At 62.8% G+C, this 54800-nt stretch carries 59 protein-coding genes and 1 tRNA gene (1 of these 60 running past the window's edge); 26 read left to right on the top strand and 34 right to left on the bottom strand.

Annotation, left to right across the window (positions count from 1 at the left end; all coding sequences use genetic code 11):
* The 5 genes in view from VMX79_04955 to VMX79_04935 are tightly spaced (at most 42 nt apart) and all read left to right on the top strand, a layout consistent with a single transcriptional unit that may run on beyond the window.
* A protein-coding gene (locus tag VMX79_04955; GenBank protein ID HUV86441.1) for a nitroreductase family protein crosses the window boundary here: on the top strand, nucleotides 1-744 show its 3' portion. The gene continues 156 nt to the left of window position 1, outside the view; 744 of the gene's 900 nt are visible here — the last part of the coding sequence; its start codon lies beyond the left edge, outside the window; the stop codon is at nucleotides 742-744.
* Nucleotides 745-786: 42 nt separating this feature from the next.
* Nucleotides 787-1140, top strand: a complete 354-nt coding sequence (locus tag VMX79_04950; GenBank protein ID HUV86440.1) for a hypothetical protein — start codon at nucleotides 787-789, stop codon at nucleotides 1138-1140.
* Between the two features lie 21 nt (nucleotides 1141-1161).
* Complete coding sequence (locus VMX79_04945) at nucleotides 1162-1596, top strand: hypothetical protein (protein HUV86439.1); 435 nt, start codon at nucleotides 1162-1164, stop codon at nucleotides 1594-1596.
* A 22-nt stretch (nucleotides 1597-1618) separates the two neighbouring features.
* Complete coding sequence (locus tag VMX79_04940) at nucleotides 1619-2866, top strand: aconitase/3-isopropylmalate dehydratase large subunit family protein (GenBank protein HUV86438.1); 1248 nt, start codon at nucleotides 1619-1621, stop codon at nucleotides 2864-2866.
* A 2-nt stretch (nucleotides 2867-2868) separates the two neighbouring features.
* A complete protein-coding gene (locus VMX79_04935; GenBank protein ID HUV86437.1) occupies nucleotides 2869-3399 on the top strand; it encodes a 3-isopropylmalate dehydratase in 531 nt (176 codons plus the stop codon).
* A gap of 76 nt (nucleotides 3400-3475) precedes the next feature.
* On the opposite strand, the gene VMX79_04930 is transcribed toward VMX79_04935, so the two are convergent.
* Nucleotides 3476-4630 carry a saccharopine dehydrogenase C-terminal domain-containing protein gene (locus VMX79_04930; GenBank protein ID HUV86436.1) on the bottom strand — a complete coding sequence of 385 codons (1155 nt, stop codon included), beginning with the start codon at nucleotides 4628-4630 and terminating at the stop codon, nucleotides 3476-3478.
* Nucleotides 4631-4686: 56 nt separating this feature from the next.
* Between VMX79_04930 and VMX79_04925 the strand changes: the two genes are divergently transcribed.
* Nucleotides 4687-4809, top strand: a complete 123-nt coding sequence (locus VMX79_04925; GenBank protein HUV86435.1) for a hypothetical protein — start codon at nucleotides 4687-4689, stop codon at nucleotides 4807-4809.
* Between the two features lie 63 nt (nucleotides 4810-4872).
* On the opposite strand, the gene gatD is transcribed toward VMX79_04925, so the two are convergent.
* The 8 genes from gatD to VMX79_04885 all read right to left on the bottom strand — a co-directional run bounded on the left by gatD (nucleotide 4873) and on the right by VMX79_04885 (nucleotide 13933).
* Nucleotides 4873-6276, bottom strand: a complete 1404-nt coding sequence (gene gatD / locus VMX79_04920) for a Glu-tRNA(Gln) amidotransferase subunit GatD (protein ID HUV86434.1) — start codon at nucleotides 6274-6276, stop codon at nucleotides 4873-4875.
* 47 nt (nucleotides 6277-6323) lie between these two features.
* A complete protein-coding gene (locus VMX79_04915) occupies nucleotides 6324-7163 on the bottom strand; it encodes a prenyltransferase/squalene oxidase repeat-containing protein (GenBank protein HUV86433.1) in 840 nt (279 codons plus the stop codon).
* A gap of 24 nt (nucleotides 7164-7187) precedes the next feature.
* Nucleotides 7188-9131, bottom strand: a complete 1944-nt coding sequence (gene gatE, locus VMX79_04910) for a Glu-tRNA(Gln) amidotransferase subunit GatE (GenBank protein ID HUV86432.1) — start codon at nucleotides 9129-9131, stop codon at nucleotides 7188-7190.
* A gap of 147 nt (nucleotides 9132-9278) precedes the next feature.
* A complete protein-coding gene (locus tag VMX79_04905) occupies nucleotides 9279-9872 on the bottom strand; it encodes a hypothetical protein (protein HUV86431.1) in 594 nt (197 codons plus the stop codon).
* 8 nt (nucleotides 9873-9880) lie between these two features.
* Nucleotides 9881-11107 carry an adenylate/guanylate cyclase domain-containing protein gene (locus tag VMX79_04900; protein ID HUV86430.1) on the bottom strand — a complete coding sequence of 409 codons (1227 nt, stop codon included), beginning with the start codon at nucleotides 11105-11107 and terminating at the stop codon, nucleotides 9881-9883.
* Nucleotides 11108-11115: 8 nt separating this feature from the next.
* Nucleotides 11116-11751 carry a hypothetical protein gene (locus VMX79_04895; GenBank protein HUV86429.1) on the bottom strand — a complete coding sequence of 212 codons (636 nt, stop codon included), beginning with the start codon at nucleotides 11749-11751 and terminating at the stop codon, nucleotides 11116-11118.
* Nucleotides 11752-11868: 117 nt separating this feature from the next.
* Nucleotides 11869-12609, bottom strand: a complete 741-nt coding sequence (locus VMX79_04890; GenBank protein HUV86428.1) for a glycosyltransferase family 2 protein — start codon at nucleotides 12607-12609, stop codon at nucleotides 11869-11871.
* 226 nt (nucleotides 12610-12835) lie between these two features.
* Nucleotides 12836-13933, bottom strand: coding sequence for a 3-dehydroquinate synthase family protein (locus tag VMX79_04885; protein HUV86427.1), 1098 nt, complete (start codon nucleotides 13931-13933; stop codon nucleotides 12836-12838).
* 89 nt (nucleotides 13934-14022) lie between these two features.
* Here VMX79_04885 and VMX79_04880 point away from each other — a divergent pair, with 89 nt between their 5' ends.
* The 5 genes from VMX79_04880 to VMX79_04860 all read left to right on the top strand — a co-directional run bounded on the left by VMX79_04880 (nucleotide 14023) and on the right by VMX79_04860 (nucleotide 17548).
* Nucleotides 14023-15624, top strand: a complete 1602-nt coding sequence (locus VMX79_04880) for an NAD(P)H-hydrate dehydratase (GenBank protein ID HUV86426.1) — start codon at nucleotides 14023-14025, stop codon at nucleotides 15622-15624.
* 56 nt (nucleotides 15625-15680) lie between these two features.
* On the top strand, nucleotides 15681-16187 hold the full coding sequence (locus VMX79_04875; protein ID HUV86425.1) for an OmpW family outer membrane protein: 507 nt from the start codon (nucleotides 15681-15683) through the stop codon (nucleotides 16185-16187).
* Between the two features lie 6 nt (nucleotides 16188-16193).
* Nucleotides 16194-16502, top strand: a complete 309-nt coding sequence (locus tag VMX79_04870) for a hypothetical protein (GenBank protein ID HUV86424.1) — start codon at nucleotides 16194-16196, stop codon at nucleotides 16500-16502.
* 236 nt (nucleotides 16503-16738) lie between these two features.
* On the top strand, nucleotides 16739-17266 hold the full coding sequence (locus tag VMX79_04865; protein ID HUV86423.1) for a DsrE/DsrF/DrsH-like family protein: 528 nt from the start codon (nucleotides 16739-16741) through the stop codon (nucleotides 17264-17266).
* A 39-nt stretch (nucleotides 17267-17305) separates the two neighbouring features.
* On the top strand, nucleotides 17306-17548 hold the full coding sequence (locus VMX79_04860; GenBank protein ID HUV86422.1) for a sulfurtransferase TusA family protein: 243 nt from the start codon (nucleotides 17306-17308) through the stop codon (nucleotides 17546-17548).
* A gap of 30 nt (nucleotides 17549-17578) precedes the next feature.
* Here VMX79_04860 and VMX79_04855 read toward each other — a convergent pair whose 3' ends face one another.
* On the bottom strand, nucleotides 17579-18319 hold the full coding sequence (locus VMX79_04855) for a hypothetical protein (GenBank protein HUV86421.1): 741 nt from the start codon (nucleotides 18317-18319) through the stop codon (nucleotides 17579-17581).
* Nucleotides 18320-18486: 167 nt separating this feature from the next.
* Here VMX79_04855 and VMX79_04850 point away from each other — a divergent pair, with 167 nt between their 5' ends.
* The 6 genes from VMX79_04850 (at nucleotide 18487) to VMX79_04825 (ending at nucleotide 24655) form a co-directional block, all read left to right on the top strand.
* The gene (locus tag VMX79_04850; GenBank protein ID HUV86420.1) at nucleotides 18487-19236 is read left to right on the top strand and encodes a tetratricopeptide repeat protein; all 750 of its coding nucleotides are present in this window, start codon (nucleotides 18487-18489) and stop codon (nucleotides 19234-19236) included.
* The gene (gene rlmB / locus VMX79_04845) at nucleotides 19236-20018 is read left to right on the top strand and encodes a 23S rRNA (guanosine(2251)-2'-O)-methyltransferase RlmB (protein HUV86419.1); all 783 of its coding nucleotides are present in this window, start codon (nucleotides 19236-19238) and stop codon (nucleotides 20016-20018) included. The genes VMX79_04850 and rlmB overlap by 1 nt, the downstream gene beginning before the upstream one ends.
* A 4-nt stretch (nucleotides 20019-20022) precedes the next feature.
* Nucleotides 20023-20406, top strand: a complete 384-nt coding sequence (locus tag VMX79_04840) for a hypothetical protein (GenBank protein HUV86418.1) — start codon at nucleotides 20023-20025, stop codon at nucleotides 20404-20406.
* A 65-nt stretch (nucleotides 20407-20471) separates the two neighbouring features.
* Entirely contained in the window at nucleotides 20472-21122 is a 651-nt protein-coding gene (locus VMX79_04835) for a VTT domain-containing protein (protein HUV86417.1), read from the top strand.
* Nucleotides 21123-21341: 219 nt separating this feature from the next.
* Complete coding sequence (locus VMX79_04830; protein ID HUV86416.1) at nucleotides 21342-22775, top strand: radical SAM protein; 1434 nt, start codon at nucleotides 21342-21344, stop codon at nucleotides 22773-22775.
* 131 nt (nucleotides 22776-22906) lie between these two features.
* Nucleotides 22907-24655 carry a tetratricopeptide repeat protein gene (locus VMX79_04825; GenBank protein HUV86415.1) on the top strand — a complete coding sequence of 583 codons (1749 nt, stop codon included), beginning with the start codon at nucleotides 22907-22909 and terminating at the stop codon, nucleotides 24653-24655.
* 76 nt (nucleotides 24656-24731) lie between these two features.
* Here VMX79_04825 and VMX79_04820 read toward each other — a convergent pair whose 3' ends face one another.
* From VMX79_04820 to thyX, 8 genes are all read right to left on the bottom strand, one after another.
* Nucleotides 24732-26645 (bottom strand): FG-GAP-like repeat-containing protein, encoded by a 1914-nt coding sequence (locus VMX79_04820; protein ID HUV86414.1) that lies wholly within the window; start codon nucleotides 26643-26645, stop codon nucleotides 24732-24734.
* 21 nt (nucleotides 26646-26666) lie between these two features.
* Nucleotides 26667-28022, bottom strand: a complete 1356-nt coding sequence (locus tag VMX79_04815; GenBank protein ID HUV86413.1) for a hypothetical protein — start codon at nucleotides 28020-28022, stop codon at nucleotides 26667-26669.
* A gap of 14 nt (nucleotides 28023-28036) precedes the next feature.
* On the bottom strand, nucleotides 28037-28582 hold the full coding sequence (locus VMX79_04810; GenBank protein HUV86412.1) for a macro domain-containing protein: 546 nt from the start codon (nucleotides 28580-28582) through the stop codon (nucleotides 28037-28039).
* A 42-nt stretch (nucleotides 28583-28624) separates the two neighbouring features.
* On the bottom strand, nucleotides 28625-29914 hold the full coding sequence (locus VMX79_04805) for a hypothetical protein (GenBank protein HUV86411.1): 1290 nt from the start codon (nucleotides 29912-29914) through the stop codon (nucleotides 28625-28627).
* Between the two features lie 75 nt (nucleotides 29915-29989).
* Nucleotides 29990-30760 (bottom strand): energy-coupling factor transporter transmembrane component T, encoded by a 771-nt coding sequence (locus tag VMX79_04800; protein HUV86410.1) that lies wholly within the window; start codon nucleotides 30758-30760, stop codon nucleotides 29990-29992.
* Entirely contained in the window at nucleotides 30757-32409 is a 1653-nt protein-coding gene (locus tag VMX79_04795) for an ATP-binding cassette domain-containing protein (GenBank protein ID HUV86409.1), read from the bottom strand. Before VMX79_04795 ends, VMX79_04800 begins: the two co-directional genes overlap by 4 nt.
* Before the next feature lie 28 nt (nucleotides 32410-32437).
* Complete coding sequence (locus VMX79_04790) at nucleotides 32438-32899, bottom strand: hypothetical protein (protein HUV86408.1); 462 nt, start codon at nucleotides 32897-32899, stop codon at nucleotides 32438-32440.
* Nucleotides 32892-33536, bottom strand: coding sequence for an FAD-dependent thymidylate synthase (gene thyX / locus VMX79_04785; protein HUV86407.1), 645 nt, complete (start codon nucleotides 33534-33536; stop codon nucleotides 32892-32894). Before thyX ends, VMX79_04790 begins: the two co-directional genes overlap by 8 nt.
* A gap of 49 nt (nucleotides 33537-33585) precedes the next feature.
* On the opposite strand from thyX, the gene VMX79_04780 reads away from it, so the two are divergent.
* Nucleotides 33586-33658, top strand: a tRNA-Ala gene (locus VMX79_04780).
* Between the two features lie 78 nt (nucleotides 33659-33736).
* On the opposite strand, the gene VMX79_04775 is transcribed toward VMX79_04780, so the two are convergent.
* Genes VMX79_04775 through VMX79_04765 form a run of 3 tightly spaced genes read right to left on the bottom strand, consistent with a single transcriptional unit; the run spans nucleotide 33737 to nucleotide 36687 of the window.
* Nucleotides 33737-34936 (bottom strand): hypothetical protein, encoded by a 1200-nt coding sequence (locus VMX79_04775; protein HUV86406.1) that lies wholly within the window; start codon nucleotides 34934-34936, stop codon nucleotides 33737-33739.
* Nucleotides 34937-34964: 28 nt separating this feature from the next.
* Complete coding sequence (locus tag VMX79_04770) at nucleotides 34965-36134, bottom strand: DUF362 domain-containing protein (GenBank protein ID HUV86405.1); 1170 nt, start codon at nucleotides 36132-36134, stop codon at nucleotides 34965-34967.
* The gene (locus VMX79_04765) at nucleotides 36124-36687 is read right to left on the bottom strand and encodes a nitroreductase family protein (protein ID HUV86404.1); all 564 of its coding nucleotides are present in this window, start codon (nucleotides 36685-36687) and stop codon (nucleotides 36124-36126) included. The genes VMX79_04770 and VMX79_04765 overlap by 11 nt, the downstream gene beginning before the upstream one ends.
* Nucleotides 36688-37012: 325 nt before the next feature.
* On the opposite strand from VMX79_04765, the gene VMX79_04760 reads away from it, so the two are divergent.
* The gene (locus tag VMX79_04760) at nucleotides 37013-37504 is read left to right on the top strand and encodes a hypothetical protein (GenBank protein HUV86403.1); all 492 of its coding nucleotides are present in this window, start codon (nucleotides 37013-37015) and stop codon (nucleotides 37502-37504) included.
* A gap of 95 nt (nucleotides 37505-37599) precedes the next feature.
* Here VMX79_04760 and VMX79_04755 read toward each other — a convergent pair whose 3' ends face one another.
* Entirely contained in the window at nucleotides 37600-38106 is a 507-nt protein-coding gene (locus VMX79_04755) for a tetratricopeptide repeat protein (protein ID HUV86402.1), read from the bottom strand.
* 242 nt (nucleotides 38107-38348) lie between these two features.
* Nucleotides 38349-38879, bottom strand: a complete 531-nt coding sequence (locus VMX79_04750; protein HUV86401.1) for a hypothetical protein — start codon at nucleotides 38877-38879, stop codon at nucleotides 38349-38351.
* Nucleotides 38880-39066: 187 nt separating this feature from the next.
* Between VMX79_04750 and VMX79_04745 the strand changes: the two genes are divergently transcribed.
* The 3 genes from VMX79_04745 to VMX79_04735 are packed head-to-tail and all read left to right on the top strand — an operon-like array spanning nucleotide 39067 to nucleotide 42382.
* Nucleotides 39067-40044, top strand: a complete 978-nt coding sequence (locus tag VMX79_04745; protein ID HUV86400.1) for an NAD-dependent epimerase/dehydratase family protein — start codon at nucleotides 39067-39069, stop codon at nucleotides 40042-40044.
* A gap of 5 nt (nucleotides 40045-40049) precedes the next feature.
* Complete coding sequence (locus VMX79_04740; protein HUV86399.1) at nucleotides 40050-41273, top strand: pyridoxal phosphate-dependent aminotransferase family protein; 1224 nt, start codon at nucleotides 40050-40052, stop codon at nucleotides 41271-41273.
* On the top strand, nucleotides 41258-42382 hold the full coding sequence (locus VMX79_04735) for an N-acetyltransferase (protein ID HUV86398.1): 1125 nt from the start codon (nucleotides 41258-41260) through the stop codon (nucleotides 42380-42382). Before VMX79_04740 ends, VMX79_04735 begins: the two co-directional genes overlap by 16 nt.
* 51 nt (nucleotides 42383-42433) lie before the next feature.
* On the opposite strand, the gene VMX79_04730 is transcribed toward VMX79_04735, so the two are convergent.
* From VMX79_04730 to VMX79_04695, 8 genes are all read right to left on the bottom strand, one after another.
* Complete coding sequence (locus VMX79_04730) at nucleotides 42434-43264, bottom strand: hypothetical protein (GenBank protein HUV86397.1); 831 nt, start codon at nucleotides 43262-43264, stop codon at nucleotides 42434-42436.
* A gap of 43 nt (nucleotides 43265-43307) precedes the next feature.
* A complete protein-coding gene (locus tag VMX79_04725; GenBank protein HUV86396.1) occupies nucleotides 43308-43505 on the bottom strand; it encodes a hypothetical protein in 198 nt (65 codons plus the stop codon).
* Nucleotides 43506-43603: 98 nt separating this feature from the next.
* On the bottom strand, nucleotides 43604-44929 hold the full coding sequence (locus VMX79_04720) for a (Fe-S)-binding protein (protein ID HUV86395.1): 1326 nt from the start codon (nucleotides 44927-44929) through the stop codon (nucleotides 43604-43606).
* Between the two features lie 4 nt (nucleotides 44930-44933).
* Nucleotides 44934-45563, bottom strand: coding sequence for a hypothetical protein (locus VMX79_04715; protein ID HUV86394.1), 630 nt, complete (start codon nucleotides 45561-45563; stop codon nucleotides 44934-44936).
* Nucleotides 45564-45585: 22 nt separating this feature from the next.
* Nucleotides 45586-45909: a TusE/DsrC/DsvC family sulfur relay protein gene (locus tag VMX79_04710; GenBank protein HUV86393.1), complete on the bottom strand. Its 324-nt coding sequence runs from the start codon at nucleotides 45907-45909 to the stop codon at nucleotides 45586-45588.
* A gap of 34 nt (nucleotides 45910-45943) precedes the next feature.
* Nucleotides 45944-47125 (bottom strand): aminotransferase class V-fold PLP-dependent enzyme, encoded by a 1182-nt coding sequence (locus tag VMX79_04705; protein ID HUV86392.1) that lies wholly within the window; start codon nucleotides 47123-47125, stop codon nucleotides 45944-45946.
* 98 nt (nucleotides 47126-47223) lie between these two features.
* On the bottom strand, nucleotides 47224-47604 hold the full coding sequence (locus VMX79_04700; protein ID HUV86391.1) for a hypothetical protein: 381 nt from the start codon (nucleotides 47602-47604) through the stop codon (nucleotides 47224-47226).
* Between the two features lie 132 nt (nucleotides 47605-47736).
* Nucleotides 47737-49320 (bottom strand): hypothetical protein, encoded by a 1584-nt coding sequence (locus tag VMX79_04695; GenBank protein HUV86390.1) that lies wholly within the window; start codon nucleotides 49318-49320, stop codon nucleotides 47737-47739.
* 187 nt (nucleotides 49321-49507) lie between these two features.
* On the opposite strand from VMX79_04695, the gene VMX79_04690 reads away from it, so the two are divergent.
* From VMX79_04690 to VMX79_04675, 4 genes are all read left to right on the top strand, one after another.
* Nucleotides 49508-50173 carry a hypothetical protein gene (locus VMX79_04690; GenBank protein ID HUV86389.1) on the top strand — a complete coding sequence of 222 codons (666 nt, stop codon included), beginning with the start codon at nucleotides 49508-49510 and terminating at the stop codon, nucleotides 50171-50173.
* A 122-nt stretch (nucleotides 50174-50295) separates the two neighbouring features.
* On the top strand, nucleotides 50296-51267 hold the full coding sequence (locus VMX79_04685; protein HUV86388.1) for a 6-bladed beta-propeller: 972 nt from the start codon (nucleotides 50296-50298) through the stop codon (nucleotides 51265-51267).
* 221 nt (nucleotides 51268-51488) lie between these two features.
* Complete coding sequence (locus VMX79_04680) at nucleotides 51489-52292, top strand: hypothetical protein (protein ID HUV86387.1); 804 nt, start codon at nucleotides 51489-51491, stop codon at nucleotides 52290-52292.
* A 218-nt stretch (nucleotides 52293-52510) separates the two neighbouring features.
* A complete protein-coding gene (locus tag VMX79_04675) occupies nucleotides 52511-53047 on the top strand; it encodes a tetratricopeptide repeat protein (GenBank protein ID HUV86386.1) in 537 nt (178 codons plus the stop codon).
* 142 nt (nucleotides 53048-53189) lie between these two features.
* Here the strand turns inward: VMX79_04675 and VMX79_04670 are convergent, their stop codons facing one another.
* The 3 genes from VMX79_04670 to VMX79_04660 all read right to left on the bottom strand — a co-directional run.
* A complete protein-coding gene (locus VMX79_04670; GenBank protein ID HUV86385.1) occupies nucleotides 53190-53951 on the bottom strand; it encodes a hypothetical protein in 762 nt (253 codons plus the stop codon).
* 139 nt (nucleotides 53952-54090) lie between these two features.
* Complete coding sequence (locus tag VMX79_04665; protein ID HUV86384.1) at nucleotides 54091-54345, bottom strand: hypothetical protein; 255 nt, start codon at nucleotides 54343-54345, stop codon at nucleotides 54091-54093.
* On the bottom strand, nucleotides 54321-54800 hold a 480-nt coding region (locus VMX79_04660), incomplete at its 5' end, for a hypothetical protein (protein HUV86383.1). The genes VMX79_04665 and VMX79_04660, both read right to left, overlap by 25 nt.

Raw genomic sequence — 54800 nt, 5'->3', positions numbered from 1 at the left:
TGCGGCCACTGCGTCGCGCTGTGCCCGGAGGAAGCCATCGAACACGAGGCCTACCCGGAGGGCACGATAAAGACCCTCGGCGCCAGGAAGGTCCCCACCGTGGCGGCGCTGGAGACGCTCTTGCGCGCGCGACGCTCGGTCCGCGTCTTCCGCGACAAGCCGGTTACGCGCGAAGCGGTGGAGGAGTTGGTACGCCGGGCGCTGTCGTCGTACCCCAGCGCGCACAACCTCAGGCCGGTTCGCGTGCTTGCGCTGAGCGAGGCCAAGCGCATCCGCCGCGTCCGCGACGCGACGGCGGAGTGGCACCGGACAGCGGTGCGGCGCCTGAAGAACCCCATACTCCGCACCGTTTACGGCGCCGTGGCCGAACGCGAGGATAAGCTGGGAGCCTACGCCTTGGTGGACGATATGAAGCGGTTGGTCGAGGCGTACGACGCGGGCCGCGACGACCTCTTCCACGACGCGCCGGTGGTCCTCGTCCTCCACGCGCCGGTGGCGGCGATAATGCCGCGGGAAACGGCGTACTACGCCGCCGCCCAGCTCGTCATGATGGCGACGGCCATGGGCCTGGGGACGTGCTTCGTCGGTTGGCTCACCGCGGCCGCGGCCCGCAGCGAAGAGGTCAGGGAAGCGCTGGGTTTGCCGGAAGACCACGCCGTCTACGCCGCGTTAGCGCTCGGCTATCCCAAATATAAATACCGCCGCGCCATAGGCCGCGGCGCGCCCGAGGTAGAGTGGCGCTGAGGTTATCCCTATCGACGGGATATCGAATGTAGGAGGTCTTCGATGAGAGTTTTCGGATTTTTGATTTTAACGTGCGCCCTCGCCGCGGCGGCCTTCGGCGACGTCGTCGGCGAGTACAAGGGGGCCGGCACCAACCCGGGCGGCCAGGGCTCGTACGCCTGCGACGTCAAGATAACCAGGACGGGCGACGCATACGCGGTCCAATGGTTATTCGACGGCGCGCTCGGCTACGAGGGCGTCGGCATCGTGAAGGACGGCCTCTTCTGCGTGGGCTACGCCTCCGGCCAAGGGTACGGCGTGGTGGTATATGAAATCAAGGGCGACGGCGCGTTGGAAGGTATCTGGACGACGCCCGGTTTCGACGGCCTGGGCCGGGAGACGCTGACGAAGAAATAGCTTCGGGAACGGAGGAAGACGGTGGAGAAGTGGTTACGCTTGGCGGCGGTGCTCGCCCTGGCGTGCTCCTTTTGCGCCTGTAAAAAGTTGAAGGAGATGAGAGAGGGCCCGGGTGGGCCGTTGCCCTTCGGCGAGGGCGGGAAGGAACCGGTAAGCGCCGCCGGCGTCGCGGGCAAGTATACCGGCTCCGGCACCAACCCCGAAGGCGGCTCCTACGAGTGCGACGTGACGGTTTCCCGCAAGGGCGACGCGTACGGCGTGATGTGGTACTTCGACGGGAAGCTCGGCTACGAGGGCGCCGGCATCCTGAAGGGGAATACCTTCGTGGTCGGCTTCGCCGGGCCGCAGGGCTACGGCGTCGTCGCGTACGCGGTAAAGGCGGACGGCTCCCTCGACGGCACGTGGGCGGGGAAAGGCAGTACGAAAGTGGGAACCGAAAATTTAAAAAAGAGATAGGCGCGATTTACCCCCGATAGAAGTGCCTGCTATTATAGAAAAAATCATCGCCGCTCACTCGGGCGACGAGGTTTACCCGGGCGCTACCGTCTGGCTCGAGCTTGACGTCCGCGCCGCGCGCGACTTCGGCGGCGCGAGCGTCGTTAGAAGCTTCGACCGACATTATACCTCTATGCCGGTGGCCGATGCCTCGCGGACGTTCTTTACCTTCGACTGCGTCGTCCCCGCCAAGGATATCCCCTACGCCAACAACCAACAACTCTGCCGCGAGTTCGCCGCGCGGCAGGGCATTAAGGTATACGACGTCGACGCCGGCATAGGCTCGCACGTCTTGATGGAGGAGGGGCTGGCGCGCCCGGGCGGGACGGTGGTCAATACCGACAGCCACATGAACGTCGTGGGCGCCGTCGGCTGCCTGGGCCAGGGGATGGGCGACGCCGACATAACGTTCGCCTTCCGCACCGGCCGTACCTGGCTCGAGGTCCCGCCTTCGGTAAAAGTCGTATTGAAAGGTAAATACAAGTGGCCTACGACGGCCAAGGACGTGGCGCTCGCGATGCTCCGCGAGTTCGGCTCGAGCGGCCTGTTGGGCAAGGCGGTGGAGTTGTACGGGCCCGCCGCGGACGCCCTCTCCGTCGAGGAGCGGGTCACCGTCGCGTCGATGGCGACGGAGATGGGCGCCATAGCTATTTTCATCCCGCCGAGCGAGGAGGTGCTCGCGTGGTGCGAGGGGGCCGCGGGGGCGGAAGTGCGGGGCGTCTATGCCGACGAGGATGCCTCCTACGAGGCGACGTACGAGCTCGACGTCGACGGCCTCGAGCCGCTGGTGGCGTGCCCGCCGTCGCCGGCCAACGTCAAAGCCGCGAGCGAGGTCGCCGGGAAGGAAATAGGCTCGGCCTTCTTCGGCTCGTGCACCAACGGTCGGGTGGAGGACTTCCGCGCCGTCGCCCGGGTGATGTCGGGTCGGCCCGTCGCCGGCGGCGTGGTGGCGTACGCCGTCCCGGCGACGCGTCGCGTCTACGGCGCGATGCTGGCGGAGGGGCTGGCCGCGGAGCTCTTCGGCTACGGATTCGTCGTCTCCAACGCCGGCTGCGGCGGCTGCGCCCAGGGCCAAATCGGTATGACCGGCAAAGGAGAGGTCCAGGTCTCGACCTCCAATCGCAACTTCCCCGGCAAACAGGGCGCCGGCGAGACGTACCTCTGTTCGCCGGCTACGGCCGCGGCCTCGGCGCTGATGGGGAGCATTACCGACCCGCGGGAGGTGGCGTGATTGTGGCGGGGCCGCTGGTAATAGAGGGCCGCGTGTGGCCCGTCGTCGACGCGTCGGGGGCTTATCTGAACGACGTCGATACGGACCAGATCTACCACAACGCCTACCTCGCCGAAACGGAAGTCGGCGAAATGGGCCGGTACGCTTTCGGCAACCTCGCGGGCTGGGAAGATTTCCCGGCGGAGGCGAAGCGCGGCGACATCTTGGCGGTGGGCGCGAACTTCGGCGCGGGCTCGAGCCGACAGCACGCCGTCGACTGCTTCCGCGCGCTGGGCGTCGCCGGCATCGTCGGCATCTCCTTCGGCGCCATCTACAAGCGGAACGCGATAAACGCCGGCTGGCCTTTGGTGGAATGCCCCGACTTGGTTAAATTGGAGCTCGCGGCGGGCGACGTTTTGAGGGTCAACTTTCAGACGGGCGAGTTGGAAAATCGGACGCGCGGTAAGCTCGCGGCGGCGAGGCCGTTCTCGCGCGTACAGATGGACATCTATCTGGCGGGCGACCTCTTCGCCTACGGCGCTTGCTTGGGTTAACGGACGAAAATTAAGCGAAGCGGCGGATTTAAAATCCGCCGCTTCTGTTGTTTCTTTCGGCCCGTTCGGGGATTTTTTACCCGTTGGCCTTAAGTCCGCCGTATCGGATATCCAACCCCCGCTCCCGCAACGCCGCTATGAACGGCCCGGGCTCGAGCGCGACTTCCGGCGGGAAGGCGCCGGCTTTTTTTGCGCCGCCGGAAGCCAGCGTCGCCGCGGCCACGGCGACCGGGAAACCGGTGGTCCGCTGCATCGCCGTAAGGCCGCTCGCGGCGTCGGCGTAGTCGACCAGCTCGAGCGACGCGGCCTTCTCCTCGCCTCGAGCCGTGCCCGCAGCCCAACACCTTACCAGCACGACGTCGTCTTCGCCTTCGGGTAGGACCGAGGCGAGGCGCTCGGCGAGCACGTCGCGGGGTTTGAACCGTACGCCGCCGACGGAGACTTCTTCCTCGCTCGCCAGGCCGAGGTCGAAGAGCGGTTTGACCGCGGCGGAGTGGCCCGGGTACCTTATCGTTTTATAGTCCAGCTCGCGCACCAGGCCGCGGTACGTATGCGGCAGCGTCGAGGAGCCGCCCGAGGTGTGGAACGCCTCGAGCCGGCCCAGCGGCGGAAACTCGAATTCCTCGACGCCGGTTAGCGGCGGAGCCGTCGCGACGTCGCCGTCTTTTAATATCAGGCACGGCTCGGCGTATTCGTTAATCAGGCCGTATACCGAGAAGACGAGGGCGTAGCCGAGCGGCGGTTGGGGGTCGCGGGGCAGGCCGCCGACGCGGAGGTGCACGTCGCGAACGTCGTCGAACCCGGATATCAGCGCCGCGGCCAGAACGTTCGTCATCCCCGGCGCCAGGCCCATATCCGGGACGACGGTCACGCCCGCGGCCTTCGCATCCCCGTCCAGCGCGAGCTCGGCGGCGACGACGTCGTTGTTGCCGCCCATATCGACGAAGTGGGCGCCGGCCGCTATAGCGGCTCGGGCGAGGGTGAGGTTATATCGGTACGGCGCCGCGGACGCGCATACGTCGTGGCCGGCGATTACTCGAGCCGCGGCTTCCTCGTCGCCGGCGTCGACCGCGACGGCCCGCGCCAGGCCGCCTCCCCGCGCGCGCGCGAGCTCCTCCGCGCGCGCGGCGTCCACGTCGGCGACGGTCACCTCGTCGAACGGCCCGTGGGTCGCGAAATCGCGCAGTACCGCTTCGGCCATCCGGCCCGCGCCTATGATTACGGCGCGCATTTGCATCCTCCTTTAACGTCGCGATACGCGGCCAAGGTTAAGGTTGGGCTACGGCGTTGTCAAGGCGTATAAAGTTTTTAGATCGCGAGGAGAAGGCGCACGTCAACCCGGACATCGGCTTCCGGTTGGAGGCGGGCGACGAGTTGGCCGTCATCGCCCTCGACGAACCCCAATTATAGGGAATCGTTTTTAACGTAAAAAACCGGCCCGCGGGCCGGCCTTTTTATTCCGCGGCGCGGCCGCTATTTCCAGTGGCCGCTGATGAACTCCTCGACCTCGGGTAGGCCGCCCTGGAGGATGAGGTAGCCGTTGGTGGGTTCCCGGGCGGTGATTTCGCCGGCGACCGGGGTGAGCATTATCCGCTTGACTTCGTCGAGGTCGTCGGTCTGGCCCAGCGCCCAGCACAGCTTGACGTACGCGACTTCGGGCAGCATATTCTCGGCCGGGATGACGCCTAGGGTTTGCATATCGCGCCCCGTCTCGTAGACGTCCATGTGGACGTAACCCCACAGCGTCTGAACCGTCATATAGACGGCGACGCCGGCCTCCCGGGCGTGCTTGAGCGCCGGATAGCAGGGCTTGTTGACGTGGCCCAGGCCGGTCCCGGCGATGACGATGCCGCGGTAGCCCAGGTCGACGAGCGCGTCGAAGATGTCGGGGTGCATGTTGGGGTAATAATATATAAGCGCCACTCGTTCTTCGAAGGCGGTGTTCAGGACGCATTTGCGGTCGCCCGGGCGGCGGCGGGCGTAGTCGTCGCGCAGCGGCGTGATGCACTCGCGGTCCACCGTCGCTAGAGGGACGTCGGCGATGGTGCGGAAGGTCGACCGGTAGGACGAGTGCATCTTGCGGACGCGGGTGCCGCGGTGGAGGAGGCCGTAGATGTCCGAGGTAGGCCCGAACATGCATACCATTATCTCGGCGATGTCCGATTCCGCGGCGGCCTTGACGGCGTGGATGAGGTTGAGCGCGGCGTCGGAGGAGGGGCGGTCGCTGGAGCGCTGGCTGCCGACGAGGACGATGGGGACGGGGGGGTTCTGCACCATGAACGATAGGACCGCCGCGGTGTGGTGCATGGTATCGGTGCCGTGGCCTACGACGATGCCGTCCGCGCCCTTCTTGATCTCGCGGGCGATGGCCTCGGCCAGGACGACGTATTCCTCGGCGCCCATGTTTTCGGAGAAGACGCCGAAGAGCTTTTCGGTCCGGAGGTTACAGATGTCGGCCAATTCCGGGACCGCGCCGTAGAGCTCGCCGGGCGTGAAGGCCGGGATGACGGCGCCGGTGCGGTAGTCCAGGCGGGAGGCGATGGTGCCGCCGGTACCCAGAAGCTTCACGAACGGCTGGCCTTTTTTAAACGGGAACTCCTTCTCGGGAATCTTGTAATGGGCGACGGTGCGGCCGGTTTCTTCTATGCCGGTTATAGAAGCGGCGGCGACGCCGACGTTGTACCCGGAGGCGATCTTGATGACGATGTGCTGGTCGTCACCGGACTCGGCGCGGGGTAGTACCCTTCCCTCGAAGCGGCCCCGGCCCGAGTCGATGACGACGTCGCTCCAAACCTTGACGCCGTATTTCTTAAGGCATTTGAGCGCGGCGCCGCGGTAGCCTTTGTAAAGGTCTTGCTCCGTTTCCTTTTTCGCCATGCCGCGTTACCTCATATAAAGAGTGGGGGTAGTACGCGCCCGGTTCTTCAAGCGGGTAACGAGAGCCTATACTTCGCGAGCAGCGCGACGACGGCCGTTGTCGGGTCGGGATGCGATTCGTCGCCCGCGAGGTACGGCCAACCGCCGTCGTCGTTTTGCGTTTGGGCCAGTAACTTTAAACATTCTTGGACGTCGCCGTCGGTCCCGCGCCGGCCGAGGGCGAGGAAGGCCGGCAGCGGATTTTCGACCGGGTTGCGCCAGCGTTCCTTCTGACGGGCCAGCGCTGCGGATAGGCCGGCGAAGGCGTCGTGGTTGGGGGCGATCCCCGCCGCCAGGAGGCCCCGCACGACGCCCGGGATGGTCCACAAGTCCGTCCGGTCCGGGTAGTCCGGCGCCACCTGCCCCGGCCAACCGCCGTCCTTGTTACGCGTCCGCAACAGGAAATTCCGGGCGAGGGTAATATTTTTATCGAAAACGCCTACGGCCGCGAGCGCCACGATCGCGTCGCCCGTTATCCACGTCACCGCGTTTTGGGCCGAGAACCAATCCCATTCCGGTTTGAGGTCGGCCGCCAGCGCCGGGTTCTCGCAGAAGCCGCCGTCGGGCCGCTGCATCGCCGCGAGCCAGGCCGCGCCCTTCGTCGCGGCGTCGGCGGCGCCCTCCCGGGCGAGTATTTCCACCACGCCGGCGGTGACGGGGACGCTCCCCGGTTCCCCTGTGGCGCGCGTGCCGACGAAGGAGCCGTCGTCGTTTTGGGAGCCGGTGATTTCGGCGACGAGGTCGGCCAGGGCTCGCGGTACGTCGACGCCGGCGAGGCTGAGCTCGAGAAGGTGATATGCCTTCCCAGCCCCGATGACGTATTCCGACGCTTTCGTAAGCGGTTCCATATCGGCATCCTCCCGGCTGTACCCTTATCCAGCAGCCGGCGATATTTCTTCCGTCGCGATTTGGGCCAACTCGGCGCCGGGTATCAGCCCCCGGAACTCGGCCATTAGCTCGCCCATGGCGAAGCGCTTTACCGCCGCGGGGCCGGCGGGGAAGCGGCGTCTTTTGACTTTTCGTTTTACTCTTTTTACGGCGGCGGCGACGCGTTCCCTCGCTTCCCGGCCGTGTCGCAGGTCGTTGAGGGCGCGGCGCAGCGGCACGCCGCGGGACACGTGAGCCTCGAGCGCCGCGACGACGCCTTCCCGCGTAATCTTTCCCCGGCCATAAAGGGAAAACGCCCTTTCGACGTCGCCCTCGGCCAGCTCGTCCACGGGCCGCCCCCGCCGCCGCCACCCCTTCAACTTGTGCATGAATACCGTGGCCGCGAATTTGGCCTCGACGCCGTACTCGTTTACGGCTTTTTCGAACGTACGGACCCAACGCGACGCGGCGAGCGGCGCGATGCAATCCTCCGGGACGCCCCCCTCCCGGTAGCGCTCTTCGCGCGCCCAGATCGGTTCCGGGAGGTCCGCCGCCAGCGCGGCGACGCGTTCTTCCGATATTGTGATGGGCGGCCGGTCGGTATCGGGGTACATCCGGTCCGGCCCGGGCAAGATCCGTTCGAAGCCGTTGGTGCCGTCGGCCAGGGCCTGGCGCGTATCGGACGGCACGCCCAGCGTGGCCTCCCGCGCGCGGAGTACGACCTCGTCGGCGCCCAGGCGGGCGTCGGCCGGCGGCCCCCACACCAGCACGACGACGTCGCCGCGGTCGGTTTTAAGCTTGCGGCGCAGGCGGCGCCAGATAGCTCCGTCCATACGACGGCGCGAGGTCTCGTCGTCGAAGATATTCGGCAGCCGGTCGAGGCATGCTACGACGCGTACCCGGTCCGATATCTCGTCCACGAAGTGCTTGGTCTCCTGGGTGCGGGCGCCGAGGATGCCGCGGTAACCGCGGAGCGCCACGGCGTAGACGCGGCCGCCGTCCAGGACGGCCCGGCCGGGGGGCCGGCGCGCATTTTTCGCGAATTCGCCCGACACGTCCTCCACCGCGGCTCGGAAAGACCTGGCCGTTATCCCTCGGCGCTTCAGCTCGGCGCGTATGTCGAGTAGGGCCCGCTGCCGCATGGCCTCATTGTGGACGAGGCGCGGTATGGCCTTGAGGCGCGGCACGCCTTTGATCTCGACGCGGGTGCCGCCGGCGACGGACACGTTTACGTCCTCGCGGGCCGCGCCGATGCCGGTGCGCACGAGGCCGGTGGAACGGGTGAGGCGGCGCAGGAGTTGCCCCACCTCGGCGATTTCCCACGGCGTCTCCATATCGGGGTGGGTAACGGTTTCGATGAGCGGCATGCCCAGGCGGTCGGTGAGGTAGGTCCGTTCGTGGCCCTCGTCGCTCACCTCGCGGCAAGAGTCTTCCTCCACCGCGAGCTGTTTGATGCCGATGCGCCGGCCCCGATACGGCACGTAACCTTCGACGCCCACGATGGCGGTACGTTGGAAACCGGTGGGGATGGAGCCGTCGAGGTATTGTTTGCGGATGATGTGCATCTCGGCGACGACGTTGCAATTCAACAGCAGCGAGACCTTCAGGCCGGCGTCGATGGATTCCTCGTCCATATCGAAGGGGGGCGTATCGTCCATCTCGTAGGTGCAGCAGCTCTTCTGCTTGGTGCGGTAGATTATGTTCTTGCGAGTCTTGAATTCCATGAGCGCGGTGCCGTCGTACTCGCCCATTTCGGAGAGGGTAGGCCGCATGTGGCGCAGGATCTTGGCGTCGTAGTCGTACGAGTAAAGGCCCGCGGGGCAGCGGCAGAAGAGCTTGGAGGCGGTCAGGAGTTGTTGGTGGATCTCGAGGCCGCCGCGGAAGCCTATCTCGCGGTAGTCGTCGTCGGCTAGCGTGCCGAAGGGTTTGACGTTTGTTATGGCGGGCATCGTTCGCAGGCGCGGGTAGAAGGCCGGCGTCCAAACTCGAATTTATAACATAACGGCCGCCGCCGATAAAGTGTTTTCCGGCCGTGGCGTACGTTAAAAACCGGCCGCGGCGGGCCGGGAAATCCGAGTACGGTTAATTCAGGACGTTTAACGCCGGGCGCGATAGTGGAAGTCCTGGAAGTAGTATTCCCGCGACGGCGCCAGCTCCTCCGGCTTGGAGCGGTATTTCTTGGGCGCGTTTAAGATGCGCTGGTGAACGCGGGCGATAAGGTCGCTGCTGACCTCCCGCTGCTCCATAAGCATATCGGCGACGGGAACCTTGGATTCGGCCTTGCCTTGCAAGACGTCGACGACGTGAGCGTCCGCCGCCAGCGAGCTTACCGTGGCGTCGATGATCTCGAGGCGGAGTTGCTCGCCCCATTTCGTATCGGGGACGTACGCGGCGCAGAAGTCGACCGCGGCCTTGGCCGCCGGCACCGTTTGGTTAATAATAGCTTGCTCCAACCGGCCCGGGGCGTCGGCGAAGCCGCCCGCTTCCACCAGCTCGTCCAGGTCCTTCCGCGTTTCCAGGAAGTCTTCGAATACCGTCTGGCACTCGGCGAGCCAAACCGCGGTGGGGACGGTTCCGACCTTTTTGGCTTTTATTACGCCTTTGGGCAGCGGCCCGGTTTCGGCCCCGGCGAGGCCGACGAGCGCGACGAGCGCCGGGAGTATTATTAGCGTGTTAAACCGTTTACCCATAGCGGGTTTTACCGCGGCGTTTCGGCGCCGTGGCGCGCCGCTTCGCCCGCGGCCCTGCCTATGATCGCTTTCGCCGTCGGGTTGCCGGGGTCGAGCATTAGTATGTCCGCGCAGTGTTTCGTGGCCGCCTTAAAGTCGCCCGCTTCCAGCAGGTAACGGGCGAGGTGGAGGCGCGCCGGTATGTTTTGCCGGTCGATTTTACCCAGCGTCATATTGAAGATCTTCCGTGCGAAGAGCTGGTCGGACTCGAGGCCGCGGGCGGTATAGGCGAGCGCGATCATATTGTTGACCGAGGAAAGGTAATCCCGCACGTACGTCTGTTCCGGTTTACTCAGCTGCGAGGCGAAGTTCATCACCGCGGAGCCCAGGCGGATGATGCGGTCCGCCGCGTCCCGCGATTCCTCCTTGCCCGTAACGTCCATCAGCCAGAACCTCATGACGAGCAAATACAACCAGAAGAGGTCGCGGCGCAGGTGGGCGGTTTGGACCAACTCCAAGGCGCGGTCGAGGGTGCGCTTCTTGAGCGCTTCCGGGAGGAAAACGAATATCTCGTGGTCGAGAAATGAGACCACCTCGAAGATGGCGATGGTAATCGCGGAATCTTTAAGTTTCTGTTGTTTGTCCGAGGAGAACTTGACGGCGAAATTTTTGCTTTGCTCGAGTATCGAACGGACGTTTCCGCTTACGAAGAATTCGTAGACCTGGCCCGAGCGGGAATATTGCTCTACCTTTTTCCCGATGTTTATCGTAAAACCGTCGATGCGGGGCACGGCGTCGCGGCTGCGCACCCGCCAGTCCTTGGTTTCGCGGATTACTTTCCCGGTATGCACCCCTATGCCGACGTCGAATACGAGCCCCTTGTCCTCGAAGGCTCCGTAATTGAAGTCCGAAGTGAGCCAGGCCAGTTTCATCTTCGCGCCCAGTTGCAGCGCGGAGCGCACGTCGTACTCGGTATTCCCCGAGTACAGGAATACGCGCACCTCGTCGCCCTCGATGTCCCATTCGTAATCTTCGCCCACTCGTATGTCTACGCCGCGGCCGGACATGCTTTCGCGCGGTACGTAGCGGTAGCGTAGGACGTGGTCTACGATAACGTCGAACATCAGCGACTGGAATTCGGTGAGCATCTTGTTGTAGCTGACCGCGTCCTGGACGCCCGATATCCCGGTCGAGTTTATGATGTCCACGAATAGGACCGTGGCCCGGATTTCGTTGTTATTTCCTTCCTCTGCCATGCCCGTTGTTAGATCTGCAAGCTCTTACGTTTTTCGCGGATGAAATCTTCCAGGTACGAGACCCTCTCGGCCAGGCTGGCTTCCATAACTTCGCGGAAGTGCTGTTCGTCGGTAGTGAACGTGTCGAACTCCTCCCGGAAGCCGGCGAGCAGCTTCGCCGTCTCTTCCCGGTAATGCTCCAGTTCCCTTACTCGTTCGTGAAGTACCGCCGCCTTCTTGTCCAGAACCTGTTTGGTGTCGTCCACCGTCGAGGTCGTTTTTTCGATCTGGGCGGCGAATCGGGCGAGTACGTCGTTTACGTTCTTCCGCAGCGCCTCATTTTCCCGGGCGCTCTTCTCGTTCGCCGCTTGGACCTGTTCCCGTATCGTGCGCGTCAGGCGTTCGATTTCGGCGAACGATTTGTCGAGGGCGGCGCGGTGCTCCGCGGCCTCGTGCTCTTGCGTCGCGAGCCGCCGCTCCACCGTCTCCAAGATGCCGCCCAGTTTAGCCCGTACGGTTAAGTAAAGGAAGGTCGTAGCGCCCGCGGCGAAGGCCGCGACTATTACGGCCGGGTAGGGCGAAACGAGGTAAAATGCGGCGGCAACGGCGACCGCCGCCAAGACGAGTACCACCGCGAACAGTACGTCGAACAAGCGAAATCCCATCGTTACCGTCCCGCGTTGCGTCCGCGCCTCCTGCTTTCGTTCAACAACATTCTATCACACAGCAGCTTTTTGGTCAACAAACCTTCGTCCTTTAAAAATGATGATTTACGGCCTCCGTTAGTCCGCACGCCTGCTCCGGGGTCGCCACGCCCGCCACCAAAACCGGCTCATTTCGGCCAATATTTTCAAGATAACTCCCGGCGACGCGAGGGTCGACCGCCCGGCGCGCCTGGGGAAGTAGTGGACGCCGAGCGGGGTAACGCGCAATCCCGCCAACTTCGCCCGGGCGAGCATTTCCGCGTCAATGAAGGACCCCTCCGACGTCAGCGGAAGCTTTTGCAAGGCCTTTTTGGTGAACAGCTTGTACGAGAAGTTGACGTCCTGCACGCCCAGCCGGAAGAGCGCGTTAATCAATCGGTTATACGCGACCGAATATATGCTGCGCCACCAGCTGTCGCCGCGCTCGAGCCGGTAGCCCGCCACGACGTCGGCACCGTCCCGGAGCAGTAAATCGACGCCGCGGTGGACGTCGCGGAAGTCTATGGGGAGGTCGGCGTCGGTGTAGAAGACGAGGTCCTTGGTGGCCGCGGCGAAGCCGGTGCGCAGCGTCCGGCCCAGCTTGTAATTGCGGTCGTGGTGTATCGCTTTTACCTCGGCGTATTTGACCGCGAGCTCGTCGGCCAGCGCCGGCGTCCGGTCCGTCGAGCCGTCGTCCACAACGACGATCTCGAAATCCCCGTGGCGCGTCGCCAGCGCCTCGCGCGCGCCCTCCACCGACGCGACGACGTTGGCCTCCTCGTTGAAGGCGGGGAATATTACGGTTATCGAGGGTTTGACGTTTTCGAGCTTTTTTACCATAAATTTAGATTGCTTCAATTACTACCATAACGGCGCGACGCGGGCAAGGTTTATAAAGCATGCGCGGCCGTGCCGATTCACCCGGGGATTGTATTGCGCGACGTCGCGCGCGCGCTTCGGGCCGCCCTTACCGAACGGCCGGTGTCTCGCGACGTCCCGCTCGAGGATGATACGCCTTAGGGTTTTCCCTTTTCGGGACCACGTCGGGCCGGCCCGTTAGGCGGCGCTACGGCATACTCCGGGCCAGGCGGTGGATCTGCGGAAGGAGCTCGGCCACGGTGCGTACGGCGACGGGTTCCACGATGACTTGTCCGATATCACGCGGCATAGCCACGTAAATTTCGCCGCCCGCCGTCGGCTTTCCGGCGACCAGCGCCTCGAGCGTTTTATCCAGGTTTAAAGTGGGCAAGTAAGTGGGGAGGTTAAAGCGCCGCAGAAGCGCCGCGACGCGTATGACGGCCTCGGTCGCGATTTCGCCTCGCAGCTCCGAGAGGAGAGCGGTGTATATCAGGCCCACGGCCAACGCCTCGCCGTGGTTAAGGGCGAACCGACTCGCGCTCTCGAAGGCGCGGCCCAGCGTACGCCCCAGCTCGAGGAGGTGGTATTCGCCGGGGCCGCGTTCTCTCGAGGCCAGCACCGAAGCCTTATACCTCAGGCCCCTCTCGACGACGGCGTCCAATTCGACGCTTGCCCGCAAAAGCAACGGCGCGTTGTTTTCGAGATATGCGAAGGCTTCCTCGCCGCCGAGTACGGCGTATTTTACCGCTTCGGCGAGGCCGGCGGAGAGATGCTTGGCCGGCAGCGTCGCCAACAGCTCGGCGTCGACTATTACCGCCCGCGGTTGGTGGAACGTACCGACCTGGTTTTTTAGGTTGTCGACGTCGATGCCCACGTCGCCGCCCAGACACAGCTCGAGCTGGGCCAAAAGGGTCGTGGGGACCACGGCCCAGGGCACGCCGCGTTTGAAGGTGGCCGCGGCGAAGCCGGCGACGTCGCACACGCTGCCGCCTCCGAACGCCACCACCACGTCCGACCGGCTGACCACCGCCGCGGTGAAATCCCGGTATAAGTCCGCGAGTTGGGCGAGGCTTTTGGCATCGTCGCCCGCGGGTACGGCGGCGGACCTGACGGCGAAACCCGCGCGCTCGAGCGCGGGGGCGAGCGCTTTGAGGTACAGCGGCCTGACGTGTTCGTCCGTGACGATGAAGGTCCGGCGCGCGTCCGGCGCGGCCTCGCGAAGGAGGCTGCCGGCGCGCGCGAGGGCGCCGCGTTCGCCGTGTACGCGGTACGACGCGCCCGCATGTTTGACTTCTATATCGTACATAGCCTTTGCCTCGCGTGAAAATACCACAACGGCTTCCGCGGGGCAAGATATTCTTGACCTCTTCGGGGCGAAGCCCTATAATCGCTTTCGTGAAGGTAGTAACGCCGCTGCAGATGCGCGACGTCGACCGTCGCGCCATCGACGGCTTCGGCGTCCCGTCTTCGGTCTTGATGGACCGGGCGGGCGCGGCCGTGGCCGTGGTCGCGCTGGCGTTGGCGGAAGGAAACCGGGTCGCCGTCGCCGCGGGCCCGGGCAACAACGGCGGCGACGGTTTCGTGGCCGCGAGGTATTTGGCCGACGCCGGCTTCGACGTCGCCGTGCACTTGCTCGGGCCGGCGGCCCGGTTGAAGGGCGACGCGGCCGCGAATTGTAAGTCGTTCGTCAATTGCGGCGGCCAGCTCGAGGAGTACGAGCGTCGCCGTTTCGGCCGCGACGTAGGCCGGGCCGGCGTAGCGCTGGACGCCATGTTGGGGACCGGCAGCCGCGGCGGCCTGGCCGGCCCGTTTGCGGAAGCGGCGGCGGCGCTGCGCCGGGCGGGCGGGCCGGTGGTCGCGGTCGACGTACCCTCCGGCGTTGACGCCGCCACGGGTGCCGTGCCGGACGTGGCGGTCGCCGCGGACGCCACGGTAACGTTCGGCCTGCCTAAAATAGGCCTGCTGCAATTTCCCGGGCGGGGCTACGCCGGAGATATCCACGTGGCCGCCGTCGGCTACCCCGGCGCCGCCGTCGACGAGCTGGCCTTCGAGCCTTCGGGCGAAGCGCCGGGCTACGTAGCGCGGATACCGGCGGTGGAAGAAGTCGCGGGTTTACTGCCGTTAAGGCCGCTTAATTTACATAAGGGGGCCGCGGGCCGGGCGTACGTATTGGCCGGCTCGCGCGGTATGAGCGGCGCCGCGGCGTTGGCGGCGCAAGCCTGTTTACGGGCCGGCGCGGGTCTGGTGGAAGTGGGCCTGCCGGCCGAGCTCGACGTCATCTTCAGCGCCGCGACGCTGGAATGTCTGTCGCACCCGCTGCCGCAGACGCCGGAGGGCGCGCTCGCGGCCGGGGCCGCGCGCGCCGTCGTAGAGAAGACGGCCGCGGCGGACGCCGTCGCTATCGGCCCGGGGCTGGGCCGCGCGGGCGAAACCGCGGCGTTGTTGCGCGACGTGACGCGCCGCGTTAAGTGCCCGGTCGTCGTCGATGCCGACGGCCTGTACCTCCTCGGCCTGGACGGGTTGACGGCGTCGCGGCTCCGCGGCGTATTGACGCCTCACCCGGGCGAGATGGCGCAGCTCTTCGGCGTGGGCGCGGACGACGTGCAGCGCGACAGGCCGCGGTGGGCCCGCGAGCTCGCCGCCCGTACCGGTATGGCCGTCATATTGAAGGGTTACCTGAGCGTAATCGCGGCGCCGGGCGAGGAGACGTGGCTTAACCCGACCGGCAACCCGGGCCTCGCCAGCGGCGGCAGCGGCGACGTACTGACGGGCGTGGTCCTCGCGTTCCTGGCGGGGGGCGCGTCCCCCGCGGCGGCCGCGCGGGCCGGCGCGTACGTCCACGGCCTCGCCGCCGACATCGCCGCGGAGGCCTCGGGCGAGCGGTCGCTGGTGGCCTGCGACGTCCTGGAGGCGCTGCCGGCCGCGTTCCGAGTGATAGAGGAAGGCCCGGGCGAGGGCGACCCGGGTTTGGATAATTTGTTCGCGTCGTACGGCTAACGCACCGGGTGGCGAAGCAAGCCGGAATTATTAAATCGAACGCAGGAGGTACGTTTATGAAACGGACCGTCCTTCCGGCCTTATTGAGTATCGCGCTGGCGTCCACGGCCTCGGCCGGGCGCCTCGGCTTCGGCCTGGGCGTAACTATCTTCAAACCGGCGGAAGAGGACTCTTCGTACACGCCGATGTTTACCGGGAACGGCTATTACTGGGTGAATAAACACGTCGTGCCGTCGCTCGAGGTCGGCTACGCGCGCTATTCTCTTAACGATACGACGTACAACTTCATGCCTATAATCCCGCGCGTGGCCTATCACTTCGTATTGACGAAGAATTTCGACCCGTACGCCGGCCTGGGGCTGGTCTACGCCCGGAAATGGTGGAGCGGCGCGCTCGAAGGTTCGGACAATATGTGGGGGTACGCCGGCTCGGTCGGGTTAAACGTCGCGGCGACGAAGAACTTGGGCCTGGGCGTCGGCGTGGAGTACGTCGTTCCCGACGCCGGCAATTTCGACAGCGGGTACCCCGCGTTCAGGTTCAGCCTCGGCGCCGGCGGTTTCTAACGTTCCGTGGCCTTCATACGCTTCAAAGGGCCGTACGCGTACCTGGTGGAGAACGAGCGACGGAAGGTAGGCGGCAGGAGTTACGTCCACCAGCGCGTCCTCTGCTACCTGGGCCGCGAGCCGGCCATAGACGACGCCGTTATCGTGGAGGTGGAGCGCCGCTTCCCCGACGCGGCCGTGGATTGGAGGGCGTTAAGGGAGGAGTTGGCCGGCGCTCGCGCCTCGAGCGAGCGGCGCCCGGGCCGCAGGCGCGCGCCGAAACCCGAGAAGGCCGAACGTAAGGAACGGGAGGACGAATGGCGCGACTGGGATTAGGCGGTGGCGTTTCGCGCCGACGGACTTCGGCCTCGGCTTAAATGGAGCCATATAAGTTCGCTCGACGACGCCGGCCTCGCGGCCGGCGTTTAAAATGCCGTCCCGCGGCAAGGGCGTCAGGCCGGTTATGTTTGACAGGAGTAATTATAATTATGTTATAAGAACGTCGCGTTACCCGCCCGGTGGAGGGCGGCGGCTCGTCATGTTACGACCGGCGTAAAAAAGGCAGGGGCGATATGGTCGACGAGAAGAAGAGAAAGATGGCGTTGGTGTTGTGCGCCGGGGAGCTGGACCGCGCGCTGGCCTGTATGAATATCGCCGTCGGCGGCGCGTCGATGGGTATGGAGGTGGCCGTCTTCTGCACCTTCTTCGGCCTGAACGCCGTCCGCAAGGACGGCGTGGCGCCGGCGCCCGCGCCCGGGGAGGAGCCGAAGCGTATCGGCCTCTTCGGCGCCCGAGCCCTCCGGCGGGCGTTCGCTTATCTTAACCCGGGCGGCGGCAAGTACATGAACCCGAGCCGGTTCTCGTTTTGGGGTTTGGGCCGGCGGTTGACGGCGCGGCTGATGCGCGACTCGCGTATGGCGAACCTCGACGAGCTTATCAAGCTGGGCGCGAGTTTGGGCGTACGGTTCATCGCGTGCACGACGTCGCTCGAGGCGCTGGGTACCCCGCGCGCCAACGTGCGGCCGGAGGTAACGGAATTCGCGGGCGTGGCGACCTTTCTGGCCGAGGCGCTCGAGAGCGACGTACATCTTTTCATTTAAACGTCGGCGCCGGCGCAGCCGGAGATAGCGGGGTTCGGTATGGCCGATAAAACCGTGGATTGCATAGGGCTCTACTGCCCGGTGCCCATCGCCCGGGCGGCGGAGGCGATAGGAGGCGTCGCGGAGGGCGAGACGGTTACGATCCTGGCCGACGACCCGGGCGTGGAGAACGACTTCCCGAATTGGTGCCGCGTGACCGGCCACGAGCTGGTCTCGTTGGAGGAGGCCGACGAGGGGTACAAGATAGTTATCCGCAAGAGGTCGGCGGCCGGCGGCGGGTAGGGTTTGCGGCGCGGCGCCGCGGCGGGCTTTTTATTTAATTTCGGCCGAGGCCGCCGGGTCGAAGGGGTTGGTCCGGACCGCGAGCGAGAACAGGTACGGGTACTTCCGCTGGAGGTGCTCCATATATTGGAGCCACTCGCCGATGATCCGCACGTACGCCCGCCTGATGTCGCCGGCGAGGTGTTCGTAGTCCGCGGCCGGCAGGCCGTACGCCCCGTCGCGGTGCGCCAGTTCCTCGGCGAGGTGGGTTACGGCCCACAGCAAATCGGTGAACGATTCGTGTTCCAACAGGTTGGGGTTCTCCAGCAACCTTAGCAGGAATTCCCTTTTGGCGAGGAGGAAGTCCCGAAGCTCGTCCAGGGCTTCCGGCCCGACTTCGATGGTGTAGTCGTATTCGGCCATCCGTTTACCGGCCTGGACGAAGTCGCGATGCGTCCATTCCTTGTTCAAGAGCAAGTTTTGGCGGACATCGTCGAAGTCTTCGTCGAGGGCGATAATACGTTTCAGGAGGTCGGTTCCGACTTCGTTGAAGAAGGCGCCGATGACCATATTCAATTTATTGAGCAGGGCGCGCTTCTCGCGTTGGCCGAGCAGCCGGTGTATGATGACGGTTACGAGCAGGACCTCTATCGGGACGAAGGCGATGTCGCCGACGAGATAGATGAATATGTGGTGGGCGTCGCGGAAGATGGCGAAGTGGATTACGTAAACGAGGGTAGACAACGCGACCAGCGCGACGGCCAGATATAGTAACCAGTCCGAACGTTTCATAACCGCGGCCCCCTTTTTGGTGGTTTTTTGACGTAGACTATAATATAATATCCGCGAGGGGATAAGTTGAAAAAAAGGCGACCGCTTTAAATTATACGGAAGAGCCAAGGGGGGTAAAAAGTTTTATTTAATGACGAAATACGAGGGCCGGGGTTGGTGAACGGTATATGAGGAAATTTGCCATATACGGTTTTGTGGCTTTAGCGGCCGCGGCCGGGGCGACGCAGACGACGCCCGAGGCCGCGGCTTTCTTCAACGACGGCGTCGCGAAGACGAACGCGGGCCGCTACGAGGAGGCCGTGGCCGCGTTCGAGAAAAGCTTGACCGAAGACCCCAACCTGGTCGAGGCCCACGAGTGGATCGCGCATATCTTGATTCTGCAGGGGGACTACGACGGCGCCATCGAGCGTTATCAGCGCATCGTCGCGCGGAACCCCTCGACCGATTCGAAGGTGAGCCTGGGGTTGGCGTACCTCCGCGTGGGCGACGTCGATATGGCCGCCAAAACGTTGTCGAACGCCGTGGCCGCGGACCCGGACCATTGTAAGGGGTGGAACAACCTCTCCATAGCGTACCTACGGCAAGGCAAAGTCGCCGACGCGCGCGCCGCGGCCGAACGGGCGGTGGCCCTCGAGCCGAGCTTCGCTTCGGCGCACGTCAACCTCGGCAACGTCGAGCTGCGCGAGGGCGATGCCGCGGCCGCCGTCGCGGCCTTCGAGAAGGCCATAGCGCTTGACGCCGCCCAGGCCGAAGCCTATTACGGCCTGGCCGAGGCCTATAAATATTTGGGCGAGGAGGGGAAGGCGGGGGATTACTACGTGCGGTACCTGAAGCGCGCCGGCCGGGACCAGGCGAGGCGGGAGGCCGCGGTCAAGTGGTTATGGGAACACGGCCGGGGCGTGGAGGTTCCCAAGTAGTGGCGCGTCGCAAACGCCGCCCGAGCGCGCCTTTCGACATCGTGGTAGGCCGGAACAGCGTTCTGGCGGCGCTCGGGGCCGGGACGCGTACCGTGCACACGGTGATAGTGGACCGTACCGGCGGCGGCGAAGCGGTGGATGAGATAAGGCGGCTCGCCCGGGAGGTGGGCGCGGAATTAAACGTGGTCGCGAATCGGGAGCTGACGGAACTCGCGGGCGGAGATTTTCACCAGGGCGTCGCCGCGTACGTCGCTAAAAAACAGACGCCGGCCTGGGAGGAGCTCGTGGCCGAGTCGCGGGGCGGAAAGCCGTTCGTGGTGCTGGACCACGTGGAGGACCCACGCAATTTAGGCTCGGTCGTCCGCTCGGCGGCGGCGTTCGGCGCGGGAGGCGTCTTCTTCCCGCCTCGACGCCAGGTTCAGGTTACCCCTTCGGTAGCCAAAGTGGCGGAGGGCGGTTTGGAATACGTGCCGGTGGTACCGGTGGCCAACGTCGCTCAGTTTTTGCGGCAAGTAAAAGAGGCAGAGATTTGGTGTTACGGTTTGGAAGCGGACGGCGAGGCGCGGATGGATGAGCTCGAGTTCGGCCGGGGCGCGGCGTTCGTCCTCGGCGGCGAGGGCGTAGGCCTGAGCGCGGCGGCGCGGAGGGAGTGCGACGCCGTCGTGGCCATCCCGCTCGCCGGCAACGTACCGTCGCTAAACGTGGCCGCCGCGGCGGCCGTAACCCTTTACGAGTTCCGACGCCAGCACCCGCTGGCCGGGGCCGTAGATCGAAAGGGGTAAATATATGAAGCTAAAGGTATTATTGACCGGGTTGTGTTTCGTCGCGGTAAGTGCGCCCCTTTTGCTGACCGGCTGCAGCCCGTCGGGGAAATTCGGGGCCCCGGTAATAGCCAAGGATGAGACCGCCATCTCGGACATCCTGGACAACCCGGCGTCCTTCGAGGGCAAGACGGTTATGGTGAAGGGCCAGGTGGCGACGGTGGACGACGACGGCCTCGGCTTCCAATTGGACAACGGCCTCGGCAGCTTGCTTTACGTGGAGGTCGCCGGCGATTTCAAGATATCGAGCGGGGCCAAGTACCATCTTACTACGGCCGAGGGGAAGATCGTACTCGAAAAGGATACCGGGACGCCCCGTTTAACGGCTTCGGGGATCGACGTTAAGTAGGCAGCTCCTTTTAGGAAGCCGGCGCCGGCCGCGCCGGCTTTTTTAATTTTACGGCTCGAGCCGTTGTGGTAATATGCCGCGTGAAAGTCCTCGCCGAAATCGCCCGCAACAAGTACCTGTTGGCGTTGGCCGCGTCTTTGGCCGCGCTCTTCGCCGCAAGCTTCCTAATGCCCCCCGCGGCGCGCGGGTTGACGCGCTTCTTCGCCTATATGTCGCTGGCCTCCAACACTATCCCGCTGCCGGCGACGCCGTTAGTGATATATATGGGGCGGGAATACCCTTGGGTAGTGGTGGCGCTCTTGGGCGGCGCGGCGACGTCGCTGGCCAACCTCCTCGACTACGAGGTCTTCTCTAGCGTCTTCAAGACGAAACTGCTGCGCAGGATAAAGGAGAGCGAACATTCCCAGGCCAGCATCCGGGCCTTTTCGCGGGTGGCTTTCCCGACGCTGGTGGCCGTTAACTTCGTTCTGTTTACGTGGGACCTGGTCCGGTTGGTTGCCATCGCGGCAAAGTATCCGCGGGCGAAGTACGCCGCGGCCACGTTCATAGGCCGGACCGCGCGCTACGCCGTCCTGGCTGTGGCGGGGGAATTATTCGAGCCGCCGATATGGGCCATCGGCGTCGTGGCCGTCGTGCTGGCGCTGCCGGCGTTTGCCTCGTGGCTCCGCGCCCGGTTGCGCCGCCGGGCCGCGAAGGACGATGAAGGCGAGGGATAAACCCCAACTTTTTAAGGCGTTTATCCCGGGCGCGTTACTCGAGGGATATCTTACCCTTGGGAGTGCCGCGGCGGCCGTGGGTATTTTTCTTGACGCCGTTAACCCCCCGCGTTTGCCCTTGATTTTAGGGAAGCGTTTATATATAATACGGCCAAAGCGTAACGATAATAAGCGCCGCATCTACGCGGCCGTAAGCGTATTTCCGTTTTAGGAGGAACCATGGGCTTTAAAGACAAAGTCCGGGAGTTCGCGTTAAACCAGACTATAAACCGGATGGCGGACCTGGCCACCAAAGGCGACCCGGACAAAAATTTAAGGCGCATTATAAAGCTCGGCGAGAAGATAACCAGCGACCCGCTGTGGGTGGACGCCATCCAGGGCTTCAAGTACCGCCTCGACATTAACCACCCGCTGATGGAAATAGCCCGGCGCTTCATGAAGGAGTTCAACCCCAACGTGCGCCGGCGGCTTTTAACCAACTTGGTCGTGAAGGAGGGCCTCGTCGGCGCCGACAAGCGGCACAAGGTCGAGGAGAAGATCGGCTTCTACCCGCCGACGCTTCTCGTCATCTCGCCGACGATGCGCTGCAACATAACCTGCACCGGTTGCTACGCGGCGCAGTATCCCAAGAAGTACGAGATGGAGCCGGAGCTCATCGACCGCATCTTCACCGAGGCCAAGGAGATGGGCATCCACTTAATCGTCATCTCGGGAGGCGAGCCGCTCTTCCACGCCGACATGATGGACCTAATCGAGAAGCACGCCGACATCGGCTTCCAGATGTATACCAACGGGACCCTCATTGACGAGAAGATGGCCAAACGCATCGCGAAGACCGGCAATTTAATTCCGTGCATCAGCCTGGAGGGCCTCAAAGAGGAGACCGACAATCGCCGCGGCGAGGGCGTCTTCGAGAAGTGCTCGGAGGCGTTCGATTATATGAGAAAAGAGGGCGTGTGCTTCGGCTTCAGCGCCACCTGCACCCGCTACAACCTGGACGCCATTACCAGCCCGGAGTTCATCGACTTCGTGGAGCGTAAGGGCTGTACGCTGGGCTGGTACTTCACGTATATCCCCATAGGCCGCGACCCGGACACGTCGCTCATGCCGACGCCGGCGCAGCGGTACACGCTGGGCGCGCGCATCCGCCGCGTCCGCGAGACCCGCACCGTCTTCGCCGCCGACTTCTGGAACGACGGCCCCCACGTCGACGGCTGCATCATGGGCGGCAAGCGGTACTTCCACGTCAACGTCCACGGGGACGTCGAGCCGTGCGTCTTCGCCCAATTCACCGTCGACAACGTGCGCGACAAGCCGCTGGTCGAGTGCCTGCGCAGCGACTTCTTCCGCGAGTTCCGCAACCGCCAACCGTTCAGCAAGGACTTACGGCGGCCCTGCGCCATCATCGACAATCCCGGCGTACTCCGCGAGTGCGTCCGGAAGTGCGGCGCCCGGCCCTCGTACGACGCCAATATAAAGTTGATTACGGAGTTGGCGGAAGACCTCGACGCCTACGCCGAGAAGTTCGAGGCCGAGGTCGACGAGTACAGCCGGAAGTACGACGGCGACCCTTATTGCGAGTTCGGCGAGGTCGAGCAGACGGGGTGGGTGCCGCCGTCGAAGAAGAAAAAGCAACGGGTCAAAGCCCGCTAGGTTTTTTACGCTATGCCAAAAAACCCCGCCCTCGGCGGGGTTTTTTAGGCGGAACCTTGATTTTCGGCCGGCGTTTGTTATACTTCGCGAAGGGGGTGCGTAACGCCGCAGAATACAACGCAGGAGGAAAGATGCGTAACTTAACCTTGATAGCGATAGCCGTCGCGGCGGCGACGTGGGCCTTTGCGCAGGAGGCGCCGCCTTCCGCGCGGCCGGCCTTGACCTTTATGCCCTTTGCCGACGAGTCGCCCGGCTCCGGCGCGGAGGTGCCGCCCGTTCCCGGGATGCCGTTCGACGTCGAGGCGCCGATGCCGTGGCTCGGCGACGGCATTCCCGCCTTATTGGAGCTCGCGCTCGAGCGCTCGGCCGCGGTCAACCTGTTGCGGCGGGCGGACCTGGCGCTGGGCCTTAAGAGAAACCGGGATTTGGAGCTCGCGCCTGATACGCCGGTGGGGGACGTTAGCGACGTCGCGAAGCGAGAGGGCGTGACGCACGTCGTGGCCGGGTATTTCTACAAAGAAGGTAAGGACCTCTCGTTCAAGGTACGGGTATGGCCCGTCGGCGAGGAGGTCCTCCGCGTCCCTCAGCTCGAGGTTTTAGAGGAAAGCAAGGCCGAGCTGGAACGCCTGGGCCGGGAGTTGACGGAATCGGGCGAAGAGCTCAGGAAGCTCATGACGGACCCGTCTCTCGCCTGGGAAGCGAAGAAGGACCGGGCCGCGGCGATCCGCGACGAGATGGACGCGAAGAACGCGCGGATGGCCGAAATCGCCGCAGAGATAAAGAAATCCGTTCCCCCCGCCGAATACGCGGTGGAGGTAAACCGGGTGCGGCTGGAGGAGTTGGACGAACTGGCGGACGAACTGGCCGAAATGCTTACCGACCCGGGGATAAAAATGGATGAGAAGCAGCGCCGCGCCGAAGTCTTACGGGCCAAGATCCGGGAGGCGGCCGAGGGGATAGCTGAAATCGTCGTCGTCATCCCCAAAGGGCGGTCCAAGGAATTCGCCGGCGGCGCGGACGACCTGTTCGCGTTGACCGACGAAGCGGCCAAGTTCGTGCTCGAGGCGACCGGCGCCGAAACGGCGGGCTACGTGACGCGCCAACCGACCTCGGATATGGAGGCGTTCAAATGGTTCGCGAAGGGCGCTTCCCGATACTACACCGGCGAGCAGATAAGCTTCTTCCTGCGCGCCGCCGACAAGGACCCCACGTTCGCCGAAGCCCATTTACGTTTAGGGTTGGCGTACCTGAAGGAGAAGGCGTACGCCGACGCCGCGGCGGAACTCGAGGAATCCCGCGGCCTCGCCGACTTTTATCCCTCCGCCGCGGTGGGGTTAGCCGCCGGCTCGCGTAAAGAAAAGCCGGAGGACACGGAAGCGGCGGGGTACTTCTACTTGGAAGCGCTGGCCGTCGACTCCTCTTACGCGCCCGCCTTCGACGGCCTGGGCGGAATGTACTTCGCCGCCGGCGACTACGAGAAAGCGCGTGAGAACTACGATAATTTCATTGCCGTCTGGCCCACGAACAAGGACGGTTACTACGCCCTCGGCAACACGTTGTGGCTCATGGGTAGGGATAACTCGGACTGGAAGTCTCTTCTGCGCGCGGCGATCGAGTCCTACGAGAAGTCGTTGTCCGTCGACCCCGACTTTGCGGCTTGTCATTACAACTTGGCCTCGGTATATAAAATCTTCGAGGACGTGGAAAAGGCGAGTTACCATTACGTGCAGTACATCAAGCTTGAGCCCGAATCCCCGAAGAGTAAGGATATCGTGGAGACGGTCGAGGGTTGGCTTCCCAAATTCGCGCCGGGCTCCGCGATACGGGAAGAGGTCGAGGCCGCCATAAACGCGTGGAAGGCGGAATACGGCCCGGAATGAGATACGCCCCGCGGCAACGCGTATAAGAAAGGGCCCCGTCACGGGGGCCTTTTTCACGTGCGCCGCTCGCTTGGAGTCACCGCACGAGGACGAGCGTCTTGGTGGAAGGGGGCGTGCCTTCGCCGGCGCGGAGGTTCGCCAAGTATACGCCGCTGGCCACCGGTACGCCGCGGCTGTCGGTGCCGTCCCACTCCGCGACGTACTTGCCGGGCGGGTTGGCCTCGTTCACGATGGTGCGTATTAATTTCCCGGAAATATCGTATACCGCTATCGACGTTTTAGATTCCCGGTCTTCGACCGGGGCGACTTCGTAGGCGATGCTAATCCGCGTCGCGAAGGGGTTAGGGTAACAACTCGTGATAGCGCTTCGGGCTTTCGTCGCGCTGCCGCCTACGGCCCGTATGGCTTTGGGCCCGTAGGTGTAGGACGCGCCGGAGGATACGCGCTCCTCGAGTTTGTAGTAATAAATTACGCCGTCGTCGATTTTATCGTCGCGGTAGCTGTATGAGGGCGTCGGCTGTTCGTCGACGTACGCCAACTCGAAATACACGACGTTGCCGCTCACGGTGTCTTTTATGCCCTTGAATACGGCCCATCCCAAACGGCCGGTTCGCGGGTCGGCTTTCCACCGAACGGTGATCCCGCCGCCGCGGGCGGATAATTCGAACGTTTGGCGATTCGCCGCCGGCGCGCGGTATTTAGCGGTACGCCAGTGGTTGCCGCCGTACATAGGCCAGGGGTTGACGGAGGGGTCGTAGGCCGCGTCGGTACGGAAGACCTCGAGGAAGCCGTTCTGCGCGGCCACGACGAGGTCCATGAAGCCGTCGTCGTCCACGTCCGCGGCCGCCGGCGTCGACGTTACGCCGTTCCCTTGGAGTTTAAGAGGAAACCCGCCGGTAAGCGCCCCGTTTTTCTCGAAGGCCAAAAGCGAGCCGTCGTACGTGGCGAGTAATATTTCGGGGAGGCCGTCGCCGTCGGCGTCGACTATAAGCGGGGCCGCGGCTACGGTGCGGTTTATTTGTTTGGGGAAGCCCGGTCGCGGCCTGCCGTCGGCGTCGAAGGCCGCGAGCGTCGCGCTATTAATGTGGGTCGCGCCGCCGACGAATACCAACGTTAATGCGCCGCGCCCTTCTACGTCGCCCACGGCCGCGGGGGTCGTTATCGGCTTCGGCTCGAGGGATTGCGGCCACCCCGCCCGGATGTTCCCGGTCGCGTCGATGACGTACGTCGAACCGGCGGTGGTCCCTACCAGAACCTCCGTTCGGCCGTCGCCGTCTACGTCGGCTAAAACCGGCGCGCCGACCACTTTCCCGTCCACCGCCGCCGGCCAGCCCGGAACGGCGCCGCCCGAGGTCGAGAAGGCGTAGACCTGCCGGTCGGCCGCGACGACGACTTCCGGCCGGTGGTCGCCGTCGAGGTCGCCCACCGCCGGCGGCCCCGCCGCCGAACCTTCGAGCGAAACGGGCCACCCGCCTACGACCGTGCCGTTGCCGTGGAGGCCGAACAGCGTAGCGCCGGCGGCGGCGAATATTTCGAGGCCGCCGTAACTCGTGAAGTCCTGAATGGCGGGCCCCGCGGCGCCGGCGGCTAATTCCTTGGGCCAACCGGCGAGCGGCGTTCCTCGCTTGTCGAAGGCGTAGATGCGGCCGTCGGCGGAGACGTGGATAACCTCCAACGTCTTATCGCCGTCCAGGTCGGCAAGGGCGGGCGAATTGCGCTCCCCGCTCCGCACGCCCGTAGAGACCGGGAACCCGGCCAGGAGTTGGCCGCCGGCGTTGAATAAGTTCAGCTTGCCGTCCCAGGTGGCGATCGCGATTTCGCGGCGGCCGTCGCCGTCGACGTCCGCGACCGCGGGGGACGAGCCGTGATAAGAACCGCCGGTCGCGGGCCAACCGGGGAGGTACTGGGGGTTCCCGGTAGCGGCCCACGCCGCCGCCAACGTCGCGACGCAGGAAATTGTTAAGCGCTTTATGTAATACCGCGGGCCCATTTGCAACCTTTTTCGATTATACTAGAAAGCGGCCTCGATTTCCAGTTTTAATTCGTGCCCGCGGTTTTCTTCGAAGCCCTCCGTCGTTTTTAAATCGTAGCTCGGGTCCCACCATATCTCGGCGTGGCTCAAGTCGATTTTTACGTTCTCGTTCGGGGCGTACGATAAATGGGGGATAAAAGCGACGCTGAGTACGGTGTCTTCCCGGGTCGAGCTTTGGGGGTCGTCTACGGCGCGGCGGTTCGGGTTGACGTAACGGCCCCCTACGCCGAAGAATAGGTTTTCCGTCAGGAAGAGCTGCGGTTCGCCGAAGAGCATCAGGTAGTCGTCCGCATCTATGCCGTCGCCGAAAGTGCCGTGGTAGTTGGCTCGCCACGCCTCGTATAGCGCGGCCCCCCGGAGCCACAACCGCGGCGGTATTACGCGTACGCCGAAGTCGGGGTAGAATTGGACGAGCTGGCCGCCGGTCGGGTTTTCCATACCGCTCTCGTCGGCGAAGACGTGGTACGCGGCGACGGCGTAGAGGTCCCACGTCGAATACTTCCACGACGCCTCGACGCCGGCGTGGACCGTATCCCCCAACGTCCCCAATCTCCCGCGGGGTTCGGGGGCCAGCCTCTTCTCCCGCCAATAAAGTTGGCGCCAGAACTTGGGGAGGGCGGGCGCGAAGTGCGTATCCCACAGCGATTTCAGGTCGTACGTTCTTCCCTCCGTCGCGCAGAACAGGCCGAAGTTGCGCACGTGGCAATCGGCCGCGACGACGGCCTGGTGCTCGAGCCCCGCGCCTACGTCCAACGAAGCCTTAACCGGCCCGAATTCGCCGCCGACGCGCGCGCCGAACGGGTCGAGGTACGCCACGAAGGAAACGGGGTCGATGCGGTTGACGAGGTTGTTGTAATACCCGCCGTGGCCGTAGCGTACGTCGAAGCCGCCCAGCGTTACGTCGGTCGCGCGCCATAAGTCACTCAGCTCTACGTTGACTTGTTCCAGCGACGCGTATACGTACTTACTTTCCCCTTGCTCGGTCAGGTAATACGCGCCTTCTTCCGGCTCGAGGAGTACGTAACGGTAGTATTCCGATTGCTTGCGGTCGTCGAACGTGAACTCGAGGTTCGCGGCTACGTTTTCGTCGAAGACGGCGCGGATGCCTACGTCCGCTTCCAAGCGGAAGTTGTACGCGGGGTCGCCGTCCTTTACGATATCGTCGGCGCTGCTTTCTTCCGCGGCGGGTTCGGGGATAGACGTGGGTCCGACGTCGCCTTCCGCGAAGTCGTCGGTTACGGCCCCGTACAGATGGCCGTATACTTCGACTTCCGCGGCCCAACAGGCCGCCGTTAAGAGGATTAAAAAAGCGATTGCTACCGAACGGGCGCCCATAAGGCATTTCTCCTTTACGAATTCTCGCGAATAGCGCTTAATACTTTTCGGAAGCTCTCCGCCGCCGCGTCGTCGTAGAGAACGAAGACGACGCGCTTGAGCCGCGACGTTTCGCGCGCGGAGAGATACTTCAGGGTCGTCCGGAGCATGGCCCGGGCGGCTTCGTCGTACGGCATCCCCCCCACGCCGGTGCCCAAAGCCGGGAAGGCGATCGACTTCAGGCCGATGGCCTCGGCGTTCTCGAGCGCGGCCCTCGTCGCCCGGGAGATGGCCCCGGCGTCGGTCTTGCGGTCTTCTCCCATAACCGCGGCGTGGATGACGAACTTCGCCGGCAACAAGCCGGCCCTGGTGCGTGCGACCTCGCCCAGGCCGACGGGGGCTTTCTCGAGGGCTTCGCGCTGCACCGTGGGGCCGGCTCGCTTCGCTATGGCGCCCGCCACGCCGGCGCCCAATACGAGCGACGTGTTGGCCGCGTTCACGATGGCGTCCCCGCGCCAGGCGGTAATGTCCCCTTGCGTAAGTTCGACCACCGCATCGCCAACGGCGAGTTCGTCGGCCATACCTTTACCCCTGATTAGTTGCGCCACCTTCGGCCGCGTTACTCAGAAACAGGCGATTACGAACGCGTACGCCTTATCGTAAATCAAGTAATCTCCCCAGTCGCGTTTGTCTATATCGATGCCCGAGGCCAATTTAAAGGCGTAGTTCTCGCCGAACTTGTATTCCAGCGAAATCGGTACCCGGTTCTCGTACCAACTCCACGTTTCGGCGTATTTAGCGGCGGGTAGGTTTTTATCGACGTCGATCCTCTCCCCCATATAGCCGGTTTCGAGGTATAGCTCGCGCCAGGTGCGTAAACGCCAAAGTATATGATAAACCAATTCCGTTTTTTCGTAAAGGTAACTTTCGAGCGGCCTGCCGCCGAAGTTAAAGCGGCGCGTTTGGTGACGTCGCTGGAAGCCGACGCGGAGGCGGTGCCGCCCCGGCGGTTGGTAGTAAACGCCGCCGCCGTGGGAACCTAGCGTCAATCGGCCGTCGAAGTCCTCTTCCAACTGCGCCTCGCCCGCGGGGGGGCCCGTAAGGCGCCGCGTCTCTTCCCACGAGTTGGTCGTGCCGCGGTAGTACCCCTCCAGGTTCGCCGGCAGCGCCTTCCGAACGGTGACGGAGCCGTATCGTTCGACGTACCGCCGCACCCAATTGGGCCGCTGGCCGTAGAAATAGGTGTAGTTTTTAATCGACGGCGTCCGCCAAAGACCCTCCCCCTTGATTCTTAAACCCCAAGGGAACGACCAGGAGCCGGAGGCCTCGTAACGTTGGGGGCTTTCTTCGAACATCTCCTCGTAACCCTCGTCGTACGACGAGCGCCTAAACGAGTAGTTGTTGTCGAAGTCGATGGCGGTGTAGCCTACCTCGACGTAGCGGTCGCGGTCGTAGCGGAACTTGGCCGTGAAGCCGGCGTCGGAGTAACGTTTCCAGAACGTGGGTTGCGTCCGCAAGCCCAACTTGAACCAGCGCCACAGGCCGAACTCGAGTTCGAATTCGTTTAGCTGGCGTTCGTCCCACAGCGGCTCGAGCCCCTCGTAGCGGTCGTAGCGGTAGAGGAAGCGGAACCAGTCGGTAAAATCGGCGGCGACTTTGACCTCTTGGTCCAGAAACCATTGCCGCACGTTAAGGCTGCCCATCGCGATGCGGACGCCGATATCGTTTTCGTCCCAGATGCGGTCCCAGTCGCGGTCGTACGAGAGCTGCACCAGGTCCATGGCGTACTCTTTGTCGAACTCCTCCTCGATATCGTATGGCGCCGGGACGTACTGGGCCGCGGCGGGGCCGGCCCCGCATGTTACCGCAAGCGCCCCCGTTACGTATTTCCAATATCTAAGAAACTTACCCATATGCCATAATGCCCCCTTTGCCGGGGGCGCGTAATAGTAGCCGATAGCCGGCTCTCTGTCAACCGAAATCCGTAGTTATAATCGCCCGGGCAGGACGGCGCCGTGGCCGCTCAATCTAATAAATACGGCCGCCGCTACGACGGCCACCATAGCCGTCCATACCCCCCAATCCCACGCCGACGCCGGCCGGGCGCCGTACGGCGTCGGCCTCTTCGTCGTGTGGTAACCGCGGAGCTCGAGCGACGTCGCGAGCTGGTCGGCCGAGCGAAGGCTGTACAGGAAAACCGGTACGACGAGCGGCAGCGCCCGGCGCGCCTGCGATAGGAAGCTCGAGCCGAAGTCTAGCCCCCGCGCGCGTTGGGCCTCCAGCGCCCGGGCGCTGGTCTCGAACATTACGGGCAAAAGGCGAAACGCGAGCGTGAGCGTAACGGTCGCGCCTCGCGGCACGCGGTAAGTGCGGAGCGCCTCGCTGAATTCTTCCGGCGTCGTAACCGCCAGGAACGCCAACCCCGCGACTAGCATGCCGACGGTGCGCAGGCCGACGGCTAGGCCGTAAAGCACGCCCAGGTTCGTCGCCCGGTACACCCAAACGTGCGCCCAGGGTTCGCCCGTCTTTATGAAAGGCGGCCATAGGAGGGCGCTCAGCACGACGAAGGCCGCGGCTAGCGGCGCCGTCCGGCGCAGCGACGTCCCGGCCCCGCAGAGGTATAGCGCGGCTAACGTGACGCCGGCGACCAGCGGCGTCACGTACGCCGGGTGGTTGAACGTCGTGAGGAGTACGAGCGTTAGTACGAGCAGCGCCAGGCGCGTCGCGGGGTGGAGCCTTTTTAGCGGCGGTTGGTTCATATCTCGGTTCGACGGCCCGGTATCCGCAGCGCCCGCGTTAGCTCGTCCCCCGTTACGGCGTCGAGGCCCAGGTCGCGGGCGAGGCGAGCCGCCACCGGCGGCCTCAAACCCGCTCGCGATAAAAGTTCGTCGTCGGCCAGGACCTCGCGAGGCGTACCCTCGCCCGCGACGCGGCCGCCGGCGACGACGGCGACGCGCCGGGCGTAGCCGGCCACGACGTCCATGGCGTGGGTTATAAAGATTACGGTGGTGCCGCGCCGGTTGAGCGCCGTAACGGCGTCCATGAGTGAGGCGACTTCGCGGCGGTCGAGCCCCGTCGTCGGCTCGTCCATCACCAGGATTTCGGGTTCCACGGCGAGGACGGAGGCCAACGCGACGCGCTGGCGGTCTCCTTTGGGCATCGTGAACGGGTCTTCGTCCTCGCGCTCCTCCAGGTCCACCGCGGCGACCGCGGCCGCTACGCGGCGTTCGATATCGTACCCCGGTAAACCGAGCTGGCGCGGGCCGAAGGCGACTTCTTCGCGGACCGTCGGTTGAAATATCTGGTGGTCCGGGTTTTGGAAGAGGTAGCCGACGGCTCGAGCGCGCTGCTTCGCCGATAGCTTCGTCGGCGGCCGGCCCCCGACGAGAACCTCGCCGGCGGTCGGGCTCAGTAGACCCGCGGCCGCTTTGGCGAACGTCGTCTTACCGCCGCCGTTCTCGCCCACGAGCGCGACGAAGTCGCCCTCGCGTATCGCGAGGTTAAAACCCGATAGGGCGGTTACGCCGCTGGCGTACGTTAGCGTAAGGTCATCCGCGACGACCGCCGGCGGCCCCGCCGCGGGCGGCGGCTCGTCGTATTTTAACCGCCCGATTTCCACCCCGGGAAGAAGGCGGAAGCCGTCGCCGCGTCGTTCAAAATAATTCAAAAAGTTTAGCGCGGCGACGCCGGCGCGCCGGCAAAGCTCCTCGTCGGCCAGCGTTCGCAGGGGGGAGCCGCGGGCGACGAGCTCGCCTCCGCCCAGCAGCGCTACTTCGTTCCACGTGAGCGCTTGCGCCGCTTCGTTGTCGGCGACGACGGCCGTACGGCCGCGAGGGCCGAGGTCCGTTATAATAGCCTGCAGCGTTGCCTTGCCGGCCGGGTCCAAATCGGTCGCGGCCTCGTCGAAGAGCAGCAGGCGCGCGTCGGTGGCCAGCGCCGCGGCGACGGCGAGCCGCTGTTTTTGGCCGCCCGACAGCGTTTCGACGCGCCGGGCCTCGAGGCCGGCCAGGCCGCAGGCGGCCAGCGCGTCGCCGACGCGGCCGCCTATATCCCCGGCGGGTACGCCGAGGTGCCGCGGCCCAAACGCGACTTCGTCTTCGACCGTCGTTGCCACCAGCGCGGCGTCGAAGTCCTCGAAGACGAAAGCCACGTCGCCGGCGACGTCGCGGGGCTTTTTACCGGCGAGGGAGGCGCCGCGTAAAGTAACATCGCCGCTCATCGTTCCCTTTTTAACGGCGGGTACGACGGCGGCGAGCGCCGCCAGCAGCGTCGATTTGCCGGCGCCGGAATGGCCTAAGACGCCGAGGGTGCGGTCTTCCTCCAGGCCGAGGGTAACGTGGGAGAGGGCCGGCCGGGACCGGCCGCGGTACGTAAAAGTCAGCTCGGTAACGTCAAAAGCGTTCGCCACGGGCGGCTAGACGGTCGGTGGTCCGGCGCTACGGGTTTTTTAACACTTCGGGCGGGGCTGCGGCCAGGGCGTCGGCGTACTTGGCGATGGCTTGTTCGTAGACGTCGAGAGCGCTCGCCTTATTATTTTTGTGGGCGAACTCGGCGTCGAAGTATTCGGCCAGGCTCAGCGCGGCCTCGGCGCCGAGCTCGGCGCTGGCCGTAAGGTCCTTTTGGGCCGTTATAGCTTCGGCCGGCGGCACGCGGTCCGCGAGGAAGTGGTAGGCGTCGGCCAGTTCCGCGGCGCGGTCCTCGCAGTCGATGGAATAATCCTTGCCGGAGGACGCTTTGACGAAGAGTTCGCCGAGTTTATCGAGCTGTTTGCCGATGCGCTTGGCCGCGGCGCCGAAGTCGTCGTAGTATTGCGCGTCGGCCTCGGATATCTCCGCCGCCGCGGCCGCGGCCAGCAACGCGAGCGCCGCCGCGGCTACGGCCCACTTCGATTTAAACATTATTCCCACCACCCTTTTCCTTGACGACGGTTATCGTTTCCTTAGTTTCGTCGATTTCGAAGTCGGCGAAAGTCGCCGGCGCTTGTCTCTTTAATTCTTTCAGGATGGCGATTGCCAGCCGGCGTATCTCCCACTGCGCCGACGCGTGGCCGCGGAGCGCGAGTACGTGGCGCCACTCGCGGAAATCGGCGGTCATGACTATCTCGGTGGCCGTCGCGTTGGGGAGGACGAAGCGCGCGTCCTCGCGGGGTACGCCCATCCCGATTAGTCTCTCGTACGCGGCGCGGGCGTTCTCGACGGCGTCGTCGAACGCGCGGTGGCCGTCGGCGTTCCCCGCTACGGACGGCGGCGTGACGTACGGGAAGCCGGCCTCGCCGACGTAGCGCTGGCTGCGCTGGGAGTAGGAGGCCAACCGGTGGCGGACGAGCTGGTGGGTGAGGGCGCGCGAGACGCCGGTGACGCGGAAGGTCGCGGCGGCGTGCTCGAGGACCGAGAGGTGGCCGCGGCGGATTAACATGCGGATGAACTTGGCGGCGGAGTCGGCGCCGGCGCGGTCGCCGGTGTCGTAGCAGGTCCGGGCCGCGGCCTCGATTAACTCCTCCGCGTCGGGCGTAACCGCTATAAGCTCGACTTCCACGGCAGACTCCTTGACAGGCGAGGGCGTTTCATTTATAATATCCGCCGACGGGGCAGTAGCTCAGCTGGAAGAGCGCCTCCCTCGCACGGAGGAGGCCGTCGGTTCGAATCCGATCTGCTCCAACCCGCCGGGTCGCAAGGCCCGGCGTTTCTATTTTAATTCTACCACTTTTCGGGGCCGGCGGCAACTTCGGTACGGGGCTATTCGGTAAGGTAGTAAGCGAAAGCGGCGTTAATATGTTCCTCGCCCGTGGCGGCGTCCACTTCCCGCCAGCGGAGCCAGCCCTCGGCGCCGTCGTTGAGTTTTACGTACCACCATTCGCCGCGGGATTCCAATACGGCGAATTCGTTTTTTCCCCCATATGCAGTTGTGACTTCGATCCCGGAGGAGTCGTCGAGGGAGGTTTTTAATATCCCGGGTTCGACGAGCATTTCCGCCGGCGTACCGCGGCCGGTTCGGCCTCCCACGCGGACGTTGACCGCCGCTTCTTCTTCCGGTTCTAATCCCTTAAAACTCCACGTCAATCGCGTCGTGCTTTCGCTATACGAGGTTACCGCGGGGGGCAAGCCGGGAGACGAGAAGAATACGGCGCCGGGCGCTTCGTCTGTTATATAAGAGATTTCGATTTCGCCTTCGCCGATAGGCCCGGCCCAACCCTTCCCCGTGAATACCGGGTAGGTGAACGTACCGATTTCTTTAGTATCATAGGGGTCATCGTATTTATTGCGGTACGCGCACGTTATTACGCGCGTCGCTCCCGCAGAGAACGGTACCGACCAATAGTCGAGTATTTCCCGAGTTAATATGATTATATCGGTATACCCTCGCTCGAGGTAATACGGGTCTTCGGTCGGTTCGACGGCCAGCGAAAACCGCATCACGGTGCGGATACGTAGTGGCTCGCCGTCGGCGGAAGCCTTAAACCCCCTGTATAAATCCACGAGTTCCGTATCCCAGGGGAACGTTCGCCCTACTCCTCCCCCCGCTCCTCCTCCCGTCTCCCGATTATTCACGTATATTACAGATTCCTCAAAAGGTTTCGTAATTATCACCTCGTTCACGGGGTTTTCGGCGTTGACGCCGTAAAAATCCCAATATCTCTCCCAGTCCACTTTGCTCGGTCTATTAACCGGCATATCGAGCGAGTCGATCCCCAGGGGGAAATACATCTTCACGTCCATCGCCGGGCCGTCGTTTTTAAACGTGAAGGTTGCTTCGACGTTAACGTAGTCTTTTTCGAGTACGCACGTTACGCGTTCGCGGGCCATGGCTACGGTGGCGTGTTCCGCGTCGGCTAAATACGGGGGGCCGTTGAGGACCTCGTAATTCCCGACGTTCGCGGACGCCGTGCCGTATGCCGCGCATGTAACTATGAGAGCGCATTTCAGTCGATTCCCCATCGGCGAACCTCCCGTGTTTAAATCGTATTTAAACCCTCCCGCCCACCAACCGGTGCAGCAGCGAGCGGTGCAGCTGAATCGCGTCGTAGGCGCAGGCCTCGTGGCAGCAGTAGCAGCGGATGCAGAGCTTCTCGTCGATATAGGATTTGTCGTTGATGACGCTAATCGCGGCGACGGGGCAGCCCTCGCGGCACAGGCCACAGCCGGTGCAGCGCTCGCGTCGCACCCGCGGCTGAACCGACAGGCCGTTGCGCAGCAGCGTCCGTAAAATCCCCTGGAACGGCCCGTAACCGGCGAAGCCGCCCTCCGTGAGGATGGTGGGGGGCCATTTCCAATCGGGAATGCGCAGGGCCTCGAGCGCGGGCCCGACGACGTCGAGGTCCTCGGGCCGGTTGGGTTCAACGCCTCGAGCCGCCGCCGCCCGGAGCACCGGGTGGTTTTCGGGCGGCAACGCCGTTATGGCCCCCGCGGCCGCGTCCACCGCCAGCGGCGACGCGCCGGCCAGGATAAGGCCCACGTTCCGCGGCTCGCCCAGGCCCGGGCCGTTGCCCTCCATCGCGACCACGGCCTCCATAATATTAAAAACCGGTTTGACGAAAAGCGCGACGTCGAGCAGCATATCGGCGAAGTTGTCCACCGTTCGGGTACGCGCGTGATAACCGGGTTTATCGAAGCCGGGGAGAACGCCGAAGAGGTTCTTGACGGCGCCGGTAAGGATGGTGAAGGTGTGGGTTTTTAATTTGCACAGGTTGACGACCGCGTCCGCCTCCAGGACCGGCGTGATGACGTTGAACTTTTTGGCGACGCGGCCGTCGTCGAAGAGTGCTTCACGCGAGGTGGTGTCGTAGTTGAGCTCCAGGCCTACCTCGTCGGCGAGGCCGAAATAACCGGAGCGGCGGTAGCACTTCTCGAGAGTTCTTTTAGTATACGGAAGGCCCGAGCCCGGGCTGTCGGCCAGTACGGGCGTTGCGCCCGTTTCCCGCACCGCCGCCGCCACGGCCTTCACGACCGCCGGATGCGTCGTTACCGCTTCCTCGGGACGCGAGCCGCGCAGCAGGTTCACTTTAAGGACCACGCGCCGGCCGGGTTTGAACAACTCGCGGAAGCCGCCCCACGGCGCCGCGGCTTCGGCGAGGGCGCGAGCGACGTCGGCGTCGCCGTAGGAGGGGCAGCGGGCGATGCAGACTCTATTGTCCATCTCGAGCCGGCGGCACCTCCTCGTCGAAGCGGAGCTCGGCCAAGGGCAGACGTTGCTTCGCCGCCGGTTCCTCGGCGGGATAGCCCGCCGTCATCAGGCAAACGAGCGCGTACTGCTCCGGGACGTTCAGAACCGCGCGCACCCGTTCCTCGTCGTAGTTATTTATCCAGCAGGTGCCGAGCCCTTTGGCCGTCGCGGCCAGCGTGACGTACGCCGCGGCGATGGCGACGTTGTAGCGTACGTACATGTCCCACGTCCAGCTGCCGCGGGTACGCGCGTCGGGCGCGGGCGCGCCGCCGTACGCCAGAAACCCCAAGAAAGCGAGCACGACCGGAGCCTCGGCGATGAAGCCGTTGTGGGAAGCGGCGGCGTCGGCCAGGGCGCGCCGTCGGCCTTCTTCGCGGACGACGACGAAGCGCCACGGTTGGCGGTTGTGGCCCGAAGGGGCGAGGCTGCCCGCCTCGAGGACGCGTGCTAAAACCCTTTCCGGGACCGGGTCCGGCAGGTATTTCCTTACGGAACGGCGGTCGGCGATAACGTCGAAGACGTCCATAGCGGTTTTACCTCGCGTTTTCCGTTTATTATAGGGTTAAAGTAGGCCGAAGTAAAGCGCGCGTACCGCTAAAAATTTAACTTGATATTTTTCCCATTTTAATTTATAAATATAGGGTACTCGTAACTGCGATTAATAACGTTTCGATTATCGGCGAAGAGGAGGTAACAAGATGAGGAACGTGCTTCTCTTTACGTTGGCGTTAGGCTTGGCTACGACAGGGACCGTTTTTGCGACGGGCAGCGAGCACGAAGTAGGCGGTGGACCGGAAAAGGGACACACCGTGCCCTTCTATACCACCGCCCCGGCGATGCGGTTCCAGTGTATGTGGTTGCAGGCAGAGATAGATGAGAAGGGTAGCGTAGCCCGGATCGAGTTTATGTTCCAATCGGGCGGCGCCACGCCGACCGCGCTCGAAGGCTGCAAGATGATCCTGTGCCACTCCAGCAAGGAAAAGCTTACCAACACCTTCAAGAAGAACTACGACTTCAAAACCCCGGTCCAGGTCTTCAGCGGGAAGTATACCGTACCGGAAGGTCTCAAGGAAGGCGATTGGTTCACGCTCGCCGAACCCGATAACTTCGTCTACAACAACCGGAACAACTTGCTGATGGAAATTTCCTGGACTAAGGCCACGGGTACTACCACCAAAACCTTCATATCCGCTGCCGACCAGCCGGGCCGCCTCCGGGTGTTCAACGCGACCGGGGAAACAGGCAAGCTGTTGGCGAACCAAGGCCATGTCGCGAGGGTTACGATCGGCAATCCCGCCGTCAGCCCGACCAGCCTTGGTAGGGTCAAGACGTTATTTAATTAATAACCCGCCACATCCGTTAAAGATAGTAAACGCCCCTCGGACGAGGGGCGTTTCCTTTTAGTTCGTGCGCCGCTGCGGCCGGCGCGTACCGGCCTTTAGCTCCCGAAAGCGACGAGGTTTTGGAACCACTCTTTTCCCCGCACCGAAGCGAAGTCGTCGTCGGTGGCCGCCTTGGGTTTAGACCTGGGCTCGAGCTCGAGCGCGCGCCGCAAGTATTTCGCGCACTCTTCTTCGTTGCCCTCCAACGCCCAGAAGCATGCGAAGTTGTAATGGGTCAAGTGTTCGTCGGGGGCGAGGTCGATGCCGCGGCGGTAGTTTTCGGCCGCTTCGGCCGACCGGCCGGCGCGGTGGAGCGACGACGCCTTGGTCGTATACGCCAACGCGAAGGTAGGGTTCTTCGCTATTATTTCGTCGCAAATGGCGATAGCTTCCTCGGCCCGTCCCAACATGGCCAGCGTGTTGGCTTTGGCGGTATACGCGCGTACAAATTCGGGGTCCGCCGCTATGGCTTCCTCGAGTGCCGCCAACGCCTCCGCAAAGCGGTTGGCGTTGAAGTAGTGGCGGCCTCGCTCGAGGTGCACTTTGGCGCGCAAGCGCGCCATATTTTCTCCGTTTTCCCTTTGGTCTCCCATTCCTGCACTACCGGTTTTAGAGGTTAACGTTTATACTTTATAATGTTTAACGCCGGCGGTTAGGCCGGTACGGCGCCGGGCCGTAAGGGCTTAACCGTTAATTCGCTTTACCCCGTTTTATTGAGGAATGGGGGAAGTGGAAGTAAAAGAGCCCCCCGGTACTTTCGACCAATACGTGGCCACGCTGCGTCGCTTCCGGGCCGGCGCGGCGGTCAATCTACCGACGGAGCCCCTTTCTCGCCGTGCTCGGTGCCGAGGCCGGGCTCGCCTCCGGTACCCAGCGTGCGGCGCCACGGCGGCGTTTCCCACCAACGATTCGGCTTGAAAGGTGCGTCGGCGTTACCGCGGGAGGCGAGTTCGTCGTTATACGCGACCCAGTCGTCGACCGCGGCGGCGAGGGTCGGTACGGCCTCCGGCTTTTGGGCGGGGTCGGCGGCCAACGCGCCGGCCAGGTTCCCCGCGACGATTTCGCCGTCCTCGGCCCGCGCGGCTATTTCGCCGTATTCGGCGTCGCCGGTCTTGCCCTGGAGCGGGCCGGCCTCCGCCGCGAGCATGGCGTATTCGTGCGCCGTCGCGCCTACCGTTTGCTGGAGCTCCCGGCGCTGCGTATCCTCGGGCGTATTTTCGGCGAGGTAGGCGTTAATTTTTTCCGTAATGTGGAATAGGTCGGCGCGGTAGGCCGAGGCGGCCTTGATTTGCGACGGCCCTTTAACCGCGCGGCAGCCGGCAAACGCCAGCCACATCACGCACGCGGCGAAAACGATAGACGCGCTGTAAAAGTTAGGGCGCGGGCGTTTTGAACGCGTTCCCACGGCGGTTTATAATACCTTGAAATTACGACGCCCGCAACAAGAAAACGCCGCCACCCTTATGCTTGTCATAGGGTGCCGTTTTTGGTAATATATGAATTCGTATTTAAGCTACGCGACTTTGAGAGTTTTAGTGACAGGCGGCAACGGCTTCATAGGGAGCCACCTCGTCGAGGCCCTACTCTCCAAGGGCGCCGACGTCAGGTGTTTGCTCCGCCCCACGTCGGACCGGCGCTGGTTGGACGGGCTGGACTACGAACCGGTGTTGGGCACCCTCGATGACGAGGACTCGCTCGCGCGGGCCGTAGTCGGGGCGGACGTGGTTTACCATTGCGCGGGCGCGACCAAAGCGCGTAAGGCCGAGCTGTTATACCGCGTTAACGCTGAGGGGACCGCAAACCTGGCCGAGGCGTGCTTGGTGCGCCCTGTGCCGCCGTTTCTCGTTTACGTCTCGAGCCAGGCCGCGGCGGGGCCTTGCGGGGCGGACGGCGTTCGCCGCGAAGCCGACGAGTGCGCCCCCGTAAGCGACTATGGCCGCAGCAAGCTGGGGGGCGAACGCGCGCTGCAGAAACGCGCCGCCGAGTTGCCTTTCGTTATACTCAGGCCTTCGGCCGTCTACGGCCCCCGCGATACCGAGATGTTTTTGTTCTTCAAATTTATTAACAAGGGCGTCGAGCCCGCGTTGGGGTGGGACGACCGGTACGTGAGCCTTTGTTACGTGACCGATTTGGTGGAGGCGCTAATCCTTGCCGGAAGCTGCGAGCGGGCCCGGGGCGAAGTGTACTTCGTAGCCCACGACGAGGTCTGGGATTGGCGCGGCGTCGCGCGGGAAACCGCGGCGGCGTTGGGGGTGAAGACGAGGAAGGTCCGGGTCCCCAAGGTGGTTCTCTTCGGTGCGGCGACGATAGCGGAGCTCGCCGCTACTCTTTCGGGAAAGGTGGCTACCCTCAACCGCGAGCGCGCCCGCGTTATGTTGGAAGAATTATGGGTGTGCGATGCGAGTAAAGCCAAGACGGAATTGGGTTTCGCGCCTCGCGTCGGTTTTGCCGAAGGCGCGAAGTTAACGACCGCGTGGTATCGCGGTCAAGGGTGGTTGTGACCGTTATGACCGAGCAACGACAATACCGGCCGGATATATTTGAGAAGTGCGAGAAGTTCACCGCGGCTCGAGCCGCGATCGCCGCCGGCGTGTATCCGTACTTCCACGTCATCGAATCGGGCCAGGACCCCGAGGTTATGGTCGAGGGGCGCAAGATGATCATGCTGGGGTCGAACAATTACCTGGGTTTGACCTCCCACCCCAAGCTCAAGGAAGCGGCCATCAAGGCGACGCGGGAGTTCGGCGTCGGGTGCGTGGGCTCGAGGTTCTTGAACGGCACCCTCACGCTGCACATAGAGCTGGAGGAGAGACTCGCCAAGTTCTGCCGCAAGGAGGCGGCGCTGGTCTTCTCCACCGGTATGCAGACCAATTTGGGTGCCATCTCCGCGCTGGCCGGCAAACGCGACGTCATCGTGACCGACAAGTACGACCACGCCAGCATCATCGACGGCTGCCGGTTGAGCTTCGGCCACATGAAGCGCTTCCGCCACAATAACATGCACGACCTCGAGCGCGTCCTTCAGTCGCCTGCCGACGGCGGCGGCGCCCTGATCGCGGTGGACGGCGTCTTCAGCATGGAAGGCGACGTCTGCAACCTGCCCGCCATCGTCGAGCTGGCGAAAAAATACGGCGCGCGGGTCCTGGTCGACGACGCCCACGGCATCGGCGTCCTCGGCTCGCGGGGCGCCGGCGTCGCCGACCACTTCGGCCTCGAGGACGAGGTGGACATAATAATCGGCACCTTCAGCAAGTCCTTCGCCTGTGTGGGCGGCTTCGTCGCCGCGTCGGAGCCGGTCGTCCATTACCTCAAGCATTTCGCCCGGTCGATGATATTCTCGGCCAGCCTTCCCCCGGCGAACGTCGCCTCCGTCCTGGCCGCGCTCGACATCATCGAAACGGAGCCCGAGCGGCGCGAACGGCTCGCGGCGGTCGGCGATAAGATGCGCACCGGCCTGCAGAACCTGGGTTTCGATACCGGCGAGAGTACGACGCCCATCATACCGGTCATCGTGGGCGACGACCTCACCGCGCGCACGATGTGGCGCAAGCTCTTCGACGCAGGGATATTCACGACGCCCATTATGACGCCGGCCGTCCCGGAGAACCGCGCGCTCATCCGCGTGAGCTGTATGGCGACGCAAACCGACGAGCAAGTGGACAAAGTTCTGGAGGTGTTCGACAAGGTGGGGCACGAGATGAGCGTTATCGGGGGATGGGGGCGCGCGTGATAACGGTCGACGAGGCGGCGTCGCGCCGCGCCCTGGCGGAGTTCATAGCTTTCCCGTATCGTTTGTACCGCGACGACGCCAACTGGGTGCCGCCCCTCAAACGCGACGTCAAGTTCACGTTCGGTCCGAAGAACCCGTTCTGGCGTCACGCCGAACGGGCGCTTTTCGTCGCGCGCCGGGAGGGCCGCGTCGTGGGCCGCGTCGCCGCCATCCAAGACGACGATTACATAAAATTCGCCGGCGAGCCGTGCGGCTACTTCGGCTTCTTCGAGGCGGAGGAGGACGGCGAGGCCGCCGCGGCGCTGTGGGACGCGGCCGCAAGCTGGCTCCGCGGCCGGGGCCTTACCAAATTCATCGGCCCTATGAACCCCTCTACCAACGAGGAGTGCGCGTTCCTGGTGGAGGGGTTCGACCGGCCGCCGTACATTATGATGACGCACAACCCGCCGTATTACGCGGCGTTGGCGGAGGAGTACGGCTTTCGCAAGGCGCGCGACTTGTTCGCTTTCGTGTTGGGCATCTCGCCGGCGCGGCTCGAGCGCCTCGAGCGCGTCGCGGCTCGGGCGCGGGCGCGCGACCCGGGCCTCACCGTCCGCTGCGTCAACCTCCGCGACTTCGCGGCCGAACTCCGATTAATCCGCGAGGTCTACAACCGCGCCTGGGACGACAACTGGGGCTTCGTGCCGCCGACGCCGGAGGAGTTCGACAGCACCGCCGACCGTCTTAAATCGCTCGCCGTCCCGGAACTCGTCCCCATCGCCTTCGTCGACGGCGAGCCGGCCGGCTTCATCGTGACGATTCCGAACTACAACGAGGTCTTGGCCGGGATGGGAGGTTCGCTGGGGCCGCTAAGCCTCCTGAAATTTCTGACGGGCAGGCGGAAGATTAGAAGCTGCCGCGTGATGCTTTTCGGCGTCTGCCCGGAGTACCGCAAGCGCGGCATCGACGCCGTCCTCATGGCCTCCAACCAGCGCGCGGCGCTCGAGCTCGGCTACCGCGAGGCCGAGTTCTCGTGGGTGCTGGAGGAGAACGAAATGACCAAGCGCGCGGCGAAGATGTTGGGCGCGCGGCCTTATAAGAGATACAGAATTTACGAGAAGGAGATTTAGTTTCGGCCGGGGGATTTTCACAGAAAGAAGGCGGCCGCGAGGCCGCCGATTTTATTCGATGCCGTGTTCGGCTAAACGTCGCTTCCTTAGCTCGATCCATTTACGAGCCCTCTCCGCGTCAAAATTGTATCGATATCCATTGTCGGCCTTAATTTCTTCGCGGTCCAATATATTATAGGCGTGTACGCGGCCCGATAACGCATCCAAAGGGACGATAATATTCCTACTGCCGTCGGTGAACTCGTAACCGTAAACCGCAGTCCCTAATAATAAGTACCTGACCAACTCGAAATCGCTCGAGCCGTAAAATACGCGGGCCGCGTCTTCGGCTTCCTTTTGGCTGATGATGATATAAGGCAGCCCACGCCCACCCCTGCGGGTATTACACTTTTTACTTATGCCTATCAACGCGGAAGCGCACAAGTTGCCGTACGGGAAATACTGCTCGTCGAATTCGTACAACGAAACGCCGGACGTTTCTTGGTTGCGGATAACTTCTTTCCTATCATAACTCACTTCACGCGCTTTGTTTACTACTTCGTCGCTCGTCGGCAAAGGCCCCGGGCCGAAGTACGCGAGGTAAACGTACGCCGCGACGTCGCCATCGATATCATAAAGCGGAATCCGGCCGTCGAGGAGACGGATATCACTCTCTTTTATTTTAGCATAGATACCTTCCAGGTCTTCGAATCCCTTATGTACCGTTAATTCACTAGTAATCAAATCCGTTGCGTAAAACCTTGCGTCCTCCGGTTCGAGGTAGTAGTTATCCGGGTCGCTCTTCATTGCCGGCGCGACGGTGGGCGATATTAAAATAAACAAAAGGGTTGACGCCGCGCTCGCGGCCGCCACCCTTAGCAATACGTTCATCTTCTTCGTCAACGTTCCCTCCTTACACAATCGCATTTTCCTTATTAAAATTACTCTACGGCTCCGACCTTCGGGTTTTTATTTCATCCAGGCTTACCAGTTCCCCGCGGAGACGTTGGTCGTGGGCTTCGGTTAAAGCGGTTATCGATTCCGGGTCGTTGGCGATAAGCCAGTTTTCTATATCCTCCAACGACGTAGCGCTCGCCCAGACCTCCGCCGGTATCTTGATGACGTTTTTCCCTTTAGGTGCCATATTTTTAACTCCGTATTTATTATAACCCGCCGGCTTTACCCAGGCAATATTAAAAGGCGGCCTCGCGGCCGCCGATTTCATTTCGGTCTTCCGGTTTATTACAAAACCAGCGCCTCGTACACCAGCTCCACCACGGCTTTGACCTCCACGCCGAGCTTGTACTTCTTGTTGAGCTCGAGGAGCTGGTCGGCGCAGTTGTGGCAGGGGGCCGCGACTACCTTGGCGCCGGTGGCCCGAATCTGCTTGGCCTTGACCTCGCCCGAAGCCACGCGGCGGTCGCCGTACTCGCTCATGGAGAGCATCCCGCCGCCGCCGCCGCAGCAGAAGTTCTGCTCGCGGTTGGGGACCATCTCGACGAAGTCGCTAACCACCCGCCGCAGGACCTCGCGCTGCGGCTCGACGACGCCGCCCCACCGCACCAGGTTGCAGGGGTCGTGGAGCGTCACGCGGTCAGGGTTCTTGGCGGGGTCCACCCGTATCCGGCCGTCGCGTAAATATTCCAGCAGAAGCTCCAATATGCTGCGCATCGGCACCGCGTATCTCTCGCCCAGCCAGTTGGGCCCCTCCCAGCGGAACGAGCGGAAGCCGTGGCCGCATTCCGAGAGGATTATCTCCTCCGCGCCGAGCCGCTCGGCCTCTTCTATCGCCTGTTTGGTTATCGCCGCCGCGGCGGAGTCGTCGCCGGAGAACAGGCCGTAGTTGGTCACGTCGTAGAACCTGCTGGACATGGTCCAACTCTCGCCGGCGGCGTGAAAGACGCCGGCGGCGGCCATGAGCGACAGCGGGAAGAACTTGACCTCCCGCGGGTTGACGAGATAGAAGACGCGCTTGCCCGGCTCGTCGACGTGCACCTTCACGCCGTCGTCGCCCATCTCGAGGCGGAGGTCCTCGGATATCCAGGCCGCGGTATCGCGAAGCTCCTGGGGAGTTATGGCCATCTGGTTGCCGGTTCGGAGTTGGTTGTCGACCACCGCTTGCAGGTTCGGCGGCACCTTTCCCACCGCGGCCAGGACGTTGCGGCCCGCCCGTATTATCGCGCCCACGTCGGCGCCGACGGAGCAGTTCAGGCCGCAGCGGCCGCAGCCGGTGCAGCGGCCGTACGCCGCCTCCACCAGCTCGTCGAGCGCCTCGGCCGTAAGCGTCCGGGCGCCGACCAGAAACGGCGCTATCCTTCCCAGTACGGTGTGGTAGCGGCGGAAGAAGCTCGCGACCTTGGCGGCCTTGGCGCCCGGCAGGTTCTCCGGCACGGGGTCCGTTTTGTAGATGTGGCAGCTCTCGCCGCACAGGCCGCACCTGACGCAGGCGTCGAAGTGGTACGCGGCCAACCCCCGGGCGGCGCGGCGAAGCGCCTCGCGCGCCGTCCTCGCGACTTCGGCCGGGTCTGAAAGCGCGGTTATGTTCTCGTCCTTTTCTTTTTCGGACATCTCGCTACGATTTCGTGGCGCGGGGCGCGGGATACGTCCCGCGGTAGCCCAGCCGCCGGCCCAGGTCCACCCGCGAGACGGGGCAGAAGAGGACGTGGCGCAGTTTCCCGAGCGGCAGGTAGAAGAACGTGAAGGCCGTGAATATCAGAAACGGCGACGCGGCCAGAACGCCGAACGCGTAGAGCGCGGCGGCCAGGATGAAGCCGGAGGTGACGGCGGCGGCGACGTAGTCGTCGGGGCAGCTCATAAAGCGCAGCGTCCTCGATAACGCCCGGCGCGCCAGCAGGTATAAACCCGCGACGACGGACAAAGCCGCGAGCGTGCCGGCGGCGGTCGGCCGGAGCGGCCCCGCCTCCGGTCTGACCATCGCGGCCAGCGCCTCGACGACGGCGACGGCCACGCCGACGTGGAGCGCGACGCCGACGGCGAATTTGCCCGGGTGAAGGCGCGCGGCCTCCTTGTGCGCGGGCGCCATCGCCGCGGTCAAGTTGAACAGTACGGCGCGGCCGGGGCTTCCGGCACGTACGCTGTAATCTTTGCGGCCGCCGCCCCAGGCGAGCAGGAGCTGCGCCAGCAGTAAGGCCGCGGCCCAGGCCAAGCTAGCCGCGGCGACGATTCGTTCGACTACCAACATCGGGATTAGGTACTCGCGGTATCTACACGCACCCGTCGGGTTTGGGGAGGCCGGCGACGCGGCACGCTCCCCGCGCCGGCCCGGCGGTGAAGAGTTTGTATATCCGGCGTACGCTCACGCCCACCTCGGTGCAGATAAGGCGCACCGGCGGCGCGAGGTCGTGCTCCTTCCAATATTCCCGGATAAAGTTGACTACCTTCCAGTGTTCTTCGGACATCTCGTCGATGCCCTCTTCGCCCGCGATGGCGCAAGCGACGGCGTCGTTCCACGACCCGGGCTCGAGCATGAAGCCGTCCGGGTCGAATTCGACGTCGGCGTCACCTACCTGTATTTTATGGTCCGTCATATAACCGTTCCGGCGCTAGGGTTAGAGGTTGTCGTTATGCGGGGCGGTCCGCGGCGACCTCGGCCACGGCCTTGACCGCGGCCTTGACGTGTTCTTCGGTGTTGAAGGGGCCGACGGAGAAGCGCACCGTACCCCGCGGGGCGGAGCCGTGGTGTTCGTGGATGAGCGGCGCGCAGTGGAGGCCGGTGCGCGTCAGGATGCCGTACTCCACGTCCAGGATGGTGCCCACGTCGGACGCGTCGTAGTTGGCCACGGTCACCGACATCGTCGCCACCCGGCGCTCGAGGTTCGTCGTTCCCCAGGTATTGACGCCCTTGATTCGCGACAGGCCGTTCTGCAGCTTTGCCAGCAGGCCCATCTCGTGGCCGCGGATGGCCTCGAGCCCCTGCTCGAGGACCCAGTCGAGCCCCGCGGACAGGCCCGCTATTCCCGCCAGGTTGAGGGTACCGGCTTCCAGGCGGTACGGGTACTCCTCCAGATGGTACGGGTACGCGCTCCGGACGCCGGTGCCGCCGTAGACGGTGCCCGTTATCTCGGCGTCGTCGGCCACGCAGACGCCGCCGGTGCCCGTCGGGCCGAAGAGCGCCTTGTGGCCGGTAAAGGCGACGAAGCTGATGTTCCACGCCGCCATATCGATGGGTATTACGCCGGCGCTCTGGGCGGTGTCGACGGCGAACGACACGTCTTCCTCCCGGCATACCGCGCCGATGGCCGCGAGGTCCTGGACCACGCCCGTGACGTTCGACGCGTGGTTCACTACGACCAGTTTCGTATTCTTTTTTATAGCCTTGCGAATATCCTCCGGGCCGACGTAACCCTCGGCGTCCGGGACTACGTACGTCGCCTCGGCGCCGTTTTTAACCTTGTGGTTGACGGGCCGGATTACGGAGTTGTGCTCCACCATGGTGGTAACGACGTGGTCGCCCGGGCCCACGGTGCCGTTGACGATTAGGTTGAGGCCCGCCGTGGCGTTCGCCGCGAAGACGAGGCGGTTGGGGTCCTTTTCTTTGCCCGCTGCGGTTAGGCTGGGATTGAAAAACGCGGAAAACTTCTTCCGCGTATCGTGAACCATTTTTTCGGCCTCCAGGGCCAAATCACAGCCGGTCCGGCCGGGGTTGACGCCGTAATTTTTGTAAAAATCGTGAACGGCGTCGTGCATGACGTCGGGCTTGGGAAAAGTCGTTGCGGCGTTGTCGAGGTAGATTAATTCAACCATGGTGCTAGACCTCGGTATGGTTCGCTATGGGATATGGAGAAGTTTTTACCCGCGCCGGACGCGGAACCCGAATTGGGCGCGGCGGCGGGGGAGTACGACTACTTTTTGATATCGTCCCAAAAGAGCATGTTGATGTCCTTGAAGATGTGGCTGAAGTCCTCGGTGATCTCGTAGTACATATCCCGGTCGCTGATAATCAAGTAGCGTTCTCGGCATGCCGTGCATAGGTGGAGGTAGAGGATGGCGCCCAGGACGCGGTAAAGGCTGCCGTATGCCTTCTGGCCCGGGCGCGACCTGAGGTGCAAGCAGGAGGTTTGAACCGACGCTACGATGGACCCGTCTTCGGAGACGAGGTCGAATGGCCGCGTTATGGGTGTACCGTCTTCCTTGGTGCCGATGGTTATTTCGCCGGCCTTCATCGGCACGCCGACGTACTCGATGAATTCGCGTTTTATTTGGTCGTCGAGCGAGGGTTTCATAGAATCCAACCTAAAAATGTTAACTCCAAAGCATATGCTTGTCAACGAAAAAAGGCGTTCGTACGGCGACGACCGCGCCAACGGCCGTCCGGCGCGCCGTGAAGCCCGGCGTATACGCCCGAAGTCGCGGCGTTACTCGTTAAGTGCCTCGTAGCGGGCCCGATACTCGGCTATCAAATAGTCGGGGTTCAAAGCCTCCGGGTAGCCGATTTGCTGCAACATCTCGGTCACGGTGATGCTGTCGCCCTGACGGAACAGGTTTTTGAAGAATTCGCCGGCGGCCGGGTTCTTGTACCACTTCGGGCCGAACTTCTCGACGACCGCGGCGCGGAGCTGCGCCACGGCGTAGTAGGCCGCCATATAGTAGAGCGCGTAGAAACCCTCGTCGACCACTAGGTAATAGCCCTCGTCGCGGACGGCGTACTTGGGGAAAAGGCGCTGCTTGTCGACCTCGGCGACGTAGTACGCGAGCGGGTCATCCAACTCGCCGGAGTGCAGCGCCTCGTCGTAGTACACGTCGTAGGCCGTGGAGCGCGCCTGGCCCATATCCGTTAAAAGCTTGTACCGCAAGAAGCCGTCGACGGCCTCCTCCGGCATGCCGAGTTCTTCCAAAAGGAAGTCGCGGTCGTTGAACATCTGTTCGAAGAAGACGGCGTAGGTCTCGGTGAGCTCGTTGGAGCCGAGCATGCGGAACTCGTAGGGGAGGCCGGGGTTGGTGTAGGCGCCGTGGAGGGCATGGCCGAACTCGTGGAACGCGGCCTCGTAGTCGCCGACCCCTCCCGTCGGTTTCAGGTTGACGCGGACGTCGAACGGCGCGTCGAACCCCCAGCAGGCCGGGCGCGGTTCCTTTGCCGGCCGGTCTTCGTCGTCCACCCTCACGTTGGGCAGCACGCGGATGTCCATCCCCAGGCCGGCGAAGAAGCGATACGTGAAATCCAGGAACGTCTCCTCGGGGAAATACGCGTCGAAGTCCTTGCCCCAGTAGATGTTTTTCGACTCCCAGGGGGGCGTGTCGGCGGGGTCTTTACCGTAGAGCTCGCGGCAGCGCCCGGTCACGAGTTCTTTATATAGGGGAAAGGTCTCGTCGCGGAACTCGCGCGCCTGCGCGGCCGGGACGCCCCGCTCGTAACCCAGCATCCGGTAGTAGAAGTCGCAGTAGTTCTCGTAGCCGGCGGCGCGCGTCGAGTCGTAGTGCACCCGCAGGCGCTCCCGCCGCAACGGGTTCATGACGTTGATTTCGTAATTGAATTGGATATAGTAGAGGTTCATGTATTTTTCCGGGTCGTCGGTGGCGCGCGCCAGGAAGTAGAAATCGCGAACGGCGACCGGCTCGTCGAATCCCTTTACCCACACGTGGTCCGAGGCGCTGCGGTTCTCCATTTCGTCCTCGAGCGAGGCGACACGCTTCGCCTCGTACGTCGTCGCCAGGTCGCGGTAGAGGTAATGCAGGCGCCGCCGCTCTTTGGGGTCCGACGCCTGGTCCCTCTTTTTCTTGATGAAAGCGACGAGCTGCGGGTCGTCGGAGAGGTAGGAGTACTTCTCCAACAGGCCGGCGATGTCGACCGGCTTGCCGTAGACCGCGTTGTCCCACCCGGCCTGGCACCACTCCCGGATGAGTTGCTCATTGTCGACGCGGACCTTCTCGAGGTCGTATTCCTCGGCGATTGCCGCCGAAAAGGCGAGTGCCGCCGCCGCGGCGCAAAGTATTCTGCGCATATGTCGCTCCTATCGGTGTTATCCTAATATGAAGTATAGGGTTTGATTTTAACATAACCCGGCCGGCGCGGCTACCTTTCGGCTTCGGCGGAGGTGGTTTGACCGCGGCCGCAGTTTATGCTATGATACGCATCGACGTCGAAGCTTAACCGTTATGATTCCTTCATAACTAGTCAGGAGGAGCGATATGAGGTGGTTAATTGTCAGCGCGGGAGTGCTCGCGTTAGCCGGCGCGGCCTTCGCCGGCGAGAACACGGGTAAGATGATTTCGACGAAGTTCGCCGGCCCCGGCGACGGCAAGCCCTTCGAGGCCATCGTGAACGACGCCTACGACAATCCGTTGGTGAACATCAAGTGTTCCGAGCTCGGGCAGGGCAAGAAAGACGTTAAGGTCTATTGGCTCGACCCGGAACATATGCCCGACGACGAGGCGGAGTTCTATTTCACCTGGGCCAGTAAGATCGAGGACGTCCTCGTCGGGCAGAATTGCATCGGCCTCGCCCAGTTGCAGGATTTCTACCCCGAAGGCAAGGCGACCATCACCATGCGGGTCGTCTTCGTCGGCAACGTCGCAAACCGCATCAAGTACGGGACCATCAACCCGGCGGACATAGTACCGGTCGCGAATTCGCCCGGGCAGTGGGGTTCGGTCATTAACACTAAGGGCATCAAAGGTAAATTGGAAGAGGGCACGCCGACGCCCAAATACCTCGACCTGACCGAATACGGCGCCAAGGTGGAAGTGGACGCGGAAAACTACGAGGCTACGTTCACGTGGACGTACGAACCGGTCACGGGTTTCTTCATAACCGACGGCCAACTCGACATCGGCCTTATCCAGTACAAGAAGTAACCCCGAGTTTCGGAAACGTGCGAAGGGGCCCCCGGGGCCCCTTTTTAATTGACAAACCGGCTTATATATGACAGAATGTGTGCCGAAGTCGGCGAAGAGAACGCCGGCACTGAAGGTGGGGCGTGAAGAGTATTGCTTTTATCGGGGTAACGGCGTTAGCGCTTGTCGGCGCCGACGCCGTTGCCGAATATGTATACGGCGGCCAGTGGGGTGAATCGGGCGGAGCCCCCGGCGAATTCGACGAGATTTCCGGCGTCGCCGTATCACCCAAAAACGGCAACGTGTACGTGGTGGACCACGACCTCCATCGCGTACAGTACTTCACGGCCGACGGCTCGTACTTGGGTAAATGGGGCATCCGGGGGGAGGGACCGGGGGAGTTCTACCACCCCGAGCACATCGCGATAGCTCCCGGCGGCCGCGTCTACGTGGTCGACGCCGGCAACGCCCGCGTTCAGTATTTCACCGCCGCCGGGTTGTACGTCGGCAAATGGGGCCGCGAAGGGACCGGCCGGGGCGAATTCAACTGGCCGTGCGGCGTTGCGGTCTCGCCCGGTAACCACGTCTACGTAACCGAATATCGGAATAACCGCGTCCAATACTTTACCTCGAGCGGTTCCTTCCTCGGCAAATGGGGCGATGAGGGCTCCGGCCCGGGCCAGTTCAATTATCCCGACGGGGTAGCCGTAAGTAACGGCGGTACGGTGTACGTGGCCGAATACAACAACCACCGGGTCCAGTACTTCACGTTGACCGGCTCTTACCGCGACCAATGGGGTACGGAGGGGCCGGGCGAAAAGGAATTTAAAAACCCCATGGGCATAGCCGTCGCCCCGGGCGGCAGCGTATTCGTAACCGACAACGGCAACCACCGCGTCCAATGCTTCACGTCCGAAGGCTCTTTTATAACCGCCTGGGGTACCGAGGGCAAGCGCGAAGGCGAGTTCATGTATCCGCGCGACGTGGCCCTCACCGAAGACGGCGACCGATTCTACGTGGGTGACTCCGGCAACTACCGCGTTCAGTACTTCGTGTATACCGAACCGGCGGTCCTGCCTACTTCCTTGGGGCGGATAAAAATTTTATTCAAATAGTAACCGGCGCCGCCGATAAACGGTGATGTGCCGTTTTTTCGGCCGTCCTTTTTCACTGATGGCGTTGGGATGGTTCTATACGGGTAAGACGTTTGCACGGTCGTAGAGGGAAGGTATAAAAAGGCCGGTCCGGTTTCGATACTTAAATCGACGGTTTGCACAGGTACGCCATTTTTGTTAAAATATTATTATAATTGCGTATATAAAGGAGGTAAGCACTTATGCGTAAAGGCATAATCGTTATATTATGCAGCTCGCTGGCCGCGGGCGCAGCTTTAGCAGGCATGGGCAGCTTGATAAATTCTTTCCCCAACCGCGGTAGGAGTACCCACTACGGCATGGCCGCCGACGCCAACTACCTCTATTCTTACCACTACGACGCCACGACGGATTACCCTATAAACATTTTAAGGCGGGCCGACGGGTCCTTTGTACGCTCCATCGCGGTCCCGTTCCCATATCTCGAGAACCGCTACGTCCGGGGTCTTTGTTTCGAGGGCGGCGGCTTCCTCCGCGTGAATAACTACAACAACCGGTACGTCGCGAGGCTCCGCGCGTCGAACGGGAGTTTATTAAGCACGTGGACGTGGAGCGGCGGCTCGAGCCGCTACGGCCTATGCATCAACGGCGATAAAGAGAACTACGGTACGGCCAATCGCATTTACCAAAGCTACCTTACCGGCCTTTGGTGGGTATCGAATACCAACGGCAGCCTGATATCGTCTTTCCAGGCCCCGCACACCAATTACGCTTACGACCTGGCTTGGGACTATACCCACGACCTGATCTGGTACGGGAACTACGCCACGGGGTGGGTTATGGGCATGACGCCGGCCGGCTCGGTTATGGAATCGTGGCGGGTAGAATCCACGGTCTCCTATCCCTTCGGCATCGCGTATCACGCCGGTCGGCTCTACGTAAGCACGTCGGGCGGGTCCCCCGACGAATACATCTGGGTTTACGAATGCACGTACACCGACGCCGAGCCGGCGTCGCTCGGCCGGGTTAAGGCCATATTCGAATAACCGTTATAAGCGCTAAGGCCGCCCCGCGGGCGGCTTTTTTTCACTTTGTTCTTGATGGGGGGGCGCCGGGGCCGTTAACCGATAAGGGGTTCCTAACCAGGTAGAGGTGGGCGCTACTTTTTACTTGACAAGCGCCGTCAGGTTTTTTATATTCCCGCGAAACTGACCGCGCAGACTTCCTCCCGGAGCTCCGGACAAATCGCACGGGGTCTAAGCTGGTGGCCGACGAAAAACGCATAACCGAAGAAGAACTCCAAAAAATACGCACCCAGACGCAGCTCACCTTCGGCAAAGAGTACCTGCGCGCCGGCCATTACGAGAAGGCGCTCGGTGCGTTCGAGGAGGCGGCCAAACTTAACCCGGCCGAGGCCCGGGCGTTGATGGGGCGGAGCCTTGCGTTGACGCGGCTCGGGCGCTACGACGACGCGCTCGTTGCCGCCGACGGAATTTTCGGCCTCGAGGCCAATAGCCCCCACGGCTACAACGCCCAGGCCGTCGCCTACCAGGCCATGGGGCGGTTGGACGAGGCGCAGGCCGCGTTCGAGAGGTCGGTCACCTTCGGCCCCCAGGACCCCGGAAGCCACTACAACTTCGCCTGCTACTGGGCGTTCCGGGGAGACAAGGAGCGCTGCCGCCGGTACCTCGAGCGCGCCCTGGAGATAAACCCCAAGCTCAACGTCATCGCCGCCACCGATATCGACCTCCGGCGCTACCGCAACGAGGATTGGTTCCTCGACCTCGTGGCCTTCAAGTAGCGGCGCCGGCTCCCGCGGTTAATAAAATAATAAGGGCCCGAGGGGCCCTTTTTGATTACGGATGTCAGTCGGGGCGACTGGCCAGTCGCCCCTACCTCGTTAAAATTTAAAAGCCCCCTCGGGGGAGGGGGTCATATTGGAATTATTCATTAGCAACGCGTTTGATAACAAACCGCGTTAGATAAGTCATACCGGTTAATATTATTATAAATATAGCGAACCATATCATACCCCAAGCGATGGGTCCGGGAGAAAGGAATTCTGCATTCGGATAGTTTTTTTTAGCAATATCGACCGCGTAATGTAGCGCTAGTAAAAAGCTAACACCTATAAGAAAAAATAACGATGTTAATAATAACCCCCCCAGGAATCCTTTTCGTTTTTGCCTTGAGAATTCCCTTTTTTCTTCGAGTTTCAACTTATATCTTGGAGGACCGACTACGCCAGTAACTTCGGGGGTACTCTCTTTTCCGATCGATAATAGCGCAATCGATATTTCGTCTCCAGATTCCATGTAATTTGGCCGGAAATGCAGTTCTCCCGGGTTTTCGGGGTTCAAGATCAATGTTGGTTCGAAATCCTTTTTTGGCGTAAAAAAATCGAAATCTATGATAGCGTTATCGGGTAGGGAAATAACAATAGGTTTAATAATGTTCGAATCCGAGATTTCTTTATTACCCAAATTTCTAAGAGTTATTACGGTTCTATGGATATTTTCTACTTTTTCCTTTTTATATAATACTTCCACATCGGTTTTTACTTCATCTCCGATTTTTATTAGAGACGCAGAAAAGACTAAATCCGCTTCTAATTTTCTCCGGGGGAGTTTGCGGAAAAAGAAGAAAAGGTTGGCGGCAGTTAATACGAAACCTAACCCGGTTAATATTATTCCAAGTAATAGCATCGGCTACCATACCCTCCTAACACGTATTTCTTCCGTTATCGGTTATAATAAAACCCTACGGTAACTGGGTGCCGTTAATCCTCCTCCAGACACTCCGCCTCCTCCGCGACGCGCTCCGCGTCCCAGCCGAAGCGGCTTCCTATTCCGCGTACGCTTTTTCCTCCTCCGGCGTCATCGTTAGGATAAACCCGATATGCTTGATATCGTCAAAGGTTAGCTTTTCGTTTAACCACGCCCATATCTCGTCTTGGCGTGTTACCTCGTCCTTTATTTCAAAGGCCGTCGTGACGACGGTATAGATACCGCCCCCAGGCCCCACGCGCTCGACCGTTACCCTGGCGTTGGGGTATTTTTCCCTCAATATCTTTTTTATTTTGCTCTCGGCCGTTGCCATTTTTCCTTCGCCACCTTGAAAACCATTTCGAGTTCGGTTAACATCCGGGCACAGATATATTTGACCACGTCTCCCTTGATGCCCCTGCATAAACCTCGCCTGTGCTTTTTATAGTATTTGCCGAGTGATTCGTTATCTCGGTAGCGGTGCTCGTTCGCCCAAGCTTCGTATATGAATTTATTGGCCCTTGATATTTTATCATAGATAGGCCGTTTCGCGATTTCTTTCATGAAACGGTCGTCGGCTAAAACTCTTAGGTCGTGCGGTCTAATATCCGCGGTCGGTTCGGCTCTTACGATAAAGGCCCGGTATAAGCATTCGGCCGCGATACCCGACAGGTAGATCGCGCCCGCCGCATAAGTCTTTGCCGGAATACCTTTCTCCCCCGCGCCTATTTTCAACCACGTGGCTTCTTTAAACCGTTGGATAGCGGCTTTGAGATAACCTTCCGCGTT

It is taken from the genome of bacterium, assembly GCA_035529855.1.
In the GTDB taxonomy this organism is placed as follows: domain Bacteria; phylum RBG-13-66-14; class B26-G2; order WVWN01; family WVWN01; genus WVWN01.
Note: the sequence above shows the minus strand (reverse complement) of the source record. Positions and strands in the feature narration are given on the sequence as shown.

Excerpts from the sequence above, each read along its gene's own strand:
- VMX79_04700 (HUV86391.1), bottom strand. The coding sequence starts at position 47,604 with ATGAAACCCTCGCTCGACGACCAAATAAAACGCGAATTCATCGAGTAC.
- VMX79_04840 (HUV86418.1), top strand. The coding sequence starts at position 20,023 with ATGAAGCTAAAGGTATTATTGACCGGGTTGTGTTTCGTCGCGGTAAGT.
- VMX79_04915 (HUV86433.1), bottom strand. The coding sequence starts at position 7,163 with ATGGAACCGCTTACGAAAGCGTCGGAATACGTCATCGGGGCTGGGAAG.
- VMX79_04810 (HUV86412.1), bottom strand. The coding sequence starts at position 28,582 with ATGGCCGACGAACTCGCCGTTGGCGATGCGGTGGTCGAACTTACGCAA.
- VMX79_04790 (HUV86408.1), bottom strand. The coding sequence starts at position 32,899 with ATGTTTAAATCGAAGTGGGCCGTAGCCGCGGCGGCGCTCGCGTTGCTG.
- VMX79_04735 (HUV86398.1), top strand. The coding sequence starts at position 41,258 with ATGGGGGCGCGCGTGATAACGGTCGACGAGGCGGCGTCGCGCCGCGCC.
- VMX79_04865 (HUV86423.1), top strand. The coding sequence starts at position 16,739 with ATGGTCGACGAGAAGAAGAGAAAGATGGCGTTGGTGTTGTGCGCCGGG.
- VMX79_04895 (HUV86429.1), bottom strand. The coding sequence starts at position 11,751 with ATGGGATTTCGCTTGTTCGACGTACTGTTCGCGGTGGTACTCGTCTTG.
- VMX79_04825 (HUV86415.1), top strand. The coding sequence starts at position 22,907 with ATGCGTAACTTAACCTTGATAGCGATAGCCGTCGCGGCGGCGACGTGG.
- VMX79_04875 (HUV86425.1), top strand. The coding sequence starts at position 15,681 with ATGAAACGGACCGTCCTTCCGGCCTTATTGAGTATCGCGCTGGCGTCC.
- VMX79_04890 (HUV86428.1), bottom strand. The coding sequence starts at position 12,609 with ATGGTAAAAAAGCTCGAAAACGTCAAACCCTCGATAACCGTAATATTC.
- VMX79_04885 (HUV86427.1), bottom strand. The coding sequence starts at position 13,933 with ATGTACGATATAGAAGTCAAACATGCGGGCGCGTCGTACCGCGTACAC.
- VMX79_04805 (HUV86411.1), bottom strand. The coding sequence starts at position 29,914 with ATGGGTAAGTTTCTTAGATATTGGAAATACGTAACGGGGGCGCTTGCG.
- VMX79_04740 (HUV86399.1), top strand. The coding sequence starts at position 40,050 with ATGACCGAGCAACGACAATACCGGCCGGATATATTTGAGAAGTGCGAG.
- VMX79_04930 (HUV86436.1), bottom strand. The coding sequence starts at position 4,630 with ATGCGCGCCGTAATCATAGGCGCGGGCCGGATGGCCGAAGCGGTACTG.
- VMX79_04755 (HUV86402.1), bottom strand. The coding sequence starts at position 38,106 with ATGGCGCGCTTGCGCGCCAAAGTGCACCTCGAGCGAGGCCGCCACTAC.
- VMX79_04665 (HUV86384.1), bottom strand. The coding sequence starts at position 54,345 with ATGGCAACGGCCGAGAGCAAAATAAAAAAGATATTGAGGGAAAAATAC.
- VMX79_04855 (HUV86421.1), bottom strand. The coding sequence starts at position 18,319 with ATGAAACGTTCGGACTGGTTACTATATCTGGCCGTCGCGCTGGTCGCG.
- VMX79_04710 (HUV86393.1), bottom strand. The coding sequence starts at position 45,909 with ATGACGGACCATAAAATACAGGTAGGTGACGCCGACGTCGAATTCGAC.
- VMX79_04670 (HUV86385.1), bottom strand. The coding sequence starts at position 53,951 with ATGCTATTACTTGGAATAATATTAACCGGGTTAGGTTTCGTATTAACT.
- VMX79_04690 (HUV86389.1), top strand. The coding sequence starts at position 49,508 with ATGAGGTGGTTAATTGTCAGCGCGGGAGTGCTCGCGTTAGCCGGCGCG.
- VMX79_04770 (HUV86405.1), bottom strand. The coding sequence starts at position 36,134 with ATGGACAATAGAGTCTGCATCGCCCGCTGCCCCTCCTACGGCGACGCC.
- gatE (HUV86432.1), bottom strand. The coding sequence starts at position 9,131 with ATGCCCGCCATAACAAACGTCAAACCCTTCGGCACGCTAGCCGACGAC.
- VMX79_04820 (HUV86414.1), bottom strand. The coding sequence starts at position 26,645 with ATGGGCCCGCGGTATTACATAAAGCGCTTAACAATTTCCTGCGTCGCG.
- VMX79_04900 (HUV86430.1), bottom strand. The coding sequence starts at position 11,107 with ATGGCAGAGGAAGGAAATAACAACGAAATCCGGGCCACGGTCCTATTC.
- VMX79_04695 (HUV86390.1), bottom strand. The coding sequence starts at position 49,320 with ATGCGCAGAATACTTTGCGCCGCGGCGGCGGCACTCGCCTTTTCGGCG.
- VMX79_04765 (HUV86404.1), bottom strand. The coding sequence starts at position 36,687 with ATGGACGTCTTCGACGTTATCGCCGACCGCCGTTCCGTAAGGAAATAC.
- VMX79_04760 (HUV86403.1), top strand. The coding sequence starts at position 37,013 with ATGTGGTTGCAGGCAGAGATAGATGAGAAGGGTAGCGTAGCCCGGATC.
- VMX79_04905 (HUV86431.1), bottom strand. The coding sequence starts at position 9,872 with ATGGGTAAACGGTTTAACACGCTAATAATACTCCCGGCGCTCGTCGCG.
- VMX79_04680 (HUV86387.1), top strand. The coding sequence starts at position 51,489 with ATGCGTAAAGGCATAATCGTTATATTATGCAGCTCGCTGGCCGCGGGC.
- VMX79_04720 (HUV86395.1), bottom strand. The coding sequence starts at position 44,929 with ATGTCCGAAAAAGAAAAGGACGAGAACATAACCGCGCTTTCAGACCCG.
- VMX79_04815 (HUV86413.1), bottom strand. The coding sequence starts at position 28,022 with ATGGGCGCCCGTTCGGTAGCAATCGCTTTTTTAATCCTCTTAACGGCG.
- VMX79_04715 (HUV86394.1), bottom strand. The coding sequence starts at position 45,563 with ATGTTGGTAGTCGAACGAATCGTCGCCGCGGCTAGCTTGGCCTGGGCC.
- VMX79_04705 (HUV86392.1), bottom strand. The coding sequence starts at position 47,125 with ATGGTTGAATTAATCTACCTCGACAACGCCGCAACGACTTTTCCCAAG.
- VMX79_04860 (HUV86422.1), top strand. The coding sequence starts at position 17,306 with ATGGCCGATAAAACCGTGGATTGCATAGGGCTCTACTGCCCGGTGCCC.
- gatD (HUV86434.1), bottom strand. The coding sequence starts at position 6,276 with ATGGCGAAAAAGGAAACGGAGCAAGACCTTTACAAAGGCTACCGCGGC.
- VMX79_04850 (HUV86420.1), top strand. The coding sequence starts at position 18,487 with ATGAGGAAATTTGCCATATACGGTTTTGTGGCTTTAGCGGCCGCGGCC.
- VMX79_04800 (HUV86410.1), bottom strand. The coding sequence starts at position 30,760 with ATGAACCAACCGCCGCTAAAAAGGCTCCACCCCGCGACGCGCCTGGCG.
- VMX79_04950 (HUV86440.1), top strand. The coding sequence starts at position 787 with ATGAGAGTTTTCGGATTTTTGATTTTAACGTGCGCCCTCGCCGCGGCG.
- VMX79_04750 (HUV86401.1), bottom strand. The coding sequence starts at position 38,879 with ATGTGGCTGGCGTTTGCCGGCTGCCGCGCGGTTAAAGGGCCGTCGCAA.
- VMX79_04725 (HUV86396.1), bottom strand. The coding sequence starts at position 43,505 with ATGGCACCTAAAGGGAAAAACGTCATCAAGATACCGGCGGAGGTCTGG.
- VMX79_04830 (HUV86416.1), top strand. The coding sequence starts at position 21,342 with ATGGGCTTTAAAGACAAAGTCCGGGAGTTCGCGTTAAACCAGACTATA.
- VMX79_04775 (HUV86406.1), bottom strand. The coding sequence starts at position 34,936 with ATGGGGAATCGACTGAAATGCGCTCTCATAGTTACATGCGCGGCATAC.